We start from the raw sequence: 57,671 nt of genomic DNA, 5'->3' as shown, positions 1-57,671 counted from the left end.
CTTCAGGACCAATGGTTTTTATCTATGGCCTCCTATTCATTATTCTATTCATTTACTTAGGTTTCCAACTACCCCAAATTACTAATTCTATTTTAATTAACCTTTCTTCTGTCATGGCAATAACTATTTTAGGATTTCTAATCTGGCTCTATTGTTATTTAGCCCATGGCATGATTACTTCCTTCACCTTATTATCTTGGCTCTCATATATTTTATACTCCTTATGGAGCATCCCGATTTTTAACTATTTATTAATGGAGACGAGCTTAAGTATGTCGACCCTTAGTTTTTTAAGTCTTTTATCTCCTTTGATTGCTTCACTAAGCTTCTTTACAGGTCATATGCTAAAATCTAGAAGGATTTCATAGCTGTATCACCCTTTTGTCGAAATAAGTATTTTCTTGCCGAAAATAATTTTATCCCTTATAATTAAGAAAAACGGATTGGAGACAATATATGAAAATACGTCTTGTAACAGATAGTGGTACAGATTTACCTTTGGAATTTGCTGAAAAGCATAATATTGAAGTTGTTCCCCTCAATGTATCCTTTGGTGATGAAGCCTATGCCGATGGGGTTGACATGGATCATGATCTTTTTTACTCAAAAATGGCTTCAACAGACTTATTGCCTAAAACTTCTTTACCATCACCGCAAGCTTTTTTAAATGCCTTTAATAAGTCAGACTCTGAAGATTCAATACTTTGCATAACCATTTCTTCAGCCTTAAGTGGAACTTATCAAAGTGCTATGATTGCAAAGGAAATGATTAAACGTAAAATAGAAGTAATTGATTCCTTACATGTCAGTATGGGTACAGGCCTGCAGGTTATGAAGGCCCATGAATTTATAGAAGCTGGCTTATCCTTCGAAGAAATTAAAGAAAAACTGATGGAATTAAGACATACGATGCAATCCTTTGTGGCAATCGATAATTTAGATAATGTCATTAAGGGAGGAAGAATTTCCAATTGGAAGGGTAGCATTGCAAAGATAATGCAGATTAAACCCATCTTAAAAATGGCTCCCGATGGAAGCCTAAAAGTGGTTGAAAATGTTAGGGGAAGAAAAAAACAATTAAAACGACTTATTGATTTTATTCAAGAAACTGGAAAGGACATCAGTCAGAGTTCTTTATCTATTCTCCATTCGAAGGCTTCTGAAGCTGATCTTTCTTTTATAGAACAGCAAATAAAAACACTGTTTAATCCTAAAAATATCATTATTGGTGAACTTGGCCCAATAATGGGGAGTCATGGTGGTTTTGGTGCTATTGCAGTATTGTTTTAATTGACGATAAACCCTTTGTTTTTTAGACTTTTATGTAAATATAACAAAAAAATGATAAGACCATATTAAGTTGATTTTTACCTAATATGGTCTTACTTCTATAAAATATACTATTCTTGGTTATATGGTACTGCTTCATCTAACCTTGGCGTAATGAATTCGCCTTCTTCAATTAAAATATGACCCGATTCGTAGGGTAACCCATCTATTGTAATGACAACTTTTTCAACATTAAAGTAGTCTCCGAAAGTATTACCTACACTGGTTAGAATCTGGCTCTCTAAAAAAGCACCTGCCACCATTTCAGTAATAAAAGCCCTGTTAAAATCTACCGAAACCATCCATTCTTCTCGGTTGAAGATAATTTCATTTATTACTGCATTTTCCCCCATAACAACATTGATCTCATCTGCTGGTGGTTCTTTAAGGAACTCTTCTAACTTTCTTTCAATCTGATCATTTGATTGAAGCTGAATTTGTTCTTCTGTATAAACGATCTTTTCCTTTAAAAAATCTGGATAATATATACGCACATGCTGCTCTAAGGGAGTATTCGTAACTACCTCTTCTAATGTCGTCACTATTTCAAATTCTCCACTATCAAAAACAGTTTTAACTAAACCTACTCCTACTGCGAAATAATTGATTGATTTAGAGCCTTCATCATTAGTTGTGGTAACTTCAATGGCTTCATATGATTTATGGGGTGTCTCAATAGTGATATTAACACCAGTAATTTCTCTTTCTCTGCCATCAGATAAACTCCACTTAGTTCCTTCTTGGAAGGGTTTCATCAGTAAAACTTCTTCGTGGTTATTATTATCTTGTTGCTTTTTTTCAACTACTTCATTAATAAAATTATGGGAAAAATAAATTTCTTCATATGATGCAATTAACCTTAATTCTGTATCGGTTACTTCATACACCTGTGCCAATGTTGTACCAGGGTTACTAACCTTCATCTGATAATATTGATCCTGAATAAATTCAAAAAATACTTCCTTTTCTGCATATTCATTGCCTATTCCCTGATAGACTAAATGTGTATTTTCTAAAAATGGGAAATAGTCCTTCACACTGTACTCTTCTGCTCCTTGATTTGGATCAGGGGTAGGCGTAGCTGTACAACTGGTTAGAACAAGAACTACCATAAGTAATGCTAAAATTTTTTTCATATGACCAACCTCCTCTTGTGATTAGGTTTACCTTTCCCTTATAAATTAGACGTAAAATAACTAATTTTGTTCCAGTCACCTATACTCATATCTTAATAATACCCACTTTAGATGGATAAAAAACTTAGAAAGTAGTCCATCTAATTTAATGGGACTACTTTCATATCTACCACTTACTTAATATACTATTTATTTTATCTACCAACATTGACGATGCAACATTATTAAGTCCACCTTCTGGAATAATGATATCAGCCCTTTTTTTACTAGGCTCAATAAAGGCTTCATGCATGGGCTTTACAGTATTTAAATATTGGTTAACTACAGAGTCTATGTCACGCCCCCGCTCTTTAATATCACGTATTAGTCTTCTGGCAAAACGAATATCGGCATCTGTATCAACAAACACTTTAATATCCATAAGATCCACTAACTTTGGATTTTCAAATATTAATATTCCCTCTATTACAATGACCGGTTTAGGTTCTTCAAATACAAGCTCTTTTAATCTTACATGCTCAACAAAGGAATACACTGGCCTTTCTATCGGTTTAAAACTTTTTAGTTTTGTAATGTGATCTATTAGTAGGTCGGTATCAATTGAGTTTGGATGGTCAAAATTTAGCTTACATCTTTCTTCATAAGATAGATTTTCAAAGGATCGATAATAATAATCTTGACAAAGGAGTAATAGGTCATTTTGAAAATCATCTTTAAGCTTTTTAGCTAAGGTTGTTTTTCCTGAGCCTGTCCCTCCTGCAATTCCAATTATAACTGGTTGTTTCATTACTTATGCCTCCTATATGTAACTCCGTTTAGTAGATGAGGAAATTGCAAAATTAGTGATAGATAATATTAATGCATCAATCGAAACAAATTATTAATGTTTTAGTTATGCAATTTCTCAGGTAAATTATTGGGTGGTTCTTAAAAACAGTTATTAACTTTATTTTATCTAATTTAATTCTTTTCTATTATACATGTTTTGTAATAAAAATTGAAGTTAATTTCATCTATTGGGATATTATTCTTGTTAAATATAACCCAGAGACTTTGAAAATAATAATATAAAGGAGTGTGATAAAATGACAAAAAACAATTTTAAAGCTAGACACATGGGTGAACCAGTAGAAAAACATGATACTGCTGCATGGGCTAACATTGAAGATTTAAAGCCTGTTTCTAGGGTTCCCATCCCTAGTGAGGTTCAAGTAAAAAATGCGAAAGAATATGTTGATACTAATCAAAAATAAAGCAAAAAAAATATGAAACCTAAAAGAAGGGGATTAGGCCCCTTCTTTTAAAGTTTCATTGTGCAATTCCCTCCATTAATTGAAAATTTTAGACAGACCTGTTATATACTACTCAAATTTCATTTCTGCATATCTCCTATAATTGTCATATCTTTCTTTTGCGTTACTCTCCGCTTCATTAAATAACTCATCCGCAACTTCTGGGAAGACATTCATAATTTGTGAGTACCTAATTTCACTTTCTAAGAACTCTCTAAAGGATCCCTTCGGCTCTTTAGAATCTAAAATGAATGGATTCTTCCCTTCAGCTTTAAGCATTGGATTATAACGATATAAATGCCAATAGCCAGCTTCAACTGCCTTCCTTTCTTGGGCGACACTTGTTCCCATTCCAGTTTTTATTCCATGACTTACACATGGTGCGTAACAGATAATTAATGAAGGTCCGTTGTAGGCTTCAGCCTCTTTCATTACCTTAACTACATGATTCATATTTGCCCCCATCGAAATCTGAGCCACATATACATAACCATAAGTCGTAGCCATTAAACCTAAGTCTTTCTTTCTTATTCTTTTTCCTCCGGCGGCAAACTTTGCAACGGCAGCTGTTGGTGTAGATTTTGAAGATTGTCCACCGGTATTAGAATAGATTTCTGTATCCATTACCAATAGATTGATATCTTCTCCTGATGCAAGGACATGGTCTAGACCACCATAACCAATATCATAAGCCCAACCATCGCCACCAATTGCCCATACAGATTTTTTAGTTAAATAATCTTTCTTCTCTAAGATTTCTTTAACAATTGGATTATCCTTATGATCATGCTCTTTTAACAGTTTGTACAGTTTGATAGACGCTTCTTTAGAAGCCTCTCCGTCTTCCATGTTCTCTAACCAATCTCTACAGGCATCTTTACATTCTTCATCTAAATCTGAGTTAATGGCTTCTTTCATTATGTGAGCTAACCTTGCCCTCATCTGCTTAACAGCCAAATACATGCCATAACCATACTCTGCATTATCTTCAAATAACGAATTTGACCAAGAGGGACCTCTTCCACAGGGCTTAGTAGCATAGGCTACAGAAGATGAGCTGGCTCCCCAAATTGATGAACATCCTGTTGCATTGGCAATCATCATTCGATCACCAAATAACTGAGTTAATAATTTGACATAAGCCGTCTCACCACATCCAGCACAGGCTCCAGAGAATTCTAATAGTGGTTGGGCAAATTGACTACCTTTGACACTAAACTTATCCATTAGATCATCTCTATAGGGAAGATTATTAGCAGCATATTCCCAGTTTTCAGCTTGTCTAAGGGTTTCTTCTTCAGCATTAACCATTACTAGAGCCTTACCTGGAGCAGGACATATATCAGCACAATTTGAACATCCTGTACAATCTAAAGGTGTAATCTGAATGCGATAGTGATAGTTTTCTAACCCTTTACCAATAGCCTTTTTCGTCTCAAAGGTTTCTGGTTTAGTTTTCATCTCTTCATCATTAAGCAGGAAAGGTCTTATAACAGCATGGGGACAAATATAAGAACATTGATTACATTGAATACATTTATCGGTCTGCCATTGAGGAATCATAACAGCAATGCCCCGTTTTTCATAGGCAGTGGTGCCTAGTGGGAAAGTACCATCTTCCATTCCTTTAAATGCACTTACTGGCAGTTCATCTCCCTCAGCTTTAGCCATGGGCCATTGAATCTCTCTAATGAAGTCTGGTACTTCCTTAATGACTCTGGCCTCATCCTTAACATCTGCCCAGTTATCTGGTACCTCTACTTTGATTAAACCTTTAATACCACCATCTACAGCCTGTACATTCATCTCAACTATTTCTTCACCTTTTTTACCATAGGTATCTTCTATTGCTTCCTTTAAGTAACTTACAGCTTCATCAATTGGAATTACTTTAGATAACTTAAAGAAGGCAGCCTGCATAATCATATTAATTCTTCCACCTAACCCAATTTCTTGAGCTATTTTAATAGCATCAATTATATAAAAATCTGCATTTTTTTCTGCCAATGCTCTTTTTATTGAAGCAGGTAATTTTTCCTCTAATTCTTCTTTAGTCCATGGACAATTTAATACAAAGGTTCCGTTTTTCTTCATACCTTTTAATAAATCATAAAGATATAAATAAGATTTATTGTGACAAGCTACGTAATCTGCACTGTAAACTAAATATGGTGATCTGATGGGTTCTTTTCCAAAGCGAAGATGGGAAATTGTAGTCCCTCCGGATTTCTTGCTATCGTAGGAGAAATAGCCTTGGGCATATAAGTTGGTTTTGTCTCCTATAATTTTAATGGCTGTTTTATTAGCCCCAACTGTTCCATCAGAACCTAATCCCCAGAACATACATTGAATGGTTCCCTCTGCTGAAGTTTCAATGATCTCTTCTTCTGGTAAAGAGGTATTTGATACATCATCTACAATCCCGATGGTAAACTGATCTTTTGGTTGACTTGCCTTTAAATTTTTAAATACAGCTAAAATTTGAGATGGTCTAGTATCTTTAGAGCCTAAGCCATATCTTCCTCCTACAATAATTGGTTGCTCGTCTCTTCCATAGAATAGATTTCTAACATCTTCATATAAAGGCTCTCCTAAGGACCCTGGTTCCTTAGTTCTATCTAATACTGCAATCTTCTTCACAGTTTTTGGGAACACATTGAAGAAATACTTAGCTGAGAAGGGTCTGTAGAGATGCACTTTTAGAAGCCCTATTTTTTCACCTTTAGAAGTTAAATAATCTATTGTCTCTTCGATGGTATCACAAACAGAGCCCATTGCAATGATAATATTTTCTGCATCCTTTGCCCCATAGTATGTAAAGGGGTGATACTCTCTTCCAGTTATTTTATTAATTTCTTGCATATAGTTTTCTACTATATCTGGTACGGCTTCAAAATATGGGTTAGCTACTTCTCTTCCTTGGAAATAAATATCAGGATTTTGAGCTGTCCCTCTCGCTACTGGATGTTCAGGATTTAATGCTCGATCTCTAAATGCCTTAATTGCTTGATAATCTAGAAGCTTTTCTAAGTCTTGATAGTCCATTACCTCAACTTTTTGATATTCATGGGAAGTTCTAAAACCATCAAAAAAGTGAAGGAAGGGAACCCTAGATTTGATTGCAGCCAAATGGGCAACTCCTGCTAAGTCCATAACCTCTTGCACACTACTAGTAGCCATGAGGGCAAAACCTGTTTGCCTCGTAGCCATAACATCTTGATGATCTCCAAAGATAGATAGGGCTTGAGCTGCAACTGCCCGTGCACTTACATGGAATACAGCAGGTAATAGTTCCCCCACCATTTTATACATATTAGGGATCATTAATAAAAGCCCTTGGGATGCAGTATAGGTTGTTGTTAATGCCCCACCTTGGAGTGAACCATGAACTGTGCCTGCTGCTCCTGCTTCTGATTGTAACTCTACAACTCTTACTGGCTGGCCAAATAAATTTTTCTTTCCATGGGCAGCCCATTCGTCAACCCCTTCTGCCATTGGTGTAGAAGGGGTAATGGGATAAATGGCTGCTACATCGGTAAAGGCATAGGAGATATATGCTGCAGCCTCATTCCCATCCATTGTTTTCATTTTCTTAGTCATGTTTAACCTCCTTTAAATCTTTTTGAAGGACCTATATAGATTAGTATTTTTTGTTAGTCCACTTAAATTTTATTATTTCTCTTTTTTTAAATATCATGCTAAAGTCCAGAATTTATTACAAAAATAGAAGTCTAAACAAAAAAACAGCCCCTATTACATCCTGATAGTAATATTGACTGTTTTTGAATTTAAATTTATATAGATTTATTTAAATTTATTTAGATTTATTGACTTCTATTCAAATCTTTGTGTAGCTCTAAAGTAATTCGCATTTTATGTAGTATATTCTTATCTTATCTGTAATCCTTCTTATCATTTTTCTTATTTCACTTTTTTAGCTACCAACTACACTAAGTCCATTAAATAATATAGCAGGTGAATAGCCCATGGTATAGAATATAACCCCCATTGGTTCAAGCTTTGTTCCTACTGCTTCTATCTTCATTAAGTCTTCATAGATATTCCCAGAAACCATTGTATCCATAACCTTTCCAACTAATTTGCCATCTTCGATTAAGTATCCGCAGCCAATGTTTAAGGAATATTCTCCAGCTGGAATATTACCCGTATGGGTTCCCATTACCGAATCTATATATATTCCCTTTTTAATATTTTTAATTAATTCATCATCGGCAAGCTGATTGGTGCCTTCAATTAAGAAGTTGCTACTATCAATAGCAGGTTGATCTTCGATATCATTAGAAAACATAGTTCTTTTAAATGCATTACCTGTAGCTTTCATGTTTAACTTCTCTTCTCCCGATACAGAAACAAGGTAGTTCTTTAAAATACCCTTTTCCACAAGGACAGTTTCATTAGTGGGTATTCCCTCGTCATCAAATGGACAACTGGCAAAACCATTTTCTAATTTTCCATGATCCTTTATTGTTATAACCTCTGAAGCAATTCTTTCACCAATTTTATTTTCTAAAGGAGAGACTTTTTTAATGACATTACCAGCATTCACCCCCGATAATAATCGTGTCATTAAGGAGCCCATCGCATTACCACTAAATACAACTGGCATTTTGCCTGTGGGAACATTAACTCTATTTTGGCTGATTTTATGTTTCTTAATGATGGCCGCTACTTCCTCTTTAGTAAATGCTCTAAAATTAGCTGAGAATATAGAGGAGTTCACTTCCATAAAGCCTTCTTTAGATTTGGTCATCACTCTAACTTCATATTGTGTTCTGTTATAGCTGTGGTCAAAACCGCTGGTATTAATTATGTGGATTTCCTGTACTGAACGATTAATCTGAACATCTGGGATAATAGACTCATCAATTGATTTAAATAAATCTAATATTCTTAAACCCTCCGTCGTTAGTTCTTCTGCAGACATGCTAGCTAATTTTTCATCATAGCATTTTACATCTTCGACTGGGAGGTTTTTAAATTTGAGAGTTTCCTCCTTTTGATATTGACTGGATAAAATAGCTCTTTCTATAATTGACTCATCATCTAGGGAGGTGGCAACTGCACTTCCATATCTTCCATCTTTGTTAATTCTTAGGGCTAATCCTAGAGTTTTAGACCCTTTTACCGATTGGATGCCACCATTTAAAATACTTAGTCCTGTACTGTAATTTTCTACCTTATAAAGCTCTGCTTCATCACATCTTTCTACGATATTCTCAAAAAGATTTCTCATTTTACTTCCCTCCTACTGCCATAGATTTTATTCTAATAAAAGGTGATCCATTTCCAGAGCCAATAAGGATCTGTCCATTTTTACCACAACCACCTCTTTTTCTCATATTTAAATCATCACCAATCATATCAATATTTTTTAGGGTAGTAAACAGATTACCTGTTAGTACAAGATCCCTAACCATCCCTTTAATTTCGCCCTTCTCTATGATATATCCACCTTGCACAGCAAAAGTAAACATTTCGCCAGAAGTTTGTCCTCCTGCCGAACCAAAGAGATATAATCCTCTTTCTGTTGCTTTTATCATTTCTTCTAAGGAATTTGGACCTTTGTCTATATAGATATTCCCCATTCGAACAATTGGACTAAATTCATAGTTTTTAGCTCTTGAATGCCCAGTAGGTTCTTCCCCAACATGGCTTGCCGTCTCCCTTGAATGCAGTCTTCCTGTAAGAAGGCCCTCTTTAATTAAGTAGGTTTTTTTACCTCTAACACCTTCATCGTCGTAGATATAGCTTCCAGGATACCCTTCCATTCCAGGATCATCTATTACATTTAGAATAGGGCTTGCAAATACCCTGCCTAACTCCATTGTCTCCTTTAATGCATCACTTCTAAGAAGATTATCAGCTTCACTTAAGTGTCCAAAGGCTTCATGGATAAATAGTCCACCAACCTCATGATCCAAAATAACATCGTACTTTCCACCCTTTATCGGTGTAGCAGAAAGAAGTGCCACAGTTTGTTCTGCCTTCTCTAGAACTTCTTTATCTTTATTGTACATATCTTCAAAACTATCATTTCCACCAAAGGCAAGTCTTGTTTGTTGCGTTAAACCATCTCTTTTAGACGTCATGGAAAAAGCAAACCCACAGATTAATTGTTCCTGTTCAACTCGAGTACCCTCATTATTAATGAATACTTTTTGAGAATATTGTTCATAGTATTCCCCTTCAACAACAGCTATTTCTTTAACTTCAGCTGCCAGCATACAATAATGTAATAGTAGATCTTTTTTCTCGTCTATTGAGATTTTCCTTGGATCAACAATAGGTGTTAAAATTACTTTATCTACAGTAACAGGCACCTTTGCCAATTCTTTATTTCCTGGTATTTGGTTACTAAATGCTATACTTTCTTCCACTGCTTGTTTTGCATCCTCTAGCTTATTAAATGAAAAGGAACCAAATGCCCCACCTAAAAGTGCTCTTGCATGGCCACCTTTTTTATTGGTAACACTAACTTCTTTAACCTCATCATTTTTTACTTTTATCGAGGTAGTTGCTAATGTTTCATACCGAATATCTTGATAGCCCTCATTTGTTAAAGCTTTTTGCAAACTATTAATATCCATAAAGCTCCCTCCTTTTAATTACTGTAACTTCTTTTCAATTGCTCTTTATACCATTTATTTGCCTTTAGCTATATAATTCTTTTTTTATGTATAATTTCCTCTTTTTTTATTTAGAATTGCGAAATTTTTTAGAATATTGATATGCAAAAAAACGATAGAATAGATTTTTTAGGATCTACTCCATCGTTTTTACGTTGTCTATTTATTGATGATTCTTTATCCCTGTTTAACAGAAATAAGATTTTCTTCTGTTTTTTTATTAGATATATTAGGAGATTTAGTAATTAAGCACAACAATGCACCTAATACACTTAATAAGGCAGAAGTAGTATAACTAATTGCATAACCACCTGTATAGTCTCTAACTAAACCACCCAGTAACGGGCCAAATACTCCACCAATTCCCCATGCAGTAATGATCATACCATAGTTCATACCAAAGTTCTTCATCCCATAGTAGTCAATGCACAATGTAGGGAATAAAGTTGCTGCTCCACCAAAAGTAAAGCCAACTACAGCAGTACCAAACATTAAAGTTAAAGGTGTTGTCAGTTTAGAGAAAACCATAAAAATAATTACTTGTAATGCAAAAGTTAAGAATAGTGTTTTCATCCGCCCTAGTTTATCAGATATCACACCACAGCCAATTCGACCTGAGAAATTTGCCACCGCATAAATTGCAATTAATGTATAGGCAGAATTAAAACCTGCTTGCTCTATTCCTATTCTAGCTAATTGACCCGTTAATAATAATCCTGCAAAAGTACCGAAGCAAAACATAGTCCATAATAAATAAAACTGTTTCGTTTTTAATACTTCACGCCAATTATAATTAACAGCATTAACCTCCTGCTGGGTTTTATTAACAGCCTCATCTTTAACAACATAATCTTTAGGAGGGTTGGAAATGGCTTGTACCAGAATCATAATTATCGTGAAGAATCCGCCACTCATTAAAAAGAAGGAATTTTTAATTCCAAAACGATTAATCAGTGTTTCTGTAAGAGGAGCTATATAAACAGGCGCTAAACCGAAACCACTTACTACAATCCCTGATATTAACCCTCTCTTTTTGGAGTTAAACCACTTCACTGCTGCAGGTGTAGTTGCGGCATATCCAGTCCCCATCGCGGTTCCAAAAATAACTCCAAAGAAAATTGTTAAACCAGGTACCGATAAGAAGATCCCTGAAAAGAAGAAACCGATAGCTGCTAATACTGCCGAAGTCATGATAACCGGCTTTGGACCTAATTTATCTTGAAACTTACCTCCCGGTACCATAGAAAAAGCGAAAAATGCACAGGCTGCCATGTAAGGGATCTGGGTTTGTGTAGCTGTCCACCCCAACTCAGAAATCAATGCTTTAGCAATGATACTCCAAGCATATAATACACCTAGTGTTAGGTTTACACCAAGGGCTGCAATCGTTACCAACCAGGCCTTACTAAAATTCTTTTTTGTCATTAATCTTCCTCCTTAAAAGTTATAAACTAATATAGCCTATGCATTATGAAAAATATGTTATATTATAATGTCGTATTTTGTCACATTGCTGGCATAATAATTATAGTACATGGATTGAATAAAAGGAAGATAAATTTTTAGTCTCAATAAAGATGGAATATATTGATTTTTCAGCTTTTTTAACCATAAAAAACCATATCAATTCATTCCTGTATTGATATGGTTTTCATGTTTTTATTTTTTAAATTTCATTATACTTAGGGGATAAGCTTTCTTATGCCTTCTAAAGTTTTGTGTCATCCACTTGATCTAACCATTGTTGTATCGGCCCAATGATAGATTGGATACAACCCTCCTCAAAAGGATTTCTTAGTTTTGCTAATTCTACCAATTCTAGGAAGGACTTGCTTCCACCAGCTTGGCATAAGGTTAAATAGTCCTTCCAAGCTTCTTTATGGTTTTCATTATTCTTAACCCAGAATTGCATTGCGCATACTTGTGCTAAGGTATAGTCGATATAATAGAAGGGTGAGCCAAAAACATGACCTTGTCTAAACCAGAAACCACCTCTATTTAAAAAGTCATTATCTTCATAATCTCGATGGGGTAAATATTTCTCTTCGATTCTTCTCCAAGCTTGTTTTCTTTCTGTTGGTGTCGCTTCTGGGTTCTCATAAACCCAGTGCTGGAACTCATCCACCGTTACACCATAGGGAATAAATAAAAGAGCAGAACTTAAGTGGGTAAATTTGTATTTTGCTTCATCCTCTTCAAAGAATAAATTCATCCACGGCCATGCAAAGAATTCCATACTCATAGAATGGATTTCGCAAGCTTCATAAGTAGGGAATCCATACTCTGGTACTTCATAATTTCTACTACTATATACTTGGAAGGCATGCCCTACCTCATGGGTTAATACATCAACATCTCCAGAAGTTCCATTAAAGTTTGAGAAAATGAAAGGTGACTTATATTTAGCTATATAAGTACAATAGCCTCCTCCTGCTTTTCCTTTTTTCGCCACAAGATCTAATAGTTCTTTATCTACCATGAAATTAAAGAATTCGTCTGTTTCTGGTGATAACTCTTTATACATTGTTTTACCATGATTAATAATCCAAGCCTCTTCTCCCTTTGGAGTAGCATTACCCGTTAAGAATTCAAGAGACTCATCATAATATTTTAAAGAGTCTAGCTGTAATCTTCTTGCTTGTCTTTCTCTCAACTTTGATGCAACTGGAACAATGGTGTCATAAACTTGCTTTCTATAGTTGGCAGCCATTTCAGCATTATAATCGGTTCTTTTAAGACGAGCATAGCCTAATTCAACAAAGTTGTTAAAGCCTAACTTTTTAGCTATTTTCGTTCGTACCTTCACCAATTTATCGTATATCTCATCAAACTGATCTTCCTTTTCTAGGAAGAACCCATTAAAGGCTTCATGGGCACTTTTTCGTGTCTCAAGGTCTTTAGACTCCATAAAAGCCATCATTTGAGATAAATTTCTTTCCTCTCCTTGAAAGTCTATCTTTGCTGAGGCCCTTAATTTTGTATATTGACTGGCCAGTTTATTTTCAGTTTGCAGATCTTCAACAATCTCTGGTGCAAAGGTCTTAAGTTGAACTTCAGCAATTCTAAATAGCTGTTTTCCCCACTTTTCTTCAAGCTCCTTTCTAAACTTCGAATCTACTAATGCTTGGTAAAGTTTACTTACTAACCCTTCGTACAGGGGCATCGCCTCGTCGATGAATTCTTGTTCCTTCTCATAATATTCGTCTGTTGTATCAATTGTATGTCTTACATGAACAAGACTTGACATCGTTTCAAATTCATTTCTAAGGTCATTTATTTCCTTCATTACTTGATCTTGAATTACTACAGAATCTGCATCATAGAATTTTTTCAGCAATACATCAAAATCTTTCTCCATTTGTTTCATGTCTGGTCTTACATATTGATAATCTTTAAAAGTTAACATTACAATGCCTCCATCCCTTATTAAGTTTGTCTAGTTAAATATGTATTCTCCATTATTTCCTTTTATCCTCTATATAAATAAATTTATATAAATAAAAACTGCAAAATTTTATAAATTCACTAAATTAAGGCCTATGTAATTAATGGGAATAAGTCACAATGGGTTTACATAATGTCATTTATCCCTTATAATAACTTTTAATGCAATAGTCAACAACTGCTGAATCCTATTTATTAGGTACGGAGGAACCAATGTTGGGGTTAATCCACATCGTATACTTGCGATTTGGTAGGGAGCCTTCTATCCCGAGCCCGTCAGCTAACTTCGGAAGCATACTAAGGAAGGAGTGTTTGAAAAAATGCAGAAGCATACTAAAAAAATGATTGCAATTTGTTTAGTCCTACTTTTCGTGTCAATTCAAGTAGTTAGCGTCTCGGCGGTTCCCTTTACAAGGACTCTAATGTTTGGTAGCCGAGGTAGTGATGTCTCAAGATTACAACAGGAATTAAAAAACAGAGGTTATTTTAACCATTCAGTTACAGGTTACTATGGTCAGATAACCGAAAGGGCTGTTATTAATTTCCAGATCGCAAGTCGAATTAGAATTGACGGCATAGCAGGACCCCAAACCCATTCAGCTTTATTTGGTAATAGTGCTACTGCTACTACTGTTTCCAGAGGGGCTTCCCCTGCCAGAAACTATTCTAACGATGATGTTTATTGGCTATCAAGAATTATCCATGCAGAAGCCCAAGGAGAGCCGTACCAAGGTATGGTTGCTGTGGGAAATGTCGTATTAAATAGGGTAAACTCTAGAGAGTTTCCCAACTCAATTTACAGTGTTATCTTTGAATATTATGGTAGCATCCCACAATTTAGTCCAGTTGCAGACGGATCAATTTATAACACGCCATCCCAGAGAAGTATTGATGCTGCAAGGGAATCATTAAACGGCGCAAGACCAGTAGGTAATGCCACATATTTCTTTAACCCAGATAAAGCAGCTGGAACATGGATCGTTAGAAATAAAAGCTATGTTACCAGGATTGGGGCCCATGTCTTTTATCAATAATTTTTGATTATTTAATAATCTAAAGAGATTATTTCTAATATCTAAATTTTAATTCTTCAACTGAGTAGTTTGGCTACTCAGTTGTTTTTTTAGTATTATTTAGCTTTATTCAAGATCAGCATACATATATGATCAAATTTAACTTTAATAATTATCTTTAATAATTAGCTTTAATGTTAAACTTTAATGTTAAACTTTAATGTTTGCTTTAACGTTTAACTTTAGTTCGTATACTAATACATAATTGGTAAAGTATTTCCACCATAAGGCATAAGGGTAATTTTAGGATTTTTGCTACTGATTTGGTAGGCTAGATTCAATGCTTCTTCTACTGATTTAGCAGGAATAAAACCCAATTCTTCTACAACTACCTTAGGCAACGCTGAAATTAATATTAATTTTCTATATTTAGCTGTATAGGCAGTCTTATAGGCAGCATAGCCTGGTACAGTAAAGTTTTGCTTTAAGGCACCTTCCATCTCCTCTAAGGTTTTGTATTGAAACCACTCTAAAAATTCTTCTGCCCCAAGTCCTTCACTACACTCAGAAGCTAATATAATTACACTACCTTCTTTTCCTCCATACAGGCAGTTATCCATAGTTTTAACTGTTTGATATAGATTTATATCCTTTGGATAGCCCCCTGCCGATGCGATGATGATGTCTGCTTTTTCTTGTATTTCTATTCCATACATGTTCCGTATTGTATCACAGCCTTCTAACCATGCTAATTCAAAATCTCCGCCTACAAATCTTATGAAATTTCCTTCAGTATCTAAAACAACATTAAATAAAAAGTCTGGCTTAATTTGTCTACAAATATCCGTTATATCTTCTCTCATTGGATTTTCTTGTATTTTATTTGCAGCAGCCTTTGTGTTTAAGCCCGTACCTTCCCCTTCATTAAAAGTTAGCCTGTGGTTATACTGGATGGTTTCTAAGCCTGCAACTCCAGGAACAATTGATTTTGCCCCACCACCAAATCCTGCAAATAGATGGAATAGGATGCCACCTGTAATGATGATTCTATCAGCCTCCATTACTCTTTTATTAATATAAATTGGTGTTTTAAGTTTAGAAGCTCCTAGATAAACCAGTTCATCATTGTTAAAACAATCATGATCATATACCATAACCCTATCGTATACCTCTTTGCCTACAATTTTTTCTTTTTCTTCTTCTGTTGAGGCTCTATGGGTTCCTAATGCAATAATCACCTCGATATGATGGTCATTTATTCCGATCTCATTTAAATAATTTACAATGTGTATTAAGAAATAATTGGTTTTAATCCAAAGTCTTGTGATGTCACTGACAACAATTGCTATTTTCTCTCCTGAGTTTATAACCTCCTTTAATGGTTTTGTTCCAGTTGGATTCTCTAATACTTCCACTACAGACTTTTTTAAATTCTCTAGGGGAGCTATAGAATTGGGAGTTAATGTGTGAATAATTTTATCTTCGTCAACTTCCAAGTGAAGATTTGCTTTTCCATACTTTAAGCGATAATTTAACATTTACTGCACCTCCTAAAATAATCATAAAAATAACCCCTTCTCTGGGAGAAAGGGTTTTAATATACTAAAATTTCATTTTTAGTCGCTTCTCATCTACCAGAACAACGTCTGCTGGATTTAGCACCGTCACGAATGTGTGGTTGCTGAAACTTCATCGGGCCAGTCCCTCGGTTTCTCTTGATAAGATCATATTAAATTTTTTGAACAAAGTCTTCCAAGTAAATTTTAAGGATGACTTCATTGAAATTTATTACAAAAAGTTCCAAATAGTTCTTTTATATTGAAAATTAAAGTAAAGCTTTCTTATTCATTATAAATTTTTTTGTATTTATTAATTATAAAAGCTGGCACCTCAATTGTCAAGACATTAGATTGATTTGATTTTAGGTTCCTATTATTCAACTGGTATCTTAATTATCTGATTGTAATCTTCAGTAAAACTCATTCTTTCAATGTTTAATTGAAGTTTTTCACCAGTTGATGGGAAGTTTAATGTTCTGGTATGAACAATACTACCATCCTGTAGCTTATCATAACCAACCGCAACAGTTTCCTTCAAATTAACTCTGCTGCCATCAATGATAAGATACACCTTTGTTAAAACAATATCCTCTGCAGTGGTTATAGTAACATAAGTGTTGCCATTTTCTTCAAGTACCCCATCAATTTTAATTTCTTTACCTAACACTTCGATATTGCTGTTATCTTGGTTCTTGTTTAGTTCAACTTCACCTTCAACATCTCGGTCAACAGAAAAACTTTCAAGGTGAATTTCAAGGGTATGGAGGTCTGTTGGTAGGGCATCAAAACGATTTTCAAATGTCATACCATTTAAGTCTGTAGTTAAACCAGCTCCAAAATTATGAACTTCTTTACCATTTGCCAACAATTTAATATTCACCTGATTCGGTCTCATTCTTTCTCCTAGCATCTGATCTTTTGCTAGCTGGAAAATACTCTGAAGCCTACCATTGATTATGGTTTGGGTTGGAGAAGCCACTATAGATTCAACTTTAATTGTGGTATACTCCACTTGAAAAGTTTTATTAATATTCTTTTTTAAGCTTGGCTTCATGGCTTTACTTCTATCTATTGTGAAATTAATGGAGGCCTCTTCCCAATGGTCTTCTAATTTAAGCGAAGTTTTAAATTGGAGACTCTTTTCATAAAACCTTGGGGCTTCAAAAGCCATTAACCATTTAATTTCATTTTCACCTTCAATGATTTCACCTTGCCCATACAGCATCCGATAATTTCTAGTTAACCCTTTAAGATGCATTTGGGAAGGATATTCACTTGCTTCTAATGCTCCACTTGGCTCTTTAACTGTAAAGAAGGCTAAGAGTTGCCCTTCATCCATCATTACTCCATCTAGTGTAATGGTAATCCCATTTTCAAAGGTATAACTTTCACCTATCACTTGTCCTCTACCTAATTCATTTAGTTCTTTTAAGGTACCATTCATCACATTATCATAACCCAACAGCTTCTTACTGTAGTAAGCTAATGTATTAAAATTGTAACTAACCATAAATACGATTAATAATATTGCGGCAACCTGTAGCCATTTTCTATTAAGTATTTTTTTGTTTTTCCTACCCTTATTTTTCAAGACAGTAGTTAGTCTATCTTCTAATTCTAAAGGGACTTCCATTGCTTCAATTTGTTTTTTTCTGTCTAACAATAATTCTTCAACCTTTTTCATAACCTTCACCTCCCATACTTTCTTTTAATTTTTTTAGTCCAATAGATAGTCTAGACTTTACTGTACCTAAAGGGATTTTCAAAATTGATGCAATGGTTTCGTATTCTAAGTCTAAAAAATACCTAAGTTTTAAAACCTCTTGATGTTGTTCCTTTAATTGAGAAAGATACTTATCTAAAAGAAGTTGATCTTCCTTTTGTTCAATCTCCCCTTCTGTAAACGCTTCTTTGATTTGATCTATTGATACAAACTTTTTCTGATTTTTCAATTGTTTTTTGCAGCAATTAACTAAAATCGTTTTACTCCAGCTATAAAAAGCTTCTTCTTTTTTTAGTTGATGAATTTTATCATACAAAAGAATAATCATATCTTCCATAGCATCTAAAGAGTCTTCTTTGTTTTTCATATAGATATAGGCTAACTTATAATATTCTTGTTCTTTCAACATGATCAACTTAACTAAAGCTTCTTTATCGCCTTTTTTTGCTTTTATGACCAAGCTTTCAGTTTCCACTTTAACACCCCACTCTCCTATATAGGAGTATTCGAAAAGATAAAAAGTTCATTTTAATTTTATTAACTTAATTTTATTAACTATCATAAAGATCCATTATTAATCAGGAAATTGCATAGCTAATTTTAATTCAGGTTGATGACATCATACAAATTACTCAAATCCAAAATAGAAAAGTACTTTTAAACATATTTTACACATATTTTACTATCTAAAGGAATCTACTATTTTTTAGCGAATATCATAATAGCACTTATCTAAATGTGAGAGTCTTCTACAGGCCTAAATCATTTGTCTTCATTAAAGAACTTAGTCTTTCTTCGGATGATTAAAAAGATAACTTTAGCGAAGTAAGTAAGGGAATTACGCAATTTAATCCAACTACATAGGTTATCGCCTTATGTTGAAACTCATTCGCAAAGTTCTTTTATATTAAAATAATTAAAATGGAACTTTTCTATTCGTTATCAAAAAATAAATGAAAGGAATTAATTATAATGTTAGTTGAGTAAACTAAATGGTATTTAATTTCAGATTATGGCATTATGAAATTTTCCTCATTTAAATAATATTAGCCAATAAGGAGTGAGTTTATGGCAAGGCAGGTTAAGAAATTTTATCGTTTCTTATTATGGTTTTTTGCAACAGTAATTGCAAGTGGTTCTTTAACAGGTTGTAGAAACAACCAATCTCAAGTAGCTATGTATGGGCCTCCCCCACGGGAATTCTACACAATGAATGGTCGTGTACAGCAAGAAAATGGAGAGGGAGTAAATAATATTAAAATCACAATTGCAGATACAGACGACACTATATTTACATCTGAAGATGGTACTTTCACAATTGAGAACATGGACTTTATGAATAAGAATGTCGTCACTTTAGTCGTGGAAGACATCGATGGAACAGAAAATGGTGGAGAATTTCAAAACCAGACCTTACATATTACAGATTTTACTAGTCAAACAATTGAAATAGAGTTAGAATCTAAACAACAAGATTAATTTTGGTAGTATTACATAAATATTATCTAAAAAAGATTAAAAATAATACAATAGGGTAAAACCCCACTAGATAACTACCTATAAATGATATGCTCCCTGTATTGTAGACGGTTAAAATAATAAAACCGTATACCATAAAGAGGAGCAGCTTCACTTATAAATGCTAGTGGGGTTTTTTATTAAACTTCCTTATAGAAGTTTTACCAGTTGATCTCTTTATTTGAGGTAAAAACTCATTTCACAATGCACGACTTAGTTTTTATATTTGCATAAAACGATATAAAATCAGAGTTATGGTATTATGCAATTCCCTCATTTAACTATTCACTATTAATTAAATGTTTGAATTTCATTAACTTGCTATTAAGGTCCTTCTTAGATGTAACTAAACGTGCTCCTCTCCATTCGATAGGAAAAATCTTTTTATAGCTAAATGAATTAAATCTCTGGTCAATTAAAAGAACCACGCCTCTATCCTCTTCAGTTCTAATAACCCTACCGGCTGCTTGCAGTACTTTATTCATTCCAGGAAACAGATAAGAATAGTTATAACCATCTCGATTCGTTTTATTAAAGTAGTCTTTGATAATGTTTCGCTCTAAACAAATTTGTGGGAGCCCTACCCCCACTATTATTGCTCCTGAGAGTCTTTCTCCCCTTAAATCGATCCCTTCAGAAAATATGCCTCCCATTACTGCGAACCCCACTAATGAAGAATCTGGATCAGGTTGAAAAGCTTCTAGATAAGCTTCTCTTTCTTCTTCCTTCATGATATTTCCTTGGAGGATCGTTTTAAATTGGGGATATTTTTCTATAAATCGATCATAAACTTCATTCATATATTTATAAGAAGGAAAAAATGCAAAATAATTACCCTTTTTCATGGAGGCTATTTCTCCGATATAATCCGTAACTAAGTCGTAACTATATTCCCGCTCTTTATATTTTGTGGATATATTCCCTGCCACCAGTAGACACAAATTCCCTTCTGGGAAGGGTGATGGGAGTGATAGTTCAGGGTCTTCCTTATCCCCACCTAGAATTTCTTTGTAATAATCCATGGGTGAAAGGGTGGCAGAAAAAAATACTGCTGATTTTCCTCGTTTAATCGCTTCCGAAAGCAAAAATGCTGGGTCTAGACAAAATATTTTAAGTCTAACCTCTTGCCCTTCCTTTTCCACATATGTGATATATCGCTTGTCATAAAACTCTGCAATTCGTGTAAATGATAAGCAATCAAAGAATAGATCCAGCAATTGCTTATGCCCTTCCACCTTCTTGTTGCTTGCTAAAAATTCTTCGCTCTCAGCCATAAGACGATTAAGCAAGTATAGAATATCCTCTGGCATTTCTTTCTGTATACAGTATTCATTATCTTCACAAAGTTTCTTCATCTTTAACATATAAGAATTAAGTTTATTTAGGGCTTTAGTAATCTCGGGCTCTTTATTCTTAAAGAGCTTTTTCAACTCTAAAAAAGGGGATTTATTTAAAGTTGCCGAGAACATTTCCCTCGATCGATCTACTAAATTATGGGCCTCATCCACTAAAAATATATAGTCGTTATTACTGCCATCAAAAAATCTTTTTAAGTATACCCTCGGATCAAAAACATAATTAAAATCACAAATTATTGTATCGGCCCATAAGGCTAAATCTAAAGAAAATTCAAAGGGACATAAGGTATGTTTCCTTGAATAATCTTCTATTACAGGTCTTGTAAATTCATCTTCATTTTCTAATATATCTAATATAGCTAGATTAACTCGATCAAAATGACCCTTAGCGTACTCACAAAATTCTGGTTCACACTGGGGCTGTTCTTTAAAGCAGATTTTATCTTTAGCTGTTAAAGTAATAGTTTTGAAACGAAGTCCCTTTTCTCTCATTTTAACAAAAGCTTCTTCCGCCACTTGTCTACTAATGGTTTTTGCAGTAAGGTAAAAAATTTTAGAGGTATGCCCCTCTCCTAAGGCCTTGATGGTGGGAAAAAGGGTTGAAATTGTTTTACCAATGCCAGTTGGAGCTTGAGCAAATAGTTTTTGTTGTTCTTTAATAGCTTTATAGACTGAAACAGCCAGCCTCCTTTGACCTGCTCGATAACCTTTAAAGGGGAACTCTAGCTGATTTACCGATTGATCTCGAATGATTCGCCATTGAGCCGTAAAGTCTGCCCAAACAATATACTGATCGATAATTTCGAAAAAGTAAGTTTCTAGTTCATCATAACTAAAAGGTCTTCTAATTATTTTCGTTTTTTCCGTTTTTAGATTAAAATAAGTTAGCTGTATATCTATTGTCTCTAGATTATTTTGCCAACAATAAATATACCCATAGCACTTAGCTTGTGCCCAATGGAGAAGATTATAATTTTCATCTATCTCTTCTAGCAGTTTATTTGTGGATTTAATTTCATCGATACATACAGCTTCTAAGGGGGAATTAATAACACCATCTGCCCTTCCCTCTATAACAAACTGGACACCCTTATACTCAAACCTATGCTTTAGATGAACTTCTGCCTCATATTCTGCCCCTTGGGCTTTTTGAACTTTTTGGTGGGCTCTTGTGCCATCTATGGCTCTTGTGCTCGTTCTAAAGCTGGCATCGATGTCACCAGATCGTAAAACAAACTCCACTAAATTTCTTACGGATATCTTAATTTCATTAAATTTGCTCATCTTCATCAATCCTTATAGATGTTTAGGCTTTAATTCCATTGTTCTTTATTTTATAACTCTATCAAACTGTAATTTCTACTACCTAACCCTATTTTTTCTGCATAGGCTAAGGTTTTCCTTCCCCTTCTAAATACAGTCTTGCCATTATATTTATCTAATAAATCAAGAGCCGCTTGATCGATGGCAACAGCATCGGTAGAAGCTAATAATCCAAGATCCTTAACAATGGGCTTCATGCTGTGGGGTTCACAGTCACAACCTCTTGTAATATTAAAGGCAAAAGTTATATAAATGTTTCTTTTATTCTTGGCAGCCCCATAAGCGTATTCTGCCAACCTTTCACCAAAATTATTAGAAATAGAGGCTACCCAACTATTAGATATGGCAGCAAAGGGGCAATGGGCTACACAGGCAGCACACCCAACACACTTGTCTTTTTGAATTTTAGCTTTTTTACCTAAAACAATGGCATTTTCAGGGCAATTTTTTACACAAACATTACAGGCCTTACATTTAAAATAACTTACCTTTGGTATTGAATTAGCATGTTGGTCCAACTTTCCACCCTTTGATGCACATCCCATAGCCAGTTGCTTAATTGCTCCGCCAAAACCTGCTAACATATGTCCTTTAAAGTGACTTACAACAATCAGCTGATTAGAAGTTGCAATCCCTTTAGCTATTTTACAGGTTTTAAAGTGTTTTCCATCAATCGAGATATTTTCAAATGCTTCACCATGATCTCCATCAGCTATTACAATGGGAAGTTGGGTGAAGTGATGGTCTTTTGCTAATTGAATATGGCTGGAACTTTTCATTCGTTCTCCACGATATAAAACGTTAGTTTCAATATACCCACTGTCTATTTCATTTTTATTTAGAAAGTCAATTATCCCGTTAAAATTTTGGGGACCAATGAAGGTTTTATTTCCCTTTTCTCCAAAATGTACCTTTAAAGGAATATATCTTTCGAGAGGGATCTCTTCATCTTCTACTATTTTTTCTAAAAGCAACTTAGTAGACTGATTAATTTCTTCAGTTTTGAAATATGAATCTATTGGTATAAAATATACGTTTTTCACGGCTCTATCCCCTTTTAATTTCCTTCATTTCTCATTATATTATTATATCAAAAAATAGCTAAAGGTTAAACTTACTTTAAAAGCAGAATTATTTCACTAATTATTAATTATCTAAAACGTTATCCAACTGACATGATAGTCCCCAACCTACTTGTATAATGTAAATTTAACACAAAATAAAAGAATGAACATATTGCCTATAATTAAGCTCCTATATCCATTCTTGAAACCCTCTATATTTTTTATAACTCTTTCCCCATCATGACCATACTATTAAAGCTATTGAATCCTCTTTTATGATAGAATCCCTCTGTACCATCTGTTCTTGATGTAAAGAGAATCACTTCATTAATCCCTTTCTTCTTTAATCGATCTAAAAATTCATTTAGAAGGGCAGAACCTACTCCGCTTTTCCTCAGTTTTAAGTCTACACAAAATTCTTTAATATTGAAATGCATTCCATCGTAGAAGTACTCATGGTTTCCTAAAATCATTCCTATCAGTTTGTCATCTTCACTGGCAACTAAACCATAGAAGCCCTCACAATTCAACATCTGCAATAATCGTTTTGATGCCCTCTCTACTGTCCATTGATCCTTCCAAGGTTCTGCATTAAAGGCTTCAACATACAACTCTGCCAGTTCAGGTATATCTTCTTTTTTAAGTTCTATAAAATTCATCTTTATTCCCCCTTTTAATTTATCTCTTATGTTAAGATTTCATATCCCGTCTCTGTTACCAACAATGTATGCTCCCATTGAGCCGATAACCCTCCATCTACAGTAATGGCAGTCCAGTTATCCTCTAATATTTTACACTTATAACTCCCTTCATTGATCATTGGTTCAATAGTGAAGGTCATACCTGGTAACATAATCATTCCTTTATTTCCTGTATCATAATGATAAACAAATGGATCTTCATGAAACTTTATACCAATTCCATGTCCCCCAAAATCTTTTACAACCGAAAATCCATTTTTGGTTGCATGGGCTTCGATTGCTTTTCCGATTTCATTAAAAGGCCTATATGGAACTACTGCATCCATCCCTACTTGTAGACATTCTTTAGCACATTCTACAATTTTCTTAGCCTTATCACTTATGTTACCAATTGTATACATTCTACTGGCATCGGCATAGTAACCATTTAGTATCGTTGTAATATCAATGTTAACGATGTCACCTTCTTTCAAGACTCTGTCTTCTGGAATACCATGACAAATAACTTCATTAATGGAAGTGCATGTACTTTTAGGAAAGCCGTTATACCCTAATGGTGCAGGGATTCCCCCTTGAGCTATTGTATAATCATGAACCCACTGATTTATTTCATTTGTGGTGACACCTTCCTGTACTTTATCTTCTAGCATATCTAAAATTGCTGTTGTAATTGCAGCACTTTTTCTCATTCCTCCTATATCTTCTTTTGATTTAATTAAGGATCTTTGAGGAATTCGATATCCCTTATTTTTATATTCTAAAAGAATCTCTTCTTTATCTAAATGACACTTTTTGTATTTTTTCCCACTTCCACACCAACAAAGATCGTTTCTTAAAAAATTCAACATTACATCACCATCCAACCTTAATTTTTAATACATTACCTCCATTAAACACAGCAGAGAAAAAAATTCATAATCATTAATACGCAATCGATCTACTTTAAGGAGCTATTGAAAAAAACACAGTAAGAAAAGAAGATCTTAATGTGGTTTTACTTTACTTTTCAAACTTCAAGCCACTGTCTTCTAATATTTTCTCAACGACATCCTCTGCCTCTTCTTCTCTATGAATGGGCTCAGTTACACCAAAAAAACCTCCATCTCGATCCTCCAACCACATAATAAAGTCGTCCCAAAATTCCTCCCAATCCTTTTCTTCTGGTACATTAATTATTCCATTAACTCTTATAGCATTATCTGTTACTAAAGGTCGTTCCTCCATAGTATTTCCTCCTTCTTCTCATCAACATCTATAAGGATATCATTCCCTATTTAATTTTATATTTTCCTAAGTTAATAATTTTAGTAATTATTAGCTAATGATCTTATAGCTTAAGATAGGAACATTAATCTAAGTCATATTTCCTAAATCTCTTAACTATTAGTTCTAACTATTTAAATGAGGAAATTGCATAATTAATATTAAATTTATATTAATGCAAAATGAAAACTTCGCTGTTTAATGTTCAATGAGTAATATATAAATTCAGATTTATGGTATTATACAATTTCCTCAAATACTTTTTTCAACTACTAATAGGATATACTTTTTGGTGTTTAACTTCAAGTAACTATATGGAAATTGACATGTATTTTAATGGTAGAGACTTTTAACTATAAGTATCCTTCTTTCATCATTTGTAAAAGTGGGATCTCTAATCGTTTAACATCTTCTACTGCACGATTTGCCACCCTTTCAGCTGCTTTATGAAGCTCTAGAACTGCCTTATTTTCATCAACTGTAAGTAACTTACCTTCTTCCATAATTATCTTTCCGTCAATGATTACTGTCTCTACTTCATTTCCGTTAGCAGCATACACTAAATTAGGAACAATATTTCTTATTGGGCTTAAAATTATAGGACTAAGATTAGGTTTGTCAAAATTAATTATAATAAGATCTGCCTTTTTCCCCTCTTTAATCGACCCTATTTCATCACCTAAACCAATTGCTTTTGCCCCATCAATAGTAGCTAATCTTAATACCTTCCAAGCGGGGAATACTTCTGGGTTTTTAGCTTTGCACTTATTTAGTATTGCAGTAAATTTCATCTCATTAAACATATTATTACAGTTATTACCTGGTGCTTGATCAGACCCAAGTGCTGCTCGACTACTTACCTCCAAAAATTCTGCCATAGGTGGCACCATTCCATCTATGATTCCTATACTACCAGAACATAGAATCATTGAGGCTCCCCTCTTAGCCAATAATTGAGTCTCTTCTTTAGTCGCTTCAGTTAAATGAACAGCCATTAATCGATGATCAAGATAACCAATTTCATCGAGATATTGAATACTTCTTTTCCCATAGCGTTTGATCATCTGATTTATTTCACGATCTCCTTGTGCTACATGCATGTGAATATTGGTGTCATATTTTTCTGCTAGATATTTGATCTCTAATAATAGCTCTTTCGAAACCATGTCTGGCCCTTGAGGCCCTAATAAACAGGTTATTCTTCCATTTTCCTTCAGATGCCATTCATTAATTAACTTTATATTTTCCATCAATTTTTCATTACCTATTGCTGAATCTAAGGGATATATGTCTCCTACAGCTATATCAGCCATATTAGGGGGTAATTCATTAATCATATCGGAAATTCTTGCTCTGGTTCCTATTTCAACATGATTCTTAACAAGCTCTCCCATTGGATGATCATAATCACAAAAAGTAGTTGTACCGGCTTTAACACCTTCTATTATATTTACTAAGGATCCAATTCGACTTTCTTGTGGTGTTAACCCTTTATAAAAAGGCCATAATCCCTTCTGCATCCAGTTACCAATATCCTGAGATAGTCCCCTCAATATGCTTATTCCTGTATGAATATGGGCATCGATTAAGCCTGGCATAACAACCTTTCTTGTGGCGTCTATATATTGATGGGCAGAGTACTTTTTCTTGATTTCTGTTGTCAAACCAACTACTTCTATTTTATTATTTTTAATTCCTACTGCTCCATCTTCAATAATTCCAACACCTTTGCCCTCCATTGTTACAACAGTAGCGTTATGAATCAAGATATCTAACATAGTAATCCTCCCTTATTATCACTGAAATTAATCCATCGTATAATTTTATATTCCTCTATAGGGTTATTCAATGGAAATCAATAATATCCTCTAAAAATTTCGCCTAACAAAATAAAGACCCTCTGTTATAGAAGGCCTATATTTTGACACTATGTAACTTTACAAAAATGTAGTATGCTTTACCTTCCATTTTTCCATAGAAATCCTTACCCAAAATGAGTATATTCCCAAAGTAATAATTGATAATAATAGCCATTTAACCCACTGTCCAAATAGCCCGATGGCACTACCAGTGAATTTTAATCTCCTTCCATTTATAACAGTGTGGGAGATTTTCCAATTTAAAACCATACACACTGCCCAAGGGTAAGCGACTCCTAAAGTAAAGATTGTTACAAGGGCTCCAAGAATGTTCCAACCAACTAACTGAAGCAATCCACCATCAAAATAGGATTCTCCTGTTGATGAATTAACATTAACATGAATATTGGTATTTTCCATAATTTATCACCTCCATTTTTAGGTAATTCGACCTAATATTAGTTTTTCCTCTTTTTTATTGTATTCAATTTAAAAATAATATAGAATAATAAAAACCTGATACATTAGCCTTTAGCCAACATATCAGGTCTCTTCTATATTTCCAGTTCCAACAACACTGGGCAATGATCACTACCCATTACATGGGAATGAATTTCAGCTTCTTTTATATTATTTTTAAGTCTTTCAGAAACAACAAAGTAGTCGATTCTCCATCCTGTGTTCCTTGCCCTAGCATTTCCCATATAAGACCACCAAGAGTAGGCCCCTTCTTTGTCAGGATACAAATGTCTAAAGGTATCAGTAAATCCAGTATTTATTAGTTCTGTCATCTTACCTCTTTCTTCCATAGTAAAACCTGCATTTTTAGTATTTGTTTTTGGATTTTTAAGATCGATCTCATTATGGGCAACATTAAGATCCCCACATAAAACAACTGGTTTAACTGCATCTAGCTCCTTAAGATAACTTCTAAATTCGTCCTCCCAAGTCATTCGGTAGTCTAATCTTGCCAGTCCTCTTTGGGCATTGGGGGTATAGACATTCACTAGATAGAATTTCTCAAACTCTAAAATGATTACCCTGCCTTCTTCTTGAGTATCATTCTTGCCAACCCCATATTTTACTGAAATAGGTTGAATTTTAGAAAACACTGCGGTGCCAGAGTATCCTTTTTTTTCAGCGCAATTCCAAAATTGATGATACCCTTCTAAATCTAAAGAAATTTGACCTTCCTGCAACTTTGTTTCTTGTACACAAAATAAATCTGCATCCATTTCTTTAAAATAATCTAAAAAGCCTTTAGTTACACAGGCTCGAAGTCCATTAACATTCCAAGAAATCATTTTCATTTGTTTTACCTCCATTAAGTATTAAGTCAAAATTTACTATCACTTATATACCCTTTATAAAATAATTTTAACATAATATTATCTTATTTGAAGTACGATAGCAACCTTGCCTTAAACTTACCTAGCCTTAAACCCTAATAAAAGATTTTAACCTACTTCTCCTCAATCCATAAACCATTGCTCTTTCACTGCTATTTATTCCATAATCTCTTTAAAATCTGGCGTGAAAACAATCCAAAGTCCTATTAATAGGGAGGATATCCCTGCCCCTAAATAGATGGTAGATGGGGATACAATGTCAGATAATATTCCAAATAGCCCTAACCCTACAGGGACAATCCCTTGGGTTAATGTATTAAACATACCGAAAAACCTTCCTCTTAATTCGTCTGGAACCTTCCTTTGAAGGGCTGTAAAAAGTGGAATATTAATTAAGGAATTACAGATCATTAATAATACCGTAATACCACAGAAAATAAAGTACACACTCATATTTCCCAAAACACTTAATATTGAAGGTAATAAAAAGATTCCAAAACCAGCTAGTAATATTGATTCTGTCACAATACCAAAATTCACGACCCCTATGTTGTCTCTAAATTTTGCGACAGTTGAAATTAATATCATTCCTAGCATTGCCCCCACAGGAAAAAGTCCATTGACTATTCCATATTCTCTGGCCCCCATCCCTAATGTAAATCTAATGGTCTTAGGAAAGATGATTTGGAATATGGGATTTATTAGGAAATTTAAAAAAAGTGCTACCACCATGATTTTCATCAAGGTTTTTTGACTACGTATATATTTTAAACCGTCTTTGAAATCTAGCCAAAAGCTGGTTGTAGACGACTCCTCTTTTGTCTTTTTTACATTGGGTATATTAATAAACATTTCTGAAATACCCGATAAAACAAATGAAAGCCCATTGACAACAAATACTCCTACAATACCTAATCTATAGTATAAAAATCCAGAAATTGCACCACCTATAATCCATGTTAAAGATCTACTTATACCGTTTAAAGAATTGGCTTGTGTTAGATCTTTTTCTTCCACTATGTTCGGCATTGAGGCATCTACAGCTGGGTTAAAAAAAGAACCAAATATCGCCCCTAAAAAGGTTATTGCAAATAATGAAATCATAGGATAAAAGTTGTTATATACTAAAAGCCCTAGAATTAAGATTAAAGAACCTCTAATTATGTCTGTACCAAAGATGATTTTTTTTCGATTAATTCGGTCAACAAAGACTCCCGAAAGGGGTCCAAAAATAATATAGGGTAGCAATACACTGACACCGAATATTGCCATATAGGTTCCTGAAAGCCCCTCCCCTACGGTTTCCATTATAAACCATGACACCGCCACCGAATGAACGGCATTCCCTAAATTAGATACAATTTGACCAATAAGTAATAGCATGAAATTTTTGTTTTGAAAAATACTTCTTTGCTGAAGTTTTAACGTCTTATCCATCTACCTTCCTCCTATTATCTTCTTATTTAATTCCTCTATAAAATTCTGCAATTAACTTTATAGTTATACTATAACAAGGAGGAGCCTTTACTAAAACAATCTTTAGGCTGTTTTTATCTCAGTCTTAGGACCGATAATGTTACTTTCTCCATTCTCTTTTACATAAAAAGTGTGTATTAACTGTCTAAGGATTATGATTTTTTAAAGGTGAAAAAGTATAGATAAATCAATAAAAGTATTTAATTGAGGGAATGGCATAATACCATGAACTGAATTGAATTTATGTTCAAGTTATGAAATAAGAATTATATAATCATTTTTGATAGGCTTCCATACATAAAAAAATGAGCCTTAGACAGATAATTTGTCAAAATAGACTCATTTTAAAGTTATATCATTAATTTACTGCCCTTACCACTTCTTCAATTGGATCAGATATACTTTCTTGTAATGAGGAGTCTTCTTTTCTAACATAGATTGATCTCGAAGGGAAGGCTGGGTGAACATTATTATTTTGAAGGATTTCTAATATCTTTAAGTTTACATCCTCCTTTGACTGTAAAAATTCGCCCCAGTTTGTTGATATCGTAAAGCAATAGATAAAAATATCTAAACTACTATCGTTAAAACGGTCAAAGTTAACAAATATGGTTTCCTTATGAATCGCCTCATGGTTTTGTAGCATGTCTTTTATATCTTGTATACATTTTTTCATCTGTTCTATGGTTGTTCCATATTCTACACCAAGATTAAAAGTGATTCTTCTTTTTCCCATCCGACTCCAGTTTGTTATTGGTTGATTGACTAGAGTTGAGTTAGGAACATGTACTAAAGCATGGGCAAAGGTCCTGACTTTAGTGCTTCTAAAGGATATCTCTTCTACAGTTCCTTCTAAATTAGGGGTGCAAATCCAATCTCCAATACCAAAGGGTTTGTCTAATGTAAGCACTAGTCCACCAAAAATATTTGCTAAAGTATCCTTAGCTGCAAGTGCAAAAGCTAACCCACCAATACCAAGTCCAGCGATAAAACTGTTAACATCATATCCCCATTCTTCAGCAACAATGCTGCAGGCTAATACAATAATAATAATCTTGATCCCTTTAGAAATAAGAGGAATAAAAATACCCTCAATTTGAAGATCACACTTATCCATTGTTCTTAACAATAAAGAAGACAGTGTATTTGAAAAACCGATAACAGACCAAGCAATCAGAATAATGATGGAAGACCTAAACACCCTAGTTACAAAATTTGTCTGAGCATCAGTTAAGTCTAAAACTTGTAAGGCCAAATAGAAACCTATTATCACTATAAAAACTTTTAAAGGCTTCTCAATTGCTAAAACAATTTCTGTATCTAAGTTTGTTTTCGTCTTCTTCGTAAGACTTAAGATATACTTCAAAATTACTTTAGAAAAAAGATTTCTAAGGATTATAAACCCCAAAACGATACCCACAAACACAACAATTTTACTATCTAGATACAACCTTACCACTTCCTTTAACAACTTTTTCTTACCTATACTATTCTATAATAAATTCTAAAAATTGCAAGGTAACTGTCAATATTAAAGTTATTACAGAAGAATTTTGTAGAATGTGTATTTCTAGCGATAGAATTTCCTTAGTTAAATTATTTATCTTAAATGATATTGATAGTTTTCAAATATCCAAAGAGGCATTTCCATTATCTAAACACTTCTTAACTGTAATTTTTCCCGTAATAAAGTTAGCCGTTTTATTGCTTCTATTAATGTCTCTTCCTTCTTAGCAAAGTGAAAACGAATATAATGATTTATATCATCTCTAAAAAAACTTGACCCTGGCACAGCAGCAACACCTACCTCTTTAATCAGCCACTCACAAAATTCTACATCACTGCCCTCTGTAAATTCTGAAATGTCAACCATGACATAATAGGCTCCTTGGGGTTCTACATATTTTAAACCAGCCTTCTTTAGTCCATCTAAAAACAAGTCCTTTTTCCTAATATAAAGATCTTGTAACTCTTCATAGTATTCCTCTGGCATCTGTAGTCCAGCCAAAGCCGCCTCTTGTAATGGTGCTGCTGCCCCTACAGTCAAAAAGTCGTGGACCTTTCTTGCATTTTCTGTAATATAGGCTGGTGCAATGATATAACCAAGCCTCCAACCCGTTATGGAATAGGTCTTAGATAATGAACTACAGGAAATTGTTCTTTCAAACATTCCTGGCAATGATGCAATATAGGTATGTTGGTAGGGTTTCATCACAATGTGTTCATAAACTTCATCAGCAATTACAAAAGCGTCATATTCCTTAGCTAAATCTGCAATGAATTCTAATTCTTCTGGCGTAAAAACCTTTCCAATCGGATTTGAAGGATTGCATAGTATTAGAGCCTTAGGTCTTTCTTCAAAAGCCTTAATTAATTCATCCTTATTAAAGGTAAAATTTGGTGGATTTAATGGAACATAAATTGGTTCTGCCCCACAGAGAATGGTATCCGCCACATAATTTTCATAAAAAGGAGAGAAAATTATTACTTTATCTCCAGGGTTACAAACTGTCATCATGGCTACCATCATGGCTTCAGTACTTCCACAGGTTACAACAATCTCTGAATTAGCATCTATAGGTAGCCCCATAAATTTTCTTTGCTTCTCTGCTAAAGCTTCCCTAAACTTGTGGGATCCCCAAGTAATTTCATATTGATGGGGTCCCGATTTCGCAACCTCCTTAAGGGCTGTCTTCAACTCTTCAGGCGGATCAAAATCTGGAAAACCTTGAGATAAATTGATTGCCCCATACTGTAGGGCAATTCGTGTCATTCTTCTAATTACTGAATCTGTAAAACTTTCTAAACGTGTGCTTATTTTTGGCATCTTTTCATTTCTCCTTTATTAGATGTGTTATTAGTTTTGATAAGGCTTTTTCTTGTATAAAAAAAACCTCTTCTCTTGGAGAACAGGATAAGTGGCATAAAAAAAACCCTAGAAGGGTAATCGTATTAGCCTTCCTTATCTCCCAGAACATAGTTCTGCTGGATTTAGCACCGTCACCTTTAGTGTGGTTGCTGAAACATCATAGGGCCAGTCCCTCAGTTTCTCTTGATAAGATATATTTAGTTTCTCTTTTAATTAGTTAAATCTAATTAAATCTATTATATCATTAGGATGCATAATGTCAATCAAATTATTTATATTTATACTTTTAGTGTTATCCCAATTATCACAGAAAAAACCCCTATGAAGCTACTATAGCAGATCATAAGGGCAGTTTTCTACAGTTATTTAAAATTTTTATAGGATATAAATAAATGAGTTTTTCCTTATTTGGTTAAGTAAAGATAAAGTAACTTAATTGTATTCTCTAAGGCAATATAATGGGTTCTTTCCATTCCGTGGGATGCGTGGACTCCCGGGCCAATTAAAGCAGCTCTAATATTTTGACCTGCCCTCAATGCTGCAGATGCATCTGAACCATACATAGGGTAAATATCTACGGCAAAACTAAGCTTGTTTTCTTCTGCAAGCCTAATTAAATCTGTTGTCATATTATAATCATAGGGGCCTGTAGAATCTTTTGCACAAATAGAAACATCATATTCGGTACAACTTAAGTCATCCCCAATACAGCCCATGTCAACTGCAATTAGCTCTGTTATATCTTCTGGAATATGGGAAGAACCATGACCAACCTCTTCATAGGTTGAAATAAATAACTTTGTAGTATATTCTGGAGTGATACTTTCTCTTTTTAATAACTCCATTAAACCAATCAGACAAGCTACACTTCCTTTATCATCAATAAATCTTGATTTAATAAAGTCCGTCTCTGTAATTGTCGTCTTAGGCTCAATAAATATAAAGTCTCCTACATTAATTCCTAAAGCTTTCACATCTTCCTTATTAGATACCCTACTGTCAATTCTGATTTCCATATTTTGAGGGTCACGGGCCTTAGTCGTGCTATCTTCATAAACATGAATGGCAGGACTAGTACTTAAAAATGTTCCTGAATATAGTTTACCCTCCCTTGTACGGATTTGGCAGTACTCACCATCTAATGTAGCAACAATAGGACCTCCAATCAGAGTAAACTTTAACGTCCCATTGCTTGTAATTGACCTTACCATCGCCCCCAGTGTATCTACATGGGCAGATAAACCTATGACCTTTTCATTACTCTTTCCTGGGATTGTGATAATACCAGCACCTTTTCTATTGGTTTCAAATTGATAACCAATCTCCTGTGTCCATGATTGAATCATTTCCATAATGTCGAAACAAAATCCACTGGGACTATGGAACTCTAATAGCTCCTTAGCTTTTTTAAGTACATATTCTTTATTAATTGCTAGGTTCATATGTATCCTCCTTTAATGTCTATCATGAAATATAACATAGAATATAACACTAACATTACTATAACATAATAAAGCTAAATCTTTAAAATATTATTTATTTTCACAAGAATTTTTTTATTAATAAATGGGGCAATTGCTACTAATTTTATAATTATATAATTGAAAAGAAAAACTTCCCTACTTCGTGTTCATTCTTCATAAGTCGTATATAAATTCAACGTTAAGTTATTATGTAATCTCTTCAAATATTAAAGAAATCCCAACATTTAAATTAGTTTTTTCTCCATTAAAATTCCCAATGAAGATATTTATTCATTTATATAAATATATCTATTCATTTATTTTATTTAGATCTCCCCTCCATTATATACCAGTATTTCAGCTGTATATATATGGCAAACTAACCTTAACTAAGCATAATTATCATACTGCTATTATGTCTTAGTTACTACATATAAAATAAAGCAGAGGAGGAATAAAATGAACAATAATCAAAGCCAGGACAATATCATGATTAATGAAGATAGTAAGAATTGGCAATTAGATGATGTCCGTGCAGACCATAATAATCAACTTTTAACTACCAATCAAGGTTTACGAGTCTCTAATACTGATGATTCCTTAAAAGCAGGAGAACGGGGCCCTACCCTTATGGAGGATTTTCATTTTAGAGAAAAGCTAACCCATTTTGATCATGAAAGAATCCCTGAAAGAGTTGTTCATGCTAGAGGCTTTGGTGTTCATGGTTATTTTCAAGCCTACGAGTCTATGGCAGAATACACAAAAGCAAAGTTTCTTCAAGACCCATCTATAAAAACCCCTGTTTTTGTTCGTTTTTCAACTGTTGTTGGCTCCAAGGGTTCAGCTGATACAGTTAGAGACGTGAGGGGCTTTGCAACAAAGTTTTATACAGAAGAAGGAAATTATGATTTAGTTGCCAACAATATTCCTGTATTTTTTATTCAAGATGCAATTAAATTTCCAGACATTGTCCACTCTATTAAGCCAGAACCCCACAATGAAATACCTCAAGCATCCGCCGCCCATGATACTTTTTGGGACTTTGTTGTTAGTAATCCTGAAACAGCCCATATGATTATGTGGCTTTTATCCGACAGAGGCATTCCACGAAGTTTTCGTATGATGGAGGGTTTTGGTGTTAATACCTTTAGATTCGTTAATGCTGAAGGCAAGGCAAGATTCGTTAAGTTCCACTGGAAACCTCTTCTTGGAGTCCATTCATTAGTATGGGATGAAGCTCAAAAATTAGCTGGAAAAGATCCAGATTATCATAGAAGAGATATCTGGAACGCAATTAATAGAGGGGAATATCCAGAATATGAACTTGGCGTGCAAATGATTGATGAAAAGGATGAGTTTAACTTTGACTTCGATATTTTAGACCCCACCAAAATATGGCCAGAAGAACTTATTCCTGTAAAAATAATAGGAAAGATGACTCTAAATCGCAATGTGGATAATTTTTTTGCAGAAACAGAGCAAGTAGCTTTTCACCCCGGGCATGTTGTTCCAGGAATAGATTTTAGTAATGACCCCCTACTACAAGGTCGATTATTTTCCTATTTAGATACCCAATTAATCCGTTTAGGAGGCCCCAACTTCCATGAGATTCCTATTAATCGCCCTATTGCCCCTATTCATAACAACCAGAGGGATGGCTATCATAGAATGACGATTGATCGTGGACGGGTAAGCTATTCACCTAATGCGCTGCAGGATAATACCCCTAAACCAGCTTCTGATCAAGATGGTGGATATGTTCACTATGAAGAAAAAGTGGATGGACGTAAGGTTAGGCAAAGAAGTGAAAGCTTTAAAGACTTTTATAGACAAGCTACCCTCTTTTGGAACAGTATGTCTCCAGCTGAAAAACAACATATTATTGAAGCCTTCCATTTTGAAGTAGGTAGCGTAATAGACAAAAATATTAAACAGCGAGTTGTAGATATGTTTAATAATGTAAATGGAGACTTAGCTACTCAAATAGCAATGGGTATAGGAGCCACGCCCCCCAATAGTTCTGGAGGCAATGATGTAACAGCTTTTTCTCCTGCCTTAAGTCAAGAGAATACAATTAAAGTACCCCAAACTAGAATGGTTGCCATTCTAGCTGAAAATGGCTTTAACTATAATGAAGTAACTCAAGTAATGGATGCACTACGGGGAGCAGGGATTCACCCTGAAATCATCAGCAAAAATTTAGGAATGATCACAGGAGACAATGGACAACAGCTGGAAGTTGGTAAAAACTATTTAACCACTGCTTCTATCAAATATGATGCTGTATATATACCAGGAGGGCGACAAAGTGCCGATACATTGATGATGCAGGGTGATACTATTCACTTTGTTAATGAAGCCTTTAAACATGCAAAAGCCATTGGTGGAACCAACGAAGGAGTAGACTTACTAGCCTCATCAGCCCTTCAGGGTGTCAGTCTGGCTTCCTCTAGTAATCAAGGGCAGCTTATGTCAGACTTAGGGGTTGTAACACTAGGTAATTCCGCCTATATAACTAACTTTATCCCTGAATTTATTAACGCAATAGGACAACATCGCCATTGGGGGAGACAACCTAAAAAAGAATTTGTTCCAGCATAGTCCCGCTATTTAGTCTGTTAAAAAGCCTTACTATTTCTAAAAAGTTAGATAGACCATAAATTAGGTCCTAAATAAGGAGTAGAATTGGAAGTAAATATCTTCTTTTTCTGCTCCTTTTCTTATAGGGCTAATTTATTTACTATGGAGCATTTCCACATGGGGAATCCCATCTTCTAAGTAGGTTTCAGATACTACTTTAAATCCTAAGCTGTTATAAAAATTGATTAAGTATGCCTGAGCTGATATTCTTATTTGAGTTTCTTTCCATTCTTCTTTTATATATTCAATTCCCTTTTTCATTAATTGGGTAGCAATTCCCTTTCCACGATAATCTTTTTGTACAATTACTCTCCCTATAGAGGCTTCACTATATGAAATACCCTTTGGTAATACCCTAATATAGGCTATCACCTGTTTATCTATAGTAGCAAAAATATGTATCCCGTCTAAATCTTTACCATCACATTCTTCATAGGGGCAATCCTGTTCAACAACAAAGACATTTATCCTTTGCTTTAATATTTCATAGACTTCAAAGGCAGTTAACTCATCAAACGCCTTAATTTTCCATTCCATCAAATCACCTCATTATATTTTTTCAACATAGATTTCATCATTTTAGTCAGTTCATAAAGTTTCAATATAACTAAATCATTATATTTTACCATATCTACTACTAATTTATAAAGCCAGCATCTCAAATAAAACTTTTATTTTAGGGAATATTTATATTAGCTAATATTATTAAGGAGGTATGTAAGAATGAATAAAAATATATTAACAAGTATGGTTGGTAAAACCCCTTTAGTAAGGGCAACGGGATTAGAAAAAGCTTTGGGTATTTCAGAAATTTATCTAAAACTAGAAGGAAATAACCCATCAGGACAAAGAATTGATCGGTTGGCTTACTTACTACTTAAAGATGCTGTCTCAAAGGGGAAAGAAACCATTTGCATCGGAAGCCATCTTCCTCTAGCAAGATCTTTGGCTCTAATCTCTTCTCAATTTAATATAAATTGTGTTTTTATATTTCCAGAAAATATTAAAGCCTCTACTGATAAAGTCTTTCGAAAAGATAACATTAAGATCATTGAATATGGTAGAACTGTTATGGATTCCTCCCACTATAGTTCTAAGCTATGTGAAAAAAATGATTGGTTTAATGGGAATCTTGGAATAGAAAACAATATACTAAACATGACAGCGATCGCTTCTATAGCAGAAGAAATCTACACTCAACTAAATTGCGAGATTGACTCTGTTTTTTCTCTATTGAGTTATGGTTTTTCAGTTTCTGGTCTTGATTTAGGTTTTCGGCAATTATGGGTAGATAATAAAATTAGTCAATTGCCTCAGCTGTATAGTTGTACAACCAGTATTAATAATCCCCTTTATGAAGCCTATCAACATAACGACAAAAAAATTACGCTCCAAAGTAAAGGAAAAACTAAAACGATTGTAACAAAGTATAATAAGCACCTCCTCAATTTCAATGAAATAACAGCTCAAGATGCCCTCAATTCTATCTATGCTGTTAATGGTAAATTAACAGGTGTAGAAGGAAAGGAACTAATTAAAAATTTAAGGAAGTTTTTAGAAGTTGAAAACATTAAGTTTAGCATAGAAAATGGCTATGCTATCGCAGGTTTCATGAAGGAAGTGGATAAGAGGAACATTAAAAATGGAACCCATGTTATCTTGTTAAATGATGGTAGAATAGATGTTGAGGTTCGAAGAATCGAAAGGCATGAAACAGAACTATCAATTGATGAGATCGCAAACTATATCCAGCATTGGCTGATGGAGTTTAGTGATCCCATCTACGAAATAAAAGAAGCTTTAGAAAAGGCCTTTTGTAATGGTTATGTCCTCATGGCTTATTACAATAATCAACTTGTAGGCATCAGTGTTATTGTTAATACTGGATTTAATAGTTTTATACCCTCCTATCATTTAGGCTATATTGGAACACGTAGAAGTATCAAGGGTAGAGGAATTGCTACTCAGCTTCTTAATAAGGCTGTAGAATTGACGAAGGGTAATCTCTCTCTTCATGTTGATCGAAATAATAGTAGGGCAATTAAGTTATATGAAAAAATGGGTTTTGCTAAGTCCTATTTACGCATGATCCATAAAACAAGATAATCGTAAGAAAAACGCCTATTCATATCCTTTCGTACTAATGCATACGGTTAGATAAAATAGGCGTTTTTATTTTACAGTTTAATTATATTTAAAGCTTAATGACTCACTAAATTAAATCCAAACTACTTAATTCCTTTTGCCTTTAATTGAGCTAACATATCTGCTGTCATTTTAGGTAGATCATATTCTACTTTAAAGCCCCACTCTTCAATAGCTGCAGAAGGATCAATTGAATCTGGCCAGCTGTTGGCAATTGCCTGTCTCATTGGATCTACATCATAATCCATTGTAAACTCTGGAATATGCTTTCTAATTTCAGCTGCGATTTGCTCTGGTTCAAAGCTCATAGCTGTAACGTTAAAGGCATTTCTATGTTTTAATTTCGCAGGATCTGCTTCCATTAAATCAATAATAGAATTTACTGCATCTGGCATATACATCATATCCATGTATGTACCTGCTCCAATGTAGCTAGTATATTTTTTATGCTTTAATGCTTCATAAAAGATGGTAACGGCATAATCAGTCGTCCCTCCACCTGGTTCTTGTGCGTAGGAAATTAAACCTGGGAATCTAACTCCTCTAGTATCTACACCAAACTTATGGAAGTAGTAATCGCAAAGTAGCTCTCCTGCAACTTTATTTACTCCATACATAGTTGTAGGTCTTTGAATTGTATCTTGTGGCGTGTTTACCTTTGGAGATGATGGTCCAAAAGCACCAATTGAACTTGGAGTAAAGAACTTACAATTTAATTCTCTTGCTACTTCTAAAGTATTCATTAATCCACCCATATTAATATTCCAAGCTAATAGCGGATTGTTTTCAGCAGTAGCTGAGAGTAAAGCTGCCATATGTATAATTGTGTCTACATTATGCTTTTTACATAAATCATGTACACTTTGAGCATCTGTTACATCTAATTCTTCAAATACTCCTGTTTCAACTAATATGTGTCCATCTCTACTACTTCTATTAGTTGCGATAACGTTTTCATTACCATAAATTTCTCTCATCTTCACAACTAACTCTGTACCGATTTGCCCTAGAGCACCAGTAACTAATATTTTTTTCATTTGAACACCTCCGAGTGATTTTAATTTAAAAGTATTCTTTAATTTGATATATTAAATATATCCTCTTACCTATGTATTTTAGACAATGAATAGAAATATATTCCTTAACTATTCATATCTACCCCTATTCGCTTCTGTTATAGGGTTGTTTGATTATTAACCTAATCACTTTGTATTATACTATTAATTTATAGGATTGAAAAGGTAAATTAGCTAAATCAATTAAATAGAAATCTTATAAATATTTAATAAATTTCATAAAAAGCAAGTTTACAAATTCTAGCTTTCTAATTTAGTATTTAAGTTAAGGATATATTATTTATTTTTATATTTTTTATATTTATTTTAAAATTTTATGGAACTTTTTTAAACTATAATTCGTCCTATTAGTAAACTAAGAAAACGAATATTAAGAAGGGAGTTGTTTTATCATGAAAAAATTAGTCTTACTATTGTCATTCATTATGATTTTCACTTTATCTGTGCCTGCTAGTGCTAGTAATCATGAAATTAAAGTGCGTTTAAACGGAGAGCTTGTTACTTTTGATGTTCCTCCTATATTAGTAGAGGGTCGTGTATTAGTCCCTACCCGTGGGCTATTCGAAAAGCTTGGAGCTAAAGTACTATGGGATAGCGGTAATTCTACTGTAACGATTGAAACTGACGATCAAATCGTTATCCTTCAAATTGATAATAAACAAGCAACAATTAGTTTCCCTTCAGCTAGTAAGGAAGCGATTATTGTTACTTTAGATGCTCCTCCACAAGTAATTAACGGAAGAACAATGGTCCCATTAAGATTTTTATCTGAAGTTCTAGGCACCACGCCTAATTGGGACAGCACAAGCAATACTGTTAACATTGTATCCCCAGAGCTTAGTAAACCCTCTGAGGAATTAGGCAAACCAGTAAACTTTACAGAAGTCTCTAGTGATGAGCTATACAAAAATAAAGAATTATTAGATTGGTATACTGAAAAATCTTATACAAAAGGAATTTATTCTATAGAAATAGGTGGGAAGCATTATGTTTTAGTTTCTGCTGGTGAAAGACCATCTGGTGGCTATTCATTGATTGTAGATGGGGTCTATAACTTAAAAAATAATAAAACCTATGTAGAAGCCATCTTGCAAACTCCAGCTCCTGATGAAATAGTTACTCAAGCTTTAACCTATCCTACTTCATTAATTTTAGTTGATTCAAAAGAAGTAGTCTCTACTTTAGACTTTAATATTTTTGAAGTAGAAAATGTAGGAATTATTGAAGAAGAGATCCCCTATCCATTTACAATGGTTCAGCCCAATAGTTTAACTGATCAAGCTGCTTCTAAATGGTATAGTGAGCACTATCAAAAGGAAGGCATCCATTACCTTAAAGAAAACAACATGATATATATATTAGTAGCTGCTGGTGAAAGAACCACAGGAGGCTATACCGTTGAAATTAATGGTATTTACCACCAAGATACTTCTTTATATGTAGATGCAAATGTAATCTCTCCTGACCCAGATATGATGGTAACTCAAGAAATAACCTACCCTAATGTTTTACTAAAGTTGGAGGGAAGAAATATTCAAGATATTAATGGCTTTATCTTTACATCTACAGAAGGAGCTTCTTTTCTAGAATAGTTAGTTAAAAATACTAAAACCCAATAAACTAATCAGCTAAGAAAGTGTATTTAAAGTGCATTTATGGGTTTTATGTCACTAGACTTATATAGTCATCACCTTATATAAACAAAAATAGAACAAGGAAAAAATATAAAATATAGAGAATATAATTGGGTATTGGGGATTTAAAAAGAGTAGATTTCAATTTTGAATCTACTCTTTTTTGTTAATTATTGATAACACTATATTATATTAAATATTTTTCACTTTCCATATATCTAGTTCTAAATAGCCTCTTTACAATATGCTTAGACTCTTTCTAGCCTAGCATAACCAATCTAGACAATATGAACTTTATTCTCCATATCTACACACATTGTTTCAATTTTATATTTTTCAGCCCTTCTATATTTAAAGTACTCTAATGCTACTTGAGGAAACAATCCATAAGATAACACATCTTCCTCTTGCTCTAAAAACTCCTTCATTTCATTGCGGAAACCTTCTAATTGTGGAGGAATTAAATCTGCAGGTCTACCAGAAATTACTTCTTCTGCACCAATAATTTTCTTTTTAATTTCATCTGTAATTTCCACAACAGGTTTACCATATTCCCCTTTAACATAGGCCTTTATTTCTTTTGGTACCATTTTATATCGTTCTCCCAAGATTACATTAAAAACGGCTTGCGTCCCAACCATCTGACTTAGGGGGGTTACTAAAGGTGGATAACCTAACTCTTCCCTTACTCTTGGGACCTCCTTTAGTACTTCTTCATATTTATGGGTAGCTTTTTGCATTTCTAACTGAGAAACTAAGTTAGATAGCATTCCCCCTGGTACTTGATAAACTAATGTATTGATATCAACACCCAGTAGCTTAGGATTCAAAAGACCACTCTTTAAATAAGCTTCACGGAGTGGAGCAAAATATTCTGCAACTTTATTCAAAGTTTGAAGACTGTATCCAGTATCATAATCTGTTCCTTGTAAAGCTGCCACTAGAGGTTCTGTAGGAGGCTGTGAAGTTCCTAAAGCCATAGGTGATATAGCACAATCGACAATATCTACCCCCGCTTCAATAGCCTTTAAATTCGTCATAGAAGCTAATCCACTCGTATAATGACTATGGAGCTGTATAGGTATTTTTATAGTCTCCTTTAACCCCTTTACTAGTTCATAGGCATCATAGGGCGTTAATATCCCTGCCATATCTTTTACACAGATGGAATCTGCTCCCATAGCCTCCATTCTTTTAGCCAGTTGAAGATAATATTCGGTATTATGGACTGGACTAGTGGTGTAAGAGATTGCAACTTGTGCATGACCGCCTGCTTCCTTGGTAGCTTTTACGGCGGTTTCAATGTTTCTCAAATCATTTAAGGCATCAAAAATCCTTATAATATCTATCCCATTGGCAATTGATTTTTTGATAAAGGCTTCTACAACATCATCAGCATAATGTTTATAGCCTAATAAATTTTGTCCCCTTAAAAGCATCTGTAATTTTGTCTTCTTAACATGTTTTCTAATGGTTCTTAGTCGTTGCCAAGGGTCTTCATTTAAAAATCTTAAGCAAGCATCAAATGTTGCCCCACCCCAAACCTCCAAAGAATGGTATCCTACTTCATCTAAGGTTTCAAGTATTGGTATCATATCTTCGATCTTCATTCTAGTTGCTATTAAAGACTGGTGGGCGTCCCGTAGTACTGTTTCTGTAATTTTTACTTTTGCCATCTTTAACACTCCTTTTCTAAAAAAATCAATTGTCTACTATCATACTATTTACTACCTACTATTTACTACCTAGCTCAATTTACCTAATTAATTTCTTATGAAAAAAGAAACATAGCAAAGTACTGAGCCTTTGCCATGTTTTATAGTCATCCAACTTCCATTTAGTTACTACTCATATCACATTCTAAGACTCTTTTTTATGAGTAAAAATTTATCGGATTTTATACGCTTTTTATATATCCTAAATTGCAATAGCAAATTGAACTAATTTAATAGAATAAGCCAAATACAATACTTGCAATTACCAGCATAATTCCTCCACCTAATCTTGAAGAAATTTGTGCCCAAGAGATTAAGTCCATTCTTTTTGCGGCTCCTAATACTGCTAAATCACCAGAACCCCCTCTATTTGCCATACATAGACCTGCTGTGATAGCTGCTTCGATTGGATAAAAACCAACTATATATCCAAATAACATTGTACCCGCAGTTGCTCCTAATACGATAAACGTTGCAATAACAACATTAGTTACGCTAATAGCTGCAATAATTTCTGCTAGATCTGTATAGGCAACCCCTACTCCAATCATAATAACCCAAAGGAATTGACCTGAGAAAAAGCTTTGTAACTTTTTAGCTCCCTGCTTTAATTCTTCAGGAATAATATTTAATGCATTAAATAAAGATACGAATAATACCATATAAGCAAATGTATGAATTTGAACCCCGAAAATTGTTGGTAAAATCTTTCTACTGAATAATACACCTAATAAATAAATACTAATTGATAACACGAATCCTGCTGAAATTTCTCTATGGGAAATCTTTAAGTTTGACTTTTCTTCCTTAACATCAAAACCTTTTCCTCTAACTAATTCACCATTACCAGTTAATTTGCCATTCTTTTGTCCTAGCTTGTTTAACATTGCTGCAACAAAGATAGCTACGATATTAGCAATTGTTAAAATTGGGAAAGCAAAGGATAAAAATTGACTTGGATCATTTCCAGTTGTTGAAGCATAGATTTCACTCATTGGAAGTGCACCAGCACCAGTTCCTCCACCCATAATTGGAAGTACGTACATTGTAACTACATCCCTTACGGAAACTCCTGTAATTAACCCACCAATTGCTCCAAATACCATTGCTCCTAAAACCCCAAGAATAATTGTTGGAATGTATCCAACCAAAGCCTTTAGAAGTAATTTACGATGAACAGACAATACACTTCCTGTAATTAACACTGCAATAAATAGTGTTAAGAAGTTAGTATCTTCCATGAATACTTCGATTGATTTAACCGTCTGCTCTGGCATAATTCCAGCATATACTAGGTAAGCTGACCCTAAGAATGCAAGAATAGCACCGCCACCTACATACTCATTCCAAATAGGAATACGATCTCCTATTTCACCAAAAATAACACCTAAAACAATAGTAATACCTAACGCCCCTACAATATTTACTGGTAATACACCTTGCCACGAAGCTGCAATTGTAATAACCGCTAGTAGTGCAAATAATGGGAGAGGAATCCCGTACATCTTAAAACTATTTAGCTTTTCCAGTAGGCCATTTTGCTTTTTTTCTACATTTTCCATTTTTTATCCTCCTTTTTTTAAAAAACAAAACAAAAAAGGCCAACACAGAATTAAATACTCTGTGCTGACCTATTTAAGCGAAATCAATAGACTTTCTTAAACAAATTCAACATTGATAAAAAAATATGCAAGTTTAATTTAAAATGGAAGCTATTTTGAAAAACTTTTTTATGAAAACCTTTTCAAACTTAGCTATACTAATAATATATAACATCTCTAATCATTTGTAAATAGTTTTTTTGACTAAATGAATAAAAATTCTAAAAAATGATTATCTTTTTTTACATCTATTTCAACTGAAGCTAATTTAAAGTTCCCTTCTATTATTTCAGTTATTATATTAACAAAGTCTTTCTCCATATCTCGATAAAATATTTCTCTATTATACTTGACCATAGATATGTTTTTTTCTTTTTCTGCTAATACTTTTTCAAACTTTGTAAAAGAGTTTTTTATTTCTACTTCTAGCTTATCTCCATAGATAAAACTTTTAACATTTTCAGGTCCCTTACCGGTTTTCTCTTTAATAAATCTAGCAATGGCATTCTTAATATCTTCCTCTAATAGTAACTTTTCCTCTGATGACAATGCCTTATCCCTTAAAAGTAAAATATTTCCCCTCTTCTTTAAAATCTTAGCTGATGTTTTCTCAATCACTTCCATTAATTGCCTTACATCAATTGGCTTAACAAGATAATTGTCTATTCCTAGATCAACCATCTTTAAAATAACTTCTTTATCAGAATAAGCGGTGGAGATAATAATTGGCACATCACTTACCCTTCTTATTTCCCTAATCATACACATTCCATCCATGATGGGCATGTTTAAATCAGACAAAACAATATCTGGTAAATGCTCTTTAAATAATTGAAAACCCTCTTTACCATTTTGACCAATTATTAGTTTTCCCACCCTTTTTTTCAGAAAAAAACTCATCTGCTGTAGCACTTCAGGGTCGTCTTCTATATAAAGCACCTTAATATTTTTTAGCAGACTTCTATCTAAATTCATTTTTTTCCTCCTTAGGGCAAATAAAATCCTCAATCAGCTGATTTAGTCCTTTAAGCAATTCATCCAATGTATGGGTATGATTTCTTCTACAAAAATTTGCAGGACTTTCACATAAAAAACACTTTCGTTCATTCAAACCTATGTCTCTTCTACTTATGGCTCTTCCTTCTTTATTTAACACATCAAAATCAAAAATTCTTCCTAAGTAATGTCCCTCTTCTATCAAAACAGTTGTTTTTTTAATTGTAAGGCTATCTCCTTTAATACAAAAGAAGCCTTCTGTTCCAGAAGCTCTTTCTTTAATTTCAAAATAAACAACCTCTATTTCTGCTTTAGCTAGGGCATTTAACAGTAAACTAACCCCTATTTCATGTATTAGTTTATAGTTAGGACTATTTTTTTCAGGGCCGGGGATATTTAAGGTAAAGGAAACAAGAGGTGTCCCCCAAAACTGTAGCAGTTCTTTTTGTAAGAGGGCTCTTTTTTCCCGCCCTTCTAATATTGCCTTCATTACTTCTGTTGGCATTTTAGTCATTAGGGACACCTCCTTTTCTATTTTACATTTCTAACAACATCTATAATTGTCCCATCTCTATATTCAACTAAAGCAACAATTTTATCACCATATTCTATAGCCTTTGGTTTACCAGTAATCTCTTCAGCTTTTTCCTTTAATTGATCAATTGTATATAAAGGTAAACTAGTTTTAGAGAATTTTTCAATTAAATCCGTTCTTAATGGATTTACTGCAATTCCACGATCAGTTACAACCACGTCTATTGTTTCTCCTGGTGTAATTACGGTATTAACTTGATCTACAATTGTTGGTATTCTCCCTCTAATTAATGGTGCAACAATGATGGAAAGTTTAGATCCAGCAGCTGTATCACAATGACCTCCTGAAGCTCCCCTAAGAATTCCATCAGAACCAGTCATTACATTTACATTAAAATCAGTATCTACTTCTAATGCACTTAATATTACAATATCTAAAACATTTACTGCACAACCTTTATTATGGGGGTTAGCATAAAAGCCGGCATCTATCTCAACATGATTAGGGTTTTGGCCGATAGATTGGGCAGCTATTAAGTCAAAACATTGGGTATCATAGAGTTTACCTACTAAACCTTCTTCTAACATTTCAACAAACTGTCCCGTTATTCCTCCCAAGGCAAAGCTAGCTTTAATATTTCTTTCGATCATGGTTTGTTTAATTGACCTGGCTACTGCTAAAGAAGCTCCTCCTGTACCACATTGCATTGAAAACCCATCTACTAAATAACCCGACTCTTTAATTACTTCGGCAGCATATTTAGCGATTAATAGTTCCCTTGGATTTTTAGTATATCTTGTGGCACCAGAAACAATACCCTTTGGATCACCAATTGAATCCATTTGAACAACAAAGTCTACATCCGTTTGCTGAATACTTGCAGGTACATTAGGGTAGGCCACAAGGTTATCAGTAATCAGTACAACCTGATCAGCAAACTGTGCATCTACTTTAGCATATCCTAATGAGCCACAGAAGGATTTTCCCGAATGTCCATTTGCATTTCCGTATTCGTCGCATGCAGGTACCCCTAAAAAGGCAACATCAATTTTAACGTCTCCTGATTCAATAGCCCTTGCTCTACCACCATGGGAACGAATTTTAACTGGATATTCTAAAATTCCTTTGGAGATGGCATCTGCTAAAGAACCCCTTAAGCCACTGGTTTCAATTTTTGATATAACACCACTCTTAATATGCTCAATTAAGGGTGCATGTACACCATTTAAAGAACTAGGGGCAATAGTAATATTTTTAATCCCTAATTTAGCAATTGTGTCCATTACCAAATTAACAATATAGTCTCCTTCTCTAAAATGATGGTGGAAGGAAATTGTCATACCATCTGTTAAACCTGTTTTCTTGATAGCTTCTTCAATATTATTTAGAAGCTTGCTTTCCTTAGGAGTGATTACAGATAGTTTACGCCCAAATCTTCTCTTTGTAGGTTCTACACTAAAGGGCCCTTGATAGGGTTTTAGTTCTCCTATTCCTTCTATAAACGCTGGCACTTCTCTTCCAATTTTATTAATAGCCATTTTCTTCCCCTCCTTCAAAAACATAGACCCCTGCTGCTGCAGCTAAGGTCAATACCCTTTCTGCCCTTTCTATGATTGGTTTGTCCACCATTTTACCATCTAATGAAACAACCCCAGAGCCTTTCTTAAAGGCCTCTTGACTAGCTTTAATAATTCTAATAGACTTTTCAATATCCTTATCTGTTGGGGTATATATTTCATGGACAACATCAATTTGTCTTGGGTTGATAACAGATTTTCCATCAAAGCCCAGCTGTTTAATTAATTTAACCTCATTAGCAAATCCTTCTTCATTATCAACATCTGAAAATACCGTATCTAATGCATAGATTCCAGCAGCCCTTGCAGCAAATAATAATTGACTTCTTGCTGTCAATAATTCAACACCATCTAAAGAACGGGTTGTCTTCATATCAGTAACGAAATCCTCTGCACCAATGGCGATACCAACTAAACGAGAACTTGCCTGTGCTATTTCTCTAGCATTAAGGATTCCTTGGGCGCTTTCTATAGCCGCCATCATTTTAATTGTTCCAACTGGAATACCAGCTTTTTCTTCTATAGTTGCAATGATTTTCTCAACATCAATGATATCTTGAGGAGTTTCTGTTTTGGGTAATCGAATAATATCTGGCTTAGCCCTTACAATAGCTTCTAAGTCTTGAAGTCCGAAGGGAGTATCTAATCCATTAATTCTTACAGCAATCTCTGTCCCTTCATAATCGACATTCTTTAAAGAATTATAAATTAAAAATCTTGCTGAATCCTTTTCATTAAGGGATACAGAATCTTCTAGATCAAACATTACTGTATCTGCCCCAAAAATATGGGCATCCTTCACCATACTTGGATTATTACCAGGTACATACATCATTGTTCTTCTTAACTTTAACATTAATCTTCCTCCCCCCAGTTAAAGGTATTTTCTTCAGCTGCCCTTAATACAGCAGTCTGAAGACGAGCTTTAATGACACAGTCTAAGGCACCCTTATCTTGCAGTTTTACAATAGCTTTTTCTACCTTTAGTTCCTTTAGGGTCCTTAACACTACCTCTTTAATCTGTTCTCCAAATTGCTTTTCTACAAGACTCTTTAGCTCGATTTCGATTCCCTCACCTGAGTTTGGTTCGATGACAATCGACACATCACTGGATTCTAATGTTCCAGCCATGGCTATTTTTTTAATATCCATCACTTTTCCCTCCTAATTTTTTATTTTTACATAAAATTTACTTTAATTTTAGTTTATCTATTATCTCTTCACCTTTAGGAGATAGCAGAAAATCATAGGTTGTGTAGGGCACCAGTTCCTTAACCTCTAATAGTTGGCCTTCCTTTAACAATTTCCTTACTCTAGAGGCACTAATGACACCAGTTCCCTTTTCTTTTCTTGCTACAACAATTACTTCTACACCATAATTAGGAAGAATTTCCTTCATGGTAGCATTATATTGGGAGGTTAATTGGCAGAGGGGTTCTTCACCAACATACCTTTTTTTGATTCCTAATGCGGGAACAAAATAGTTAGCAAAAATTTTGATATCTAATAATGCGTGAATTTTAACTGCCTCGTTGAATTTCTTTAAAAAATATGATGGAAAGGTGGCACTTGAAACTAAATAGTTTTTTGTTTCATGGACGATAACGTTTTCCAAATGCTTAGTACCTTCCTTAACCAATTGTAATCTAACCTCTGCTGGGAAATCAGATTCATCTTCAGAAACAACAAATATATGAAGGAAATCGCTTTCCTTAGCGGCCTTTTCAATCAAGTACTGATGTCCCAAAGTAAAAGGGTTACAATTCACCACTATTGCGGCAATATTTGTTGATGGTGTTTGAGTTGATCGTGTTTGAGTTCTTGCTATTTCCTCCATATAACCACCAATTCCCTTTGTTTTATTTTCCAATAAGACAACTTCTCCTGCCACTTCCTCTATCTTATAAAAGCCTAAATCTTGAAAAATAGTTAAGTTTTCAGGCTTAGTATAAACAAATAGATGATACCTACCCCTTCGATGGGCTTCATTTAAGAGGTTGGAAATCACTTTGTTTGTGATTCCCATCCCTTGATATTCCTTAGCAACTGCCACACACTTAATCACATTTCCATGAAGGGAGCCAGCAGCTACCACCCTTTCTTCATTCCTAAGGGCATAGGTATATTCAATGCCTTCTTCATAGCCTAACCCTTCTTCAACTAGAAAAGTTTCCACTAACTTTCTACAGGCAGGATTATTCGTTTCAACAATGAATTCTACTAAATTCAAGTATTCCATAGTCGTCACCTCTTATAGTTTACTTACCTTTTATTCTTCAACGCTAACTTATGTTAAATAGCTTTGGCTATCGTATTCTTTGTAGCTTCAATCATTACTGCTTCTGCTACTGCATTGCTTACTCGATTATCAAATACATTTGGTACAATATAGCTTTCTCTTAATTCTTCATCAGTAATAAGATTTGCAATTGCCTTTGCTGCTGCAATTTTCATTTCAACAGTAATATCTCTAGCCCGAACCTTTAATGCACCTTTAAATATTCCAGGAAAAACCAATACATTGTTAATTTGATTAGGAAAATCTGATCTACCAGTTGCAATGATCCTTGCTCCTGCAGCCAATGCTAAATTAGGGTCAATTTCTGGTTGAGGATTTGCTAGAGCAAATACAACACTGTTAGGATTCATGGAGGCTACCATTTCCTCCGACAACACATTCCCAACAGATAATCCGATAAAGACATCTTTATTCTTAATAATATCCTTTAGGTCTCCCTTTTCATGTCTTCTATTGGTTACAGACGCAATTTTTTTCTGGGGTTCATTTAACAAAGAATCTCCCTCAATGATTGCACCCTCGATATCACAAAGTATAATATTCTTAGTTCCTGCCTCTACTAAAAGTTTTGCAACAGCTATTCCTGAAGCGCCAGCTCCATTAATCACTACTTCTACTTCTTCAATTTTCTTACCGGTAAGCCTCAGTGCGTTATAAAGACCTGCCAATACCGCAACAGCTGTTCCATGTTGATCATCATGATAAACAGGTATATCTAATTCTTCCTTTAATCGATCTTCTATATAAAAACATTCAGGAGCTTTAATATCCTCTAGATGAATTCCCCCAAATCCAGGGGCTATCATTTTAATCGTTTTAATTATTTCATCTGAATCGGTGGAGTCTAAACAGATTGGCATAGCGTCAACCCCTCCAAAGGATTTTAATAATAATGCTTTACCTTCTATAACTGGAAGTCCAGCTAGGGGTCCGATGTTTCCTAATCCTAAAACTGCAGTTCCATTAGTTAAAATGGCCACAGATTTTCCCTTCATCGTGTATTCATAAGCATTATTCTTATCTTTGGCAATCTCCAAACAGGGTTCTGCAACACCTGGTGTATAGGCAATGGCAAGATCGTCACCATTAGTCATAGGCATCGTACCATTAATTTCAATTTTCCCCTGTCTTTCTCTATGGAGTCTTAAAGCTTCTTCTTTTAAATTAATCATTTTTAATTGAACCCATCCCAAATACTTTTTCGGGGTGGTTCAATCACACCTCCTGTTTTTTTTATTTTGATATAACTAACAACAAAAGTGAAAATAATTTTACAAATGTATAAACTCATTACATATTCTACCGACTTCTTAAGGTTATCTTACCAAAAAATGATTAATTCTTCAATACATTTGTTTAAAAATTTATCAAATGTGTATAATATATCTCTATAATCGTATTTTTCTTGATTATAAGTAAAGCTCATTTTAACTTTTGATAATAAGTCCCCCACTTGTTTCTATTGGCTTGACTATCTATTGAAAGCCAGAAACCTTACCACTACTTGTAAGTAGTATTTAATTAAGATATAATTAATATTGATTTGAAGGTACTTAACAGTATAGACATGCTATGGTATGTTAATTAAATTCGAGGTGTAAAGTATGGACCATTATGAAAAATTAAGTGAAACAGAAAAACAAAAGTATTTAGCTAATTTAGCCAATATGTATTACGAGCGCAATATGACTCAATCTGAAATAGCAGAACAACTTTCCACTACCCGATTTAAGGTTTCTAAACTCCTTCAAGAAGCCAGAGATTTAAACGTGGTGGAGATTATCATTAATAAACCTAATGATCGTTACACAAAGGCTGAAAACCTATTAATTAAGCACTTTAATCTAATAGATGCCATTATTTTAGATAATCATATGATGTCCCATGACGAAACAATCCACGCATTAGGTAAGTTGGGGGCTAAGTATGTTGAAAGGGTTGTTACCGAAAACTCTATCATTGGCTTGTTATGGGGCAAAACCCTCTTTAATGTAATCAAACAAATGAAGCCGAAAAACAAAATACCGATTACTGCTGTACAAGTCCTTGGTGCAGCTGCAAAGGATAATCCACTTGTGGACTCTCCTGAGCTAATTCGTAAATTCGCCAATATCTACGGAGGGAAATATAAATACTTATATGCTCCTTTATATATAGATAATGACTATGCAAGAAAAGCACTATTACAAGAACCCGTCATTAATGACACCCTTTTCTTGGCTAGTAAATGCGATATTATCTTAACTGGAATTGGTACAATTGATGCAGTATTCGCCTCTACCCTATGGTCAAGTTATTTAGTTGAAAATAAGAACTTTCACATTAACTCTGAGAAGGCTGTAGGCTGTATTTATGCTCGTCTCTATGATGAAAATGGTGCAGAAGTAGATATCGACATTAATAAAAAAATAATAGGAACGGAGCTAAATACCTTCCATCAGGTTAAATATAGAATAGGTGTTGCAGCAGGTAAATATAAAGCAGAAGCTATTCTTGGTGCTTTAAGGGGTAATCATGTAAATGTTTTAATAAGCGATGCTTCAACCGTTCAAAAATTATTTAATTTAGCAAATATAAATGTTGAAGAATAAATAATATACGAATATATCAAAAAAACTTAGGAACATGATCCTAAGTTTTTTTTGATTAGAGCTATTTCTTTTTTAGCGTTTCCATCAATTTTGCTACCCGATCTAAAAACACTGTCACTGCCAATAGATCTGCACTACCCCCTGGGCTAATATTTCTTTTTATATATTCTATAGATATTTCATCTACGCTTCTTCTACCTGCTTCTGTCTTCATACCACCCATGTCAATTATTTCTTTAGCTTGATTCTGTACTTCTGCTAAAACCTCTAGAGAATGACGATGGAGTATCGTAGAGTCTTCACATATTTGCATAATTCCTAAAAGGGTATGGACTAAACCATCATTAAGGGATAGCCCCTTTGCCTCCTTCTGATAGAAATCTAGAGCAAAATCAAAAACAGTAGGTATCCCTGCTTCAACTTCTCCACGAATCCCCTTCGTTTTATACTTTAGATATAGTCCCTCTCCATGGGTTAGTTTTCCTTTGTTAACTAGGGTTGAAAGCTCCTTTTCAACGATTCCTGCTGTCATTTTTTTTATAATATTTTTTATTTCATAAAAGGGCTTCCCTTCATGAATTGCCTTTCCAACTGCGCCACAGGAGACTCCCATTAAAAATAGCATCCCTTTATGGGTATTCACTCCTTTTGTTTTCTCAAACATTTCTCTTTCTGCTTCAATACCTAGACTTCTAATACGATTAAAAACATCAACATAAGAAGCATCACTAAAACCCTCTTGGGTAAATAGGGTGAAGTACTTTGATAAAGCAACAGTACTGTCTATAAATGTAAAAAAATTCATATCTCGATGAGCTCCATTAGAAACGGGGGATACTAGCCCCGGCGAAGGAAAAGAAGCCACTTCATACAATATTGCCTCTACAGCAAAATTCCCTATTTCAAATGCCCTTTCGTCGATGTGATACACCCTTTTTTTTATCATTAGAACATCTCCTTTAATCCTTCTTTGGAACAATAATCTTCTCTAATACCCCTTCTTCTATATTTTCTATCAATAATTCCCCATGAAACTTCTCTCTTATAATATATCGGGAGATATATAGTCCTAGTCCAGTTCCCTGCTCTCCCTTTGTGGTAATGTAGGGAGAAAATAGGTTTTTCATGACTTCTTCACAAATTCCTCCACCGTTGTCAGAAATCTCTATAACTACATCTGTTTCTGTTTCAAAAACATTAATTATTATTTTCCTTTGAAGAGATACATCCTTTAGTGCATCAATGGAATTATTTATTAAATTAAGGATTACCTGTGAAAAAACATTACCCTCACCATTTATTTCGATCTGCCGCTGACCCTGAAGGTCCAGTTGAACATCTAGACTATTAATCCTTTGTTTGTTTAGTTCTATTGAAAATTCGATTGCCTCCATAACATTAAAATTAACACTTTCCTCTTGAGGCTTGAAAAAGAACTTAAAATCATCAATCGTTTTAGCGATTTTATCAACAAGTCGGTGATTAGACTCTAATAGTAGGTTTAAATAGCCTTCATCCTTTTCATCATACCGGTGAAAGTCTTCAACATTATAAAGGGAAATTTTCAATGCGTTTAAGGGTTGTTTTAATTGATGGGCTATGGTTGCCAACATCTCCCCCATTGCAGTAAACTTAGATTGGTGAATGATCAGGGCATTTTTCTCCCTTAATTCTTCATAGTATATTGCTTCTACTTGCAATTCATTTCTTTTAATTTCAACCTTAAATATATATAGAATAATAACAATACTCGCCAGAATTAAAAGAATCGAAATAATAATCGTAGCATTAGTAATCCCCGTGAAACTAATGAGGGTCTCCTCATAGTCCACTGAAAAATTTAAAATAATAAAGGTATCTCCTATATCCGCAGGGGTAAAGCCACTAATCTTTTTTACTCTTGTATCATCCCCTGGCCATATGGAATGATACATTCCTACACCTGTTTCTCGATTCATTTGTTTCTCAACATTTTCCTCCAGTTCCCTCCAGTCATAGTCGGGGTACTGTCTCTGTCTTACCTTAATTACATTTTCTCCAATACTTTCATTTGAGGGATGTAGAAACAACCTTCCCTCCTTATCCTTCAAAGAAATATAGCCCTTCTGGTTAAGCTGATAGTTGGCTAAATATACCCTATAAATTTGGTCTGTATTAATTTTCATTCTAACTAAACCTTGTAGTTCTCCATCATACTTAACAGGATGAATAATGTTAATACTTAAGTCTCCAAGGGTCTCTACAAAGTATACTTTATTGTGGGTGTTTATTGTTCTAACAATGTCTTCCCCCAAGTTATAGTTGTAATCTGAATCATCAGTATAAGACCGCAATAGATTTCCTTCCCTGTCAATTAGTTCAATAGCAGTATATTCTTCTCTTCCCATCTTAAACATTAAATCAATTAATTTGACATCCTTTGTGAAGCCCTTTAAAAGTTCATTAAATTCCCCTTGGAAAAGGGAATCTTTAAGAATGGCTTCTAGATAGTTATCCTTAGTCTCAAAATAATCCTCCAACTGAGCAGAAACGGTTGTAACAATATTTAGTATATTTTCCTGCTGAGATCGAATTACCATATTTTTATAATAGTTATGACTAAATAGTAGTGAAGACAAAAGAACACCCATTATAAAAAAGGTCAAAAATACGTATTTAAAAATACGTTTGTTAAATTCTTTTTTTAATAACAATAGATCTGTTTTCATTTTTTATCCCTCTATCTAATTAGATTATCTAAGTTTAATAATAATTATGAAATATACTCAGTTAATTTGCTATTAGAAAGTTACATGTCATTATATCACTGATTCATTTATTTTGTAAAATAGAACAATCTCTTCTTTAGCCGAAAAAACCCTATTAAAGAAACATAAAGTCCTTTAATAGGGCACTAGATAAATTATATTTTAGGATAGTTATTTTTTAATGTTATAATAGTTTTTTCGGAATTAATCTTAACCTTGATAGTTCATTCCTTTGTTAATAGCGGTTAAGTTTGTCTCTAATAATTCTGGTCTCTTAGCTACTAATTTAACCATAGCCTTTTCAACCTTGGCAAGATCAACTAAATTCAAGTGAGGGATTAAAGCACCTAAACTAACCATATTAGCGATGCTTGTGTTACCCATTTCGTTAGCGATCTCTGTAGCAGGGATTTGAATTACTGTAATATCTTCTCTTACTTCATCTAGCTTAGCTAATGAAGAGTTTACTACTAATACGCCACCTGGCTTAATACGAGGAGCGAACTTATCATAGGCTGGCTTGTTTAATACGATAGCTGCATCTGCTTGGTCGATTACAGGTGAATGAATTTCTTCATCAGATAATACTACTGAACAATTGGCAGTTCCTCCACGCATTTCAGGTCCATAGGAAGGAATCCAACAAAGCTCTAAATCAGAACCCATTCCTGCATAGGCTAATACTTTACCTAAGAACATAACCCCTTGACCACCAAAACCTGCAAGAATTACTTTATCCATCATAAGCTTTTTACCTCCTCTGTCACCTTAAGTTCACCCATTTGGTAAACAGGCATCATATTATCTCTTAACCATTGTAAACTTTCTACTGGTGAAACTCCCCAGTTAGTTGGACAGGTTGATAAAACACTTACGAAGGCAAAACCTAAACCAGCTTTTTGTACTTGGAAAGCTTTTTTAATTGCTTTCTTAGCTTGGTTAATGTTCTTTGGTGAATCTACTGAAACAGCCGCAACGTACACAGCTCCATCTAAGTTAGCGATCAGTCTTGGTAAATCAATTGGATAACCACTTACTGAAACATCTTTTCCATATGGACTAGTTGTCGTTTTCATTCCTTCTAATGTAGTAGGAGCCATTTGCCCACCAGTCATACCAAAGATGGCATTGTTTACCATGATAGAAGTGATTTTTTCACCTCTAGCTGCAGCATGGATGGCATGTTGAGTACCGATAGCAGCGATGTCACCATCTCCTTGGTAGGTAAATACAATACGGTCTGGAAGAGCTCTTTTAATCCCGATTCCTGCTGCTTGTGCTCTACCGTGGGCAGCACCTATGAAGTCACAGCTGAAAAACTCTTGACTAAATCCAGCACATCCTACAGGTGAAACTCCTATTGTATCTTCAATAATATCAAGTTCTTCAAGAACCTCTGCTATTAATCTCATGATGGTTCCATGGGTACATCCTGGACAGAATGAAAAAGGAACATCTGATAAACCTTTACTTCTTCCGAATATTTTCTCCATGACCTACACCTCCTCTACTGCCGATAAATTAAATGTATTTTCAACAAAAGTTAAAATTTCATGCTCAGTTGGTAACATACCACCTTGTCTTCTATAAAGTTCTACTGGCATCTTACACTCAACTGCTAATTTTACGTCTTCGATCATTTGTCCCATACTTAATTCAACTGATACAATTCCCTTAACTTTATCTTTATAAGGTACAAAAGCATCATTTGGGAATGGCCATAAAGTGA

At 34.2% G+C, this 57,671-nt stretch carries 47 protein-coding genes and 3 riboswitches (2 of these 50 running past the window's edge); of the genes, 9 read left to right on the top strand and 38 right to left on the bottom strand.

Features of this window, described 5'->3' with window-relative positions:
* Together T335_RS0116460 and T335_RS0116455 are read left to right on the top strand one after the other, a co-directional pair.
* Window positions 1-368, top strand: partial view of a hypothetical protein gene (locus T335_RS0116460; protein WP_026478512.1) — the 3' portion only. Its footprint begins 118 nt before the window's first position; 368 of the gene's 486 nt are visible here — the last part of the coding sequence; the start codon falls outside the window, past its left edge; its stop codon occupies window positions 366-368.
* An 88-nt stretch (window positions 369-456) separates the two neighbouring features.
* A complete protein-coding gene (locus tag T335_RS0116455; RefSeq protein ID WP_026478511.1) occupies window positions 457-1,290 on the top strand; it encodes a DegV family protein in 834 nt (277 codons plus the stop codon).
* Between the two features lie 110 nt (window positions 1,291-1,400).
* Here T335_RS0116455 and T335_RS21085 read toward each other — a convergent pair whose 3' ends face one another.
* Window positions 1,401-2,465, bottom strand: a complete 1,065-nt coding sequence (locus T335_RS21085; RefSeq protein WP_051569361.1) for a GerMN domain-containing protein — start codon at window positions 2,463-2,465, stop codon at window positions 1,401-1,403.
* Window positions 2,466-2,631: 166 nt separating this feature from the next.
* Window positions 2,632-3,252, bottom strand: coding sequence for a uridine kinase (gene udk / locus T335_RS0116445; protein WP_026478510.1), 621 nt, complete (start codon window positions 3,250-3,252; stop codon window positions 2,632-2,634).
* A gap of 298 nt (window positions 3,253-3,550) precedes the next feature.
* Here udk and T335_RS22080 point away from each other — a divergent pair, with 298 nt between their 5' ends.
* Window positions 3,551-3,718 carry a CDIF630_02480 family spore surface protein gene (locus T335_RS22080; RefSeq protein WP_084281431.1) on the top strand — a complete coding sequence of 56 codons (168 nt, stop codon included), beginning with the start codon at window positions 3,551-3,553 and terminating at the stop codon, window positions 3,716-3,718.
* 108 nt (window positions 3,719-3,826) lie between these two features.
* Here T335_RS22080 and nifJ read toward each other — a convergent pair whose 3' ends face one another.
* The 5 genes from nifJ to T335_RS0116415 form a co-directional block, all read right to left on the bottom strand.
* Window positions 3,827-7,357: a pyruvate:ferredoxin (flavodoxin) oxidoreductase gene (nifJ, locus tag T335_RS0116435; RefSeq protein WP_026478509.1), complete on the bottom strand. Its 3,531-nt coding sequence runs from the start codon at window positions 7,355-7,357 to the stop codon at window positions 3,827-3,829.
* Between the two features lie 334 nt (window positions 7,358-7,691).
* Complete coding sequence (locus T335_RS0116430) at window positions 7,692-9,011, bottom strand: TldD/PmbA family protein (protein WP_026478508.1); 1,320 nt, start codon at window positions 9,009-9,011, stop codon at window positions 7,692-7,694.
* Between the two features lies 1 nt (window position 9,012).
* Window positions 9,013-10,365: a TldD/PmbA family protein gene (locus T335_RS21080; RefSeq protein WP_051569360.1), complete on the bottom strand. Its 1,353-nt coding sequence runs from the start codon at window positions 10,363-10,365 to the stop codon at window positions 9,013-9,015.
* Window positions 10,366-10,581: 216 nt separating this feature from the next.
* Window positions 10,582-11,829, bottom strand: a complete 1,248-nt coding sequence (locus tag T335_RS0116420) for an L-lactate MFS transporter (RefSeq protein ID WP_026478507.1) — start codon at window positions 11,827-11,829, stop codon at window positions 10,582-10,584.
* 283 nt (window positions 11,830-12,112) lie between these two features.
* Window positions 12,113-13,810: a M3 family oligoendopeptidase gene (locus T335_RS0116415; RefSeq protein ID WP_026478506.1), complete on the bottom strand. Its 1,698-nt coding sequence runs from the start codon at window positions 13,808-13,810 to the stop codon at window positions 12,113-12,115.
* 207 nt (window positions 13,811-14,017) lie between these two features.
* A riboswitch (cyclic di-AMP (ydaO/yuaA leader) is annotated at window positions 14,018-14,159 on the top strand.
* Window positions 14,160-14,168: 9 nt separating this feature from the next.
* On the opposite strand from T335_RS0116415, the gene T335_RS0116410 reads away from it, so the two are divergent.
* Complete coding sequence (locus T335_RS0116410) at window positions 14,169-14,882, top strand: cell wall hydrolase (RefSeq protein WP_026478505.1); 714 nt, start codon at window positions 14,169-14,171, stop codon at window positions 14,880-14,882.
* Between the two features lie 233 nt (window positions 14,883-15,115).
* Here the strand turns inward: T335_RS0116410 and larAH10 are convergent, their stop codons facing one another.
* The 3 genes from larAH10 to T335_RS0116395 form a co-directional block, all read right to left on the bottom strand.
* Complete coding sequence (gene larAH10 / locus T335_RS0116405) at window positions 15,116-16,399, bottom strand: NPN-dependent 2-hydroxyacid racemase, LarAH10 family (protein WP_026478504.1); 1,284 nt, start codon at window positions 16,397-16,399, stop codon at window positions 15,116-15,118.
* Between the two features lie 86 nt (window positions 16,400-16,485).
* A riboswitch (SAM riboswitch) is annotated at window positions 16,486-16,586 on the bottom strand.
* A gap of 207 nt (window positions 16,587-16,793) precedes the next feature.
* Window positions 16,794-18,104, bottom strand: coding sequence for a DUF4179 domain-containing protein (locus T335_RS0116400; RefSeq protein WP_026478503.1), 1,311 nt, complete (start codon window positions 18,102-18,104; stop codon window positions 16,794-16,796).
* Window positions 18,091-18,618 carry an RNA polymerase sigma factor gene (locus T335_RS0116395; protein WP_026478502.1) on the bottom strand — a complete coding sequence of 176 codons (528 nt, stop codon included), beginning with the start codon at window positions 18,616-18,618 and terminating at the stop codon, window positions 18,091-18,093. The genes T335_RS0116400 and T335_RS0116395 overlap by 14 nt, the downstream gene beginning before the upstream one ends.
* 593 nt (window positions 18,619-19,211) lie before the next feature.
* Between T335_RS0116395 and T335_RS0116390 the strand changes: the two genes are divergently transcribed.
* Window positions 19,212-19,622 (top strand): radical SAM-associated putative lipoprotein, encoded by a 411-nt coding sequence (locus tag T335_RS0116390; protein ID WP_026478501.1) that lies wholly within the window; start codon window positions 19,212-19,214, stop codon window positions 19,620-19,622.
* A 320-nt stretch (window positions 19,623-19,942) separates the two neighbouring features.
* On the opposite strand, the gene T335_RS0116385 is transcribed toward T335_RS0116390, so the two are convergent.
* The 12 genes from T335_RS0116385 to T335_RS0116330 all read right to left on the bottom strand — a co-directional run bounded on the left by T335_RS0116385 (window position 19,943) and on the right by T335_RS0116330 (window position 34,365).
* Complete coding sequence (locus tag T335_RS0116385; RefSeq protein WP_026478500.1) at window positions 19,943-22,303, bottom strand: ATP-dependent DNA helicase; 2,361 nt, start codon at window positions 22,301-22,303, stop codon at window positions 19,943-19,945.
* A gap of 50 nt (window positions 22,304-22,353) precedes the next feature.
* A complete protein-coding gene (locus tag T335_RS22075) occupies window positions 22,354-23,385 on the bottom strand; it encodes a DUF362 domain-containing protein (protein ID WP_026478499.1) in 1,032 nt (343 codons plus the stop codon).
* 242 nt (window positions 23,386-23,627) lie between these two features.
* Window positions 23,628-24,065, bottom strand: a complete 438-nt coding sequence (locus T335_RS0116375) for a GNAT family N-acetyltransferase (RefSeq protein WP_026478498.1) — start codon at window positions 24,063-24,065, stop codon at window positions 23,628-23,630.
* Window positions 24,066-24,091: 26 nt separating this feature from the next.
* Window positions 24,092-24,955, bottom strand: a complete 864-nt coding sequence (locus T335_RS0116370) for a methionyl aminopeptidase (protein WP_026478497.1) — start codon at window positions 24,953-24,955, stop codon at window positions 24,092-24,094.
* A 151-nt stretch (window positions 24,956-25,106) separates the two neighbouring features.
* Window positions 25,107-25,331 (bottom strand): hypothetical protein, encoded by a 225-nt coding sequence (locus T335_RS0116365; RefSeq protein ID WP_026478496.1) that lies wholly within the window; start codon window positions 25,329-25,331, stop codon window positions 25,107-25,109.
* A gap of 392 nt (window positions 25,332-25,723) precedes the next feature.
* Entirely contained in the window at window positions 25,724-27,148 is a 1,425-nt protein-coding gene (locus T335_RS0116360) for an amidohydrolase family protein (RefSeq protein WP_034328785.1), read from the bottom strand.
* A gap of 159 nt (window positions 27,149-27,307) precedes the next feature.
* The gene (locus T335_RS0116355) at window positions 27,308-27,649 is read right to left on the bottom strand and encodes a DUF898 family protein (protein WP_207640686.1); all 342 of its coding nucleotides are present in this window, start codon (window positions 27,647-27,649) and stop codon (window positions 27,308-27,310) included.
* Window positions 27,650-27,783: 134 nt separating this feature from the next.
* Window positions 27,784-28,539 carry an exodeoxyribonuclease III gene (locus tag T335_RS0116350; protein WP_026478493.1) on the bottom strand — a complete coding sequence of 252 codons (756 nt, stop codon included), beginning with the start codon at window positions 28,537-28,539 and terminating at the stop codon, window positions 27,784-27,786.
* Window positions 28,540-28,734: 195 nt separating this feature from the next.
* On the bottom strand, window positions 28,735-30,015 hold the full coding sequence (locus tag T335_RS0116345; RefSeq protein WP_026478492.1) for an MFS transporter: 1,281 nt from the start codon (window positions 30,013-30,015) through the stop codon (window positions 28,735-28,737).
* Window positions 30,016-30,412: 397 nt separating this feature from the next.
* Window positions 30,413-31,504 carry a mechanosensitive ion channel family protein gene (locus tag T335_RS21070; RefSeq protein WP_278246907.1) on the bottom strand — a complete coding sequence of 364 codons (1,092 nt, stop codon included), beginning with the start codon at window positions 31,502-31,504 and terminating at the stop codon, window positions 30,413-30,415.
* Window positions 31,505-31,708: 204 nt separating this feature from the next.
* Window positions 31,709-32,881, bottom strand: a complete 1,173-nt coding sequence (locus T335_RS0116335) for a pyridoxal phosphate-dependent aminotransferase (RefSeq protein WP_026478491.1) — start codon at window positions 32,879-32,881, stop codon at window positions 31,709-31,711.
* A gap of 132 nt (window positions 32,882-33,013) precedes the next feature.
* A riboswitch (SAM riboswitch) is annotated at window positions 33,014-33,116 on the bottom strand.
* A 211-nt stretch (window positions 33,117-33,327) separates the two neighbouring features.
* Window positions 33,328-34,365, bottom strand: coding sequence for a M42 family metallopeptidase (locus T335_RS0116330; RefSeq protein ID WP_026478490.1), 1,038 nt, complete (start codon window positions 34,363-34,365; stop codon window positions 33,328-33,330).
* 480 nt (window positions 34,366-34,845) lie between these two features.
* On the opposite strand from T335_RS0116330, the gene T335_RS0116325 reads away from it, so the two are divergent.
* Window positions 34,846-36,987 (top strand): catalase, encoded by a 2,142-nt coding sequence (locus T335_RS0116325; protein ID WP_026478489.1) that lies wholly within the window; start codon window positions 34,846-34,848, stop codon window positions 36,985-36,987.
* A gap of 132 nt (window positions 36,988-37,119) precedes the next feature.
* Here T335_RS0116325 and T335_RS0116320 read toward each other — a convergent pair whose 3' ends face one another.
* Window positions 37,120-37,563, bottom strand: a complete 444-nt coding sequence (locus T335_RS0116320; protein WP_026478488.1) for a GNAT family N-acetyltransferase — start codon at window positions 37,561-37,563, stop codon at window positions 37,120-37,122.
* A gap of 186 nt (window positions 37,564-37,749) precedes the next feature.
* Here T335_RS0116320 and T335_RS0116315 point away from each other — a divergent pair, with 186 nt between their 5' ends.
* Window positions 37,750-39,132 (top strand): pyridoxal-phosphate dependent enzyme, encoded by a 1,383-nt coding sequence (locus tag T335_RS0116315; protein WP_026478487.1) that lies wholly within the window; start codon window positions 37,750-37,752, stop codon window positions 39,130-39,132.
* 122 nt (window positions 39,133-39,254) lie between these two features.
* On the opposite strand, the gene T335_RS0116310 is transcribed toward T335_RS0116315, so the two are convergent.
* On the bottom strand, window positions 39,255-40,208 hold the full coding sequence (locus T335_RS0116310) for an L-threonine 3-dehydrogenase (protein WP_026478486.1): 954 nt from the start codon (window positions 40,206-40,208) through the stop codon (window positions 39,255-39,257).
* A gap of 431 nt (window positions 40,209-40,639) precedes the next feature.
* On the opposite strand from T335_RS0116310, the gene T335_RS21770 reads away from it, so the two are divergent.
* The gene (locus tag T335_RS21770; RefSeq protein ID WP_051569359.1) at window positions 40,640-41,839 is read left to right on the top strand and encodes a protease complex subunit PrcB family protein; all 1,200 of its coding nucleotides are present in this window, start codon (window positions 40,640-40,642) and stop codon (window positions 41,837-41,839) included.
* 320 nt (window positions 41,840-42,159) lie between these two features.
* Here T335_RS21770 and T335_RS0116300 read toward each other — a convergent pair whose 3' ends face one another.
* The 9 genes from T335_RS0116300 to T335_RS0116260 form a co-directional block, all read right to left on the bottom strand.
* Window positions 42,160-43,557 (bottom strand): oxaloacetate decarboxylase subunit alpha, encoded by a 1,398-nt coding sequence (locus T335_RS0116300; RefSeq protein WP_026478485.1) that lies wholly within the window; start codon window positions 43,555-43,557, stop codon window positions 42,160-42,162.
* 269 nt (window positions 43,558-43,826) lie between these two features.
* Window positions 43,827-45,158, bottom strand: a complete 1,332-nt coding sequence (citS, locus tag T335_RS0116295; protein WP_026478484.1) for a citrate/sodium symporter CitS — start codon at window positions 45,156-45,158, stop codon at window positions 43,827-43,829.
* Between the two features lie 243 nt (window positions 45,159-45,401).
* On the bottom strand, window positions 45,402-46,172 hold the full coding sequence (locus tag T335_RS21765) for a Na-translocating system protein MpsC family protein (RefSeq protein WP_051569358.1): 771 nt from the start codon (window positions 46,170-46,172) through the stop codon (window positions 45,402-45,404).
* Window positions 46,159-46,707: a citrate lyase holo-[acyl-carrier protein] synthase gene (gene citX, locus T335_RS21055; protein ID WP_034328783.1), complete on the bottom strand. Its 549-nt coding sequence runs from the start codon at window positions 46,705-46,707 to the stop codon at window positions 46,159-46,161. Before citX ends, T335_RS21765 begins: the two co-directional genes overlap by 14 nt.
* Before the next feature lie 17 nt (window positions 46,708-46,724).
* Window positions 46,725-48,266 (bottom strand): citrate lyase subunit alpha, encoded by a 1,542-nt coding sequence (citF, locus tag T335_RS0116280; RefSeq protein ID WP_026478483.1) that lies wholly within the window; start codon window positions 48,264-48,266, stop codon window positions 46,725-46,727.
* Window positions 48,256-49,161 carry a citrate (pro-3S)-lyase subunit beta gene (gene citE, locus T335_RS0116275; RefSeq protein ID WP_026478482.1) on the bottom strand — a complete coding sequence of 302 codons (906 nt, stop codon included), beginning with the start codon at window positions 49,159-49,161 and terminating at the stop codon, window positions 48,256-48,258. Before citE ends, citF begins: the two co-directional genes overlap by 11 nt.
* Entirely contained in the window at window positions 49,161-49,457 is a 297-nt protein-coding gene (gene citD, locus T335_RS0116270) for a citrate lyase acyl carrier protein (protein ID WP_026478481.1), read from the bottom strand. Before citD ends, citE begins: the two co-directional genes overlap by 1 nt.
* Before the next feature lie 37 nt (window positions 49,458-49,494).
* The gene (gene citC, locus T335_RS0116265; protein ID WP_026478480.1) at window positions 49,495-50,544 is read right to left on the bottom strand and encodes a [citrate (pro-3S)-lyase] ligase; all 1,050 of its coding nucleotides are present in this window, start codon (window positions 50,542-50,544) and stop codon (window positions 49,495-49,497) included.
* 53 nt (window positions 50,545-50,597) lie between these two features.
* Entirely contained in the window at window positions 50,598-51,776 is a 1,179-nt protein-coding gene (locus T335_RS0116260) for a malic enzyme-like NAD(P)-binding protein (protein WP_156943710.1), read from the bottom strand.
* A gap of 432 nt (window positions 51,777-52,208) precedes the next feature.
* Here T335_RS0116260 and T335_RS0116255 point away from each other — a divergent pair, with 432 nt between their 5' ends.
* On the top strand, window positions 52,209-53,195 hold the full coding sequence (locus T335_RS0116255; protein WP_026478478.1) for a sugar-binding transcriptional regulator: 987 nt from the start codon (window positions 52,209-52,211) through the stop codon (window positions 53,193-53,195).
* A 61-nt stretch (window positions 53,196-53,256) separates the two neighbouring features.
* Here the strand turns inward: T335_RS0116255 and citG are convergent, their stop codons facing one another.
* From citG to vorB, 5 genes are all read right to left on the bottom strand, one after another.
* Window positions 53,257-54,141 carry a triphosphoribosyl-dephospho-CoA synthase CitG gene (gene citG, locus T335_RS0116250; RefSeq protein ID WP_026478477.1) on the bottom strand — a complete coding sequence of 295 codons (885 nt, stop codon included), beginning with the start codon at window positions 54,139-54,141 and terminating at the stop codon, window positions 53,257-53,259.
* Between the two features lie 13 nt (window positions 54,142-54,154).
* The gene (locus T335_RS0116245) at window positions 54,155-55,903 is read right to left on the bottom strand and encodes a sensor histidine kinase (RefSeq protein WP_026478476.1); all 1,749 of its coding nucleotides are present in this window, start codon (window positions 55,901-55,903) and stop codon (window positions 54,155-54,157) included.
* 249 nt (window positions 55,904-56,152) lie between these two features.
* The gene (locus tag T335_RS0116240) at window positions 56,153-56,686 is read right to left on the bottom strand and encodes a 2-oxoacid:acceptor oxidoreductase family protein (protein ID WP_026478475.1); all 534 of its coding nucleotides are present in this window, start codon (window positions 56,684-56,686) and stop codon (window positions 56,153-56,155) included.
* Complete coding sequence (locus T335_RS0116235; protein WP_026478474.1) at window positions 56,683-57,435, bottom strand: thiamine pyrophosphate-dependent enzyme; 753 nt, start codon at window positions 57,433-57,435, stop codon at window positions 56,683-56,685. The genes T335_RS0116240 and T335_RS0116235 overlap by 4 nt, the downstream gene beginning before the upstream one ends.
* 3 nt (window positions 57,436-57,438) lie before the next feature.
* A protein-coding gene (gene vorB, locus T335_RS0116230; protein ID WP_026478473.1) for a 3-methyl-2-oxobutanoate dehydrogenase subunit VorB crosses the window boundary here: on the bottom strand, window positions 57,439-57,671 show its end. Its footprint extends 838 nt past the window's final position; the window shows 233 of its 1,071 coding nt (coding positions 839-1,071); its start codon lies beyond the right edge, outside the window; the stop codon is at window positions 57,439-57,441.

It is taken from the genome of Alkaliphilus transvaalensis ATCC 700919, assembly GCF_000621485.1.
In the GTDB taxonomy this organism is placed as follows: domain Bacteria; phylum Bacillota; class Clostridia; order Peptostreptococcales; family Natronincolaceae; genus Alkaliphilus; species Alkaliphilus transvaalensis.
This window is presented reverse-complemented; position numbering and strand designations above follow the sequence as displayed.

Coding starts and splice junctions, on each gene's coding strand:
- T335_RS0116455 (WP_026478511.1), top strand. CDS start 457: ATGAAAATACGTCTTGTAACAGATAGTGGTACAGATTTACCTTTGGAA.
- T335_RS21085 (WP_051569361.1), bottom strand. CDS start 2,465: ATGAAAAAAATTTTAGCATTACTTATGGTAGTTCTTGTTCTAACCAGT.
- udk (WP_026478510.1), bottom strand. CDS start 3,252: ATGAAACAACCAGTTATAATTGGAATTGCAGGAGGGACAGGCTCAGGA.
- T335_RS22080 (WP_084281431.1), top strand. CDS start 3,551: ATGACAAAAAACAATTTTAAAGCTAGACACATGGGTGAACCAGTAGAA.
- nifJ (WP_026478509.1), bottom strand. CDS start 7,357: ATGACTAAGAAAATGAAAACAATGGATGGGAATGAGGCTGCAGCATAT.
- T335_RS0116430 (WP_026478508.1), bottom strand. CDS start 9,011: ATGAGAAATCTTTTTGAGAATATCGTAGAAAGATGTGATGAAGCAGAG.
- T335_RS21080 (WP_051569360.1), bottom strand. CDS start 10,365: ATGGATATTAATAGTTTGCAAAAAGCTTTAACAAATGAGGGCTATCAA.
- T335_RS0116420 (WP_026478507.1), bottom strand. CDS start 11,829: ATGACAAAAAAGAATTTTAGTAAGGCCTGGTTGGTAACGATTGCAGCC.
- T335_RS0116415 (WP_026478506.1), bottom strand. CDS start 13,810: ATGTTAACTTTTAAAGATTATCAATATGTAAGACCAGACATGAAACAA.
- T335_RS0116410 (WP_026478505.1), top strand. CDS start 14,169: ATGCAGAAGCATACTAAAAAAATGATTGCAATTTGTTTAGTCCTACTT.
- larAH10 (WP_026478504.1), bottom strand. CDS start 16,399: ATGTTAAATTATCGCTTAAAGTATGGAAAAGCAAATCTTCACTTGGAA.
- T335_RS0116400 (WP_026478503.1), bottom strand. CDS start 18,104: ATGAAAAAGGTTGAAGAATTATTGTTAGACAGAAAAAAACAAATTGAA.
- T335_RS0116390 (WP_026478501.1), top strand. CDS start 19,212: ATGGCAAGGCAGGTTAAGAAATTTTATCGTTTCTTATTATGGTTTTTT.
- T335_RS0116385 (WP_026478500.1), bottom strand. CDS start 22,303: ATGAGCAAATTTAATGAAATTAAGATATCCGTAAGAAATTTAGTGGAG.
- T335_RS0116375 (WP_026478498.1), bottom strand. CDS start 24,065: ATGAATTTTATAGAACTTAAAAAAGAAGATATACCTGAACTGGCAGAG.
- T335_RS0116370 (WP_026478497.1), bottom strand. CDS start 24,955: ATGTTGAATTTTTTAAGAAACGATCTTTGTTGGTGTGGAAGTGGGAAA.
- T335_RS0116365 (WP_026478496.1), bottom strand. CDS start 25,331: ATGGAGGAACGACCTTTAGTAACAGATAATGCTATAAGAGTTAATGGA.
- T335_RS0116360 (WP_034328785.1), bottom strand. CDS start 27,148: ATGTTAGATATCTTGATTCATAACGCTACTGTTGTAACAATGGAGGGC.
- T335_RS0116355 (WP_207640686.1), bottom strand. CDS start 27,649: ATGGAAAATACCAATATTCATGTTAATGTTAATTCATCAACAGGAGAA.
- T335_RS0116350 (WP_026478493.1), bottom strand. CDS start 28,539: ATGAAAATGATTTCTTGGAATGTTAATGGACTTCGAGCCTGTGTAACT.
- T335_RS0116345 (WP_026478492.1), bottom strand. CDS start 30,015: ATGGATAAGACGTTAAAACTTCAGCAAAGAAGTATTTTTCAAAACAAA.
- T335_RS0116335 (WP_026478491.1), bottom strand. CDS start 32,881: ATGCCAAAAATAAGCACACGTTTAGAAAGTTTTACAGATTCAGTAATT.
- T335_RS0116330 (WP_026478490.1), bottom strand. CDS start 34,365: ATGAACCTAGCAATTAATAAAGAATATGTACTTAAAAAAGCTAAGGAG.
- T335_RS0116325 (WP_026478489.1), top strand. CDS start 34,846: ATGAACAATAATCAAAGCCAGGACAATATCATGATTAATGAAGATAGT.
- T335_RS0116320 (WP_026478488.1), bottom strand. CDS start 37,563: ATGGAATGGAAAATTAAGGCGTTTGATGAGTTAACTGCCTTTGAAGTC.
- T335_RS0116315 (WP_026478487.1), top strand. CDS start 37,750: ATGAATAAAAATATATTAACAAGTATGGTTGGTAAAACCCCTTTAGTA.
- T335_RS0116310 (WP_026478486.1), bottom strand. CDS start 40,208: ATGAAAAAAATATTAGTTACTGGTGCTCTAGGGCAAATCGGTACAGAG.
- T335_RS21770 (WP_051569359.1), top strand. CDS start 40,640: ATGAAAAAATTAGTCTTACTATTGTCATTCATTATGATTTTCACTTTA.
- T335_RS0116300 (WP_026478485.1), bottom strand. CDS start 43,557: ATGGCAAAAGTAAAAATTACAGAAACAGTACTACGGGACGCCCACCAG.
- citS (WP_026478484.1), bottom strand. CDS start 45,158: ATGGAAAATGTAGAAAAAAAGCAAAATGGCCTACTGGAAAAGCTAAAT.
- T335_RS21765 (WP_051569358.1), bottom strand. CDS start 46,172: ATGAATTTAGATAGAAGTCTGCTAAAAAATATTAAGGTGCTTTATATA.
- citX (WP_034328783.1), bottom strand. CDS start 46,707: ATGACTAAAATGCCAACAGAAGTAATGAAGGCAATATTAGAAGGGCGG.
- citF (WP_026478483.1), bottom strand. CDS start 48,266: ATGGCTATTAATAAAATTGGAAGAGAAGTGCCAGCGTTTATAGAAGGA.
- citE (WP_026478482.1), bottom strand. CDS start 49,161: ATGTTAAAGTTAAGAAGAACAATGATGTATGTACCTGGTAATAATCCA.
- citD (WP_026478481.1), bottom strand. CDS start 49,457: ATGGATATTAAAAAAATAGCCATGGCTGGAACATTAGAATCCAGTGAT.
- citC (WP_026478480.1), bottom strand. CDS start 50,544: ATGGAATACTTGAATTTAGTAGAATTCATTGTTGAAACGAATAATCCT.
- T335_RS0116260 (WP_156943710.1), bottom strand. CDS start 51,776: ATGATTAATTTAAAAGAAGAAGCTTTAAGACTCCATAGAGAAAGACAG.
- T335_RS0116255 (WP_026478478.1), top strand. CDS start 52,209: ATGGACCATTATGAAAAATTAAGTGAAACAGAAAAACAAAAGTATTTA.
- citG (WP_026478477.1), bottom strand. CDS start 54,141: ATGATAAAAAAAAGGGTGTATCACATCGACGAAAGGGCATTTGAAATA.
- T335_RS0116245 (WP_026478476.1), bottom strand. CDS start 55,903: ATGAAAACAGATCTATTGTTATTAAAAAAAGAATTTAACAAACGTATT.
- T335_RS0116240 (WP_026478475.1), bottom strand. CDS start 56,686: ATGATGGATAAAGTAATTCTTGCAGGTTTTGGTGGTCAAGGGGTTATG.
- T335_RS0116235 (WP_026478474.1), bottom strand. CDS start 57,435: ATGGAGAAAATATTCGGAAGAAGTAAAGGTTTATCAGATGTTCCTTTT.